Origin of the sequence: Marinomonas flavescens, assembly GCF_004352835.1 — a bacterium.
GTDB lineage: Bacteria > Pseudomonadota > Gammaproteobacteria > Pseudomonadales > Marinomonadaceae > Marinomonas > Marinomonas flavescens.
The window spans coordinates 1-55,681 of sequence record NZ_SJSB01000016.1; the positions used below are offsets into that span (position 1 = coordinate 1).

The window sequence follows — 55,681 nt, forward strand, 5'->3', positions numbered from 1 at the left end:
CACACCCGTGTGGGGCTCTTATGAAGGAACGCATGTGAGAGTAGGTCGTCGTCAAGCTTATAATTAAGAAAGCCCTGATAGCTAACGCTGTCAGGGCTTTTTTTTGTCTGAAATAAGTCGGAAAAAACACAGAAGGGGTCTAACCCTCCTACGAAAAGTCGCCTCTTGGTCTTGTGGTAAGAGTTGTTTCTTGTTCTTCCATTTGCTTGCGCCTGTCTCGCAAGCTCGACGCGTCAGCACAAATGCAAAACAAGCCCCTCGTCGTAACCGACAAGCTAGCCAACATCAAACGATCTGATGAGTCATGCTTAGCATCAAAGGTCGTTTCTTGTTCTTCCATTTGCTTGCGCCTGTCTCGTACCTCGACGCGTCAGCACAAATGCAAAACAAGAACCTCTAACATCAAATACCTATAACAGATGAGCAGGGTCAGACCTTTTAAACAGTGGTACAAAATCTAGCCAACCACATCTCTTGATATTTAATCAGTTATTAGATCGGTAGCGAGTGAGGGGCGATTAATACGTAATGGCTCTGAGCCTTTTTATTAAGGGCTACGAGCAAAGTTGCTTACTTGATAATAGTTGTGATATTTGATTGTTTTTTTATAATATTCCTAAAGCATCATCATATCTTGATGAATAGTGCTAATTTTTTGAAGCGTAAAGGTTTCTTCTTATAATAGATTGAATATTTACCATACCTGAACACACGAATGATAATGAATTCGTTATTATAGACGTTAATGTTAAATTAATTGAGTCAGTATATGTTTCCCTATTCTAATTCAGAGTCTATGAAGGACTCTAATGTGCTCAAACCGAATCTTGTATATAAATTATACAAGGCATTAACAGCTGGCCGCTTACAGAAATTGGCAAGTCGCTCGTTATTGGCTGTTGGCGTTCTGTTTAGTTTTACGGCCTGTGCAGCACAGCCTCCGGCCGAACCTAAAGTAGGTGAAGCTTTTAGTTATGCTTGGCTAAAAGGACACGCGCGTCAATTGGCAGCCCAGCCTTATCAAAGTCATAAAGGGGAGCTACCTAAAAGCTTAAAAAGCTTAGATTGGGATGATTATCAACAAATTCATTTCAAGAAAGATAAGGCTTTATGGCGTAAAGATAATTCTGAATTTCGCACTGAGTTATTTCATCTTGGTCTAGGCTTCGATACTCCTATTCATATTAATGAATTGGAAAATGGAAAATCAATACCTGTGCCTTATTCATCTTCTATGTTCGATTATGGTAAATCTAAAGTGAATGGGAAAAAGCTTCCTAAGGACCTTGGTTTTGCCGGTTTCAGAATGCAGTTTGCGACCGATTGGCAGCGAGATGTTGTTGCTTTCTTGGGCGCTAGTTATTTTCGTGCAGTTGGTAGTGAGATGCAGTATGGTCTTTCTGCTAGGGGCCTGGCTGTGGATACGGCGCTTCCTCAACCTGAAGAGTTTCCTACCTTTACAAATTTTTGGTTAGAAAAGCCAAAGCCTGGATCTGATGTTGTAACTGTTTATGCATTGATGGATTCTCCTAGCGTGTCTGGTGCTTATCGATTTGATATGAAACCAGGTGAACCTTTCAAGATGAAAGTAGATGCTGCTATTTATCCTAGGAAAGCGATTGAGCGTTTGGGTGTCGCACCAATGACAAGTATGTATATGGTTGGCGAGAATGATCGAAGAACTGGGTATGATTGGCGCCCAGAAATTCATGATTCAGATGGATTGGCTATGCATACCGGCAACGGTGAATGGATTTGGCGCCCACTGGCTAACCCTAAGAATCTAAGATTTAATGCTTATAGTGATGATAATCCTAAAGGTTTTGGACTGTTACAGCGAGATCGTAATTTTGATCATTATCAAGATGATGGCGTCTTCTATGAGAAGCGCCCAAGTTTATGGATTGAGCCGATAGGTAATTGGGGTAAAGGTTCTGTGCAGTTAGTTGAGATTCCAACATTGGATGAGACTTTCGATAATATAGTCGCGTTTTGGAATCCTGCGAAGCCGATTGAACCGGGTCAGGAATTGCTGTACAGCTATAATATGTATTGGGGGAGTCACTCTCCAGAGCATTCGCAGCAGGCTCGTGTTGTGAATACTTTTACCGGTATTGGTGGTGTTATTGGTAAAAAACGCCACTATTACAGTAAGCGTTTTGTCATTGATTTTGCTGGCGGTTCTTTAGCTATGTTAGGTAAAAATACTAAGTTGAAAGCGGTAATTACCACATCTAAAGGTAAGGTTGAAATTGAGTCAGCTCGACCTTTAAAATCTATTGACGGCTATCGTGTAATGTTCGATCTAGTACCACCGGATGCGACCGCGAACCCAATTAACATGCGAGTCTATTTAGAAGCAAATGGGTTGCCATTATCTGAAACATGGCAGTACCAATGGAATCCACCTCTTGGGAAAGATAGGGCGCTTCATAATGCAGGTCATTTGAAGTAACAAAAAATGGCTATGTAGTTCATTGTAAGAGCGTCAGCGTAAAGGCTGACGCTTTTTTTTATCTCGTGGTTTGTCGGGCTGAATGATAAAGCATTGGGGTGAGTTTACGACCTTGTGCTGTATAGGCGTTAAAGCGTTGTGCTAATTCCTGTGGAAGTTGTTCAACAGATATACACCTAAAACCACAGCTCTGATAGAAGCCAGTAAGGTGTGAAAAAGCAAAGCAATAACATGGTTTTTCAGTCAGTGCGTTATGGATAGAGTGCAATAAGTGTTTCCCTAGTCCTTTGCCACGTTGGTTTGGCTCGGTAACCATTGCGGTGAGTAGCTGATATTCTGAGAATTGTTTGAGGCGTACAGCGCTAAGGATTTTTCCGTGCTTTTTCAATACCCAAATTGGATCTGCTTTATTGGGTTTTCCGCTAGGGTAGTGTTCTTGGTAGAACTTTTTCACGAGCAAAAACCAAAGTGATGGCACTCGTTCGGTAGAAAATTGTGAGAGGGGCATGAAAAATGTCGTATTTACTGGAGTAGAAAGAATAATAGCATAGAGAGTTATTCTCGCTACTTTGCTAGGATTGTTATATTCAATCGCTCTTGGTGAGGGTTTATCATGCGGCAACAAATTATTCTTTGGTGTTTGTGTATTGGGATGTCTCCTTTATGGGCCGCTGATGCTAAGGATATCTTTTTATCAAAATCAGGAGAGAGTTTTTCCTCCTATGAGTGGCGGGCTAAGGTATTTCTACAAACACACAAGCAATGGGTCAAGCCTGAAGATTCAAAGAGAGAATTAGCAGATGTAATGCCCTTTGAGCTATTACCTGACCCCGAGCGCTGTGCTAACAGACCTAAAATAGGTATTTTACTTTCTCATGGCTTATCGGATTCGCCTTTTTCAATGAGGGATCCGGCTAGGGCGTTGCAAAAGTCATGTTATCAAGTGCGAGTAATCCTCTTGCCTGGTCATGGAACTAAAGCATCAGATCTTCTTCTTGTTGATGAGAATGATTGGCGAAAGACATTTCAAGACGCAGCAAATGAGTTTCAGAAAAAAGTAGATGTCTTTTACGTTGGAGGTTTTTCTACTGGTGGCGCATTGGCGGCAGAGTACGCTTGGCAGCATTCAGACACTGTGTCTGGTGTTTTATTGTTCTCTCCATTATTTAAAATCCATAGCAATATCGATTGGCTGTCTCCTTTCCTCTCTTATTTTAAAGATTGGTTGGATAATTATCCTGCGGACGACTTTGCTAAATACGCCTCTATTCCTGTACCTGCTATTGCTTCGGCCTATCGTTTAGCGAAAGAAGTGAGGGCACAGTTGTTTGATAATCCAAAGAATATTCCTGTTTTTATGGCGTTGTCTGAAGATGATCAAACGGTGGATGCTTCAGTGAGTGAAGGTGTTTTTAGCAAGGCGATGATAAGTCCAAAAAGTCAGATGGTGCTATATAGCAAAACAAAGAGTAATGCTCAAACTGATCGAATTAGAATATACAATACCAACTGGCCAAAGCGCCAAATTTTAGGCTTGTCTCATATGTCGATTCATGGTGATCCTAGAAATCCGTATTATGGAGAGAAGGGCGAGTATCGTATTTGTGATTGGTATTTATCTGATCGATCTCTTTACGACGCTTGTCGAACGGATCCGAATAACTGGTTCGGTGAAAAATCTGATGCTTTGATGTCAAGAAGTGCTCATGCAGCACGCATTTCATGGAATCCAACGTTTGATGTGTTGATGAAACAGGCTTCCAATTTTATACAAGCAACGGCTTATCTTAATTGAGTGGTGGGAGGAATATACAATGAGAGTGGATGATTCTCTGGGTTTAGACGTATTAACGTTAACTGCCGCTCAGGTGAAGGAATATCATGAAAAAGGTTTTCTTATTATTGAGTCAGCTGTACCCGATGAGACATGTAGTGCGTTAAGGGAAAGGATGCGACAGTTAATGGATGACTTCGATCCCAAATCCGTGCGTTCTGTTTTTACGACCAATGAGCAAGTAAGGCATACCGATCAATACTTTATGGATTCGGCAAATAAAATAACCTTCTTTTTCGAAGAAGAGGCTTTCGACTCTAAAGGAGAATTGAAGCAGTCATTACCGTTGTCAATTAATAAAGTAGGGCATGCTCTACATACTAAGGATGTGGTATTTAGCAATTTCTCATTGTCCTTCGTTTGGAAAAATTTACTAGAACAATTAGGGATGACTGAGCCGCAAGCCGCTCAATCTATGTATATTTTTAAGCAGCCAAGTATTGGAGGTGAAGTAAATTGCCACCAAGATAGTACCTTTCTCTACACTCAACCTATGAGTGTGATTGGCTTATGGTTTGCGATCGAAGATGCGACCCTTGAAAATGGATGTTTATGGGGTCTCCCTGGCGGGCATAAACAAGGTTTATTGAAGCGTTTTGAGCGTACATCGGCTGGGGCTATTGAAACAAAAATGGTGTTGTTGAATGAGCATCAATGGGCGCTGGATGAGCTTGTTGCACTGCCTGTCCCTAAAGGCTCGCTGGTTGTCTTGAATGGTGAGTTTCCACATCTTAGTTATGCTAATCGTTCAGGTAAATCTCGCCATGCTTATGCGCTCCACGCGGTGGATAAAGGTTGTGATTATCCGCTAGAAAATTGGTTACAGGTTGGTGAAGACCAAGAGTTTGCTTCGTTTCATACAAGTAAATGAAAATGACTGGAGTATAAGTGAATGCAAAAGATTTTATCTCTTTTGAGTGATAGTAAGTTTCACTCAGGCGAAGAGTTGGGTGAAGCGCTGGGTGTAACACGTGCGGCTGTCTGGAAAAAACTGAAAAAGTTAGAAAGTATCGGTGTGAATGTAAATTCAGTAAAAGGACGAGGTTACCGACTGCCTGCGCCTTTGGAATTATTGACAGAGTCCGCGTTACTAGAATCTGGAATTGATAAAGAGGTGGCGCTAGAGGTTTTGTTTGAAACGGACTCTACGAATAGTAATGCAAAGCAACACATTGCGAATGGTGGAAGCTTGCCTGTTCTGGTGACCGCGGAGCGACAGACTAAAGGTAAGGGGCGTCGTGGTCGGCAGTGGGAATCAGGTGTCGCTAAAAATGTGACCATGTCATTCGCTTGGCGCTTTGAAAGCGGCACTAGTGTCGTTGAGGGTTTAAGTTTGGCTGTCGGTGTTGCAGTGGCAAGGACACTAAAAAAACTTAATATTCCAAATCCAGGTTTGAAGTGGCCAAATGATGTCCAAATAGATGGCCAAAAAGTATGTGGTATCTTACTGGAAATGGTTGCTGATCAAGATGTTTGTCATGTGATCATAGGTATTGGCTTGAATGTTGAGATGGATCAAGAGGTGATGGCCACAGTTGATCAGCCTTGGACAGACCTTGCCTCAAGATTAGGTGGCCCCCCAAGTCGTAATCAAATTATTGCAGATTTAACAAATGAGCTAGTAGCGGTTTGCAAGCAATTTGAGTTGGGGCATGGGATGAAGCATTACCAGACATTATGGCAAGCGCACGATGTGTTATTCAATCAGTCGGTAACGGTCAGTTCTATTTCACAGCAGCGCACAGGTATTGCTCGAGGAATTGACGAAAGTGGTGCCTTATTGATAGAGGAAGATGGTCAGTTAGTGGTTTTGCATGGAGGAGAAGTCAGTGTCCGTCGTAGATAGGGTATTGATTGTCGATGTCGGTAATACCAGCATCAAATATACGGCATTCGAGGGCGATTTGGTTCTATGGCAGGTTCGTGATGATGAGATGATATCAAAAAATGATTTTCTGCCAGATGCTATCTATTTTGCGAGCGTACGTTCAGAAGAGGAAAATCAGGCTTCTTTATTGAATCTAAGGCGAGGTTATCCTCTTAGTGAAGTTGTTGAGCTAAAAAGCGAAGCAGAGATTTGTGGGGTTCGCAGCGCGTATCATGAGCCGCATCGGTTAGGCGTAGATCGATGGTTGACGGTCATTGCCAGTTACCATTTGTTCGGTGGGGATGTGGTGATAGTCGATGCTGGAACGGCGATTAAAGTGGATATGGTAAATTCGGTTGGTCAGCATTTAGGGGGGTATATTACGCCTGGTCTGGCTATGATGGAGAAGTCATTGTTGTCGAATACGGCACGAATACGTTATGAAAACGCCGAAAAGTTAGAATGTGTTGGATTGCCTAACTCCACAGCTAGGGCAGTATCAGAAGGTTGTAATGAAATGGCGCTTGGTTTTCTTGAGAGATTGTATAAGGGCTATAAGCACTTTACCTGGGTGGTTACGGGGGGCGACGCTCAATTGCTATTAAGCGCACTAAGAATTGATGCTAAGCAAGAATTATATTTGGTTGCGAAAGGGGCAAAGTTGGTGGGTGACGAATATCTAAGGGGTCGTTTGTGAAATGGCTTTTCTATCTCGTGGTATTGGCTAATGCTGCTTTTCTGAGCTGGAATAGTTTTGTGCAGGATAAAGCGGTTATACCTAAACAGTCGGTTTATGCACCTCCAGTAAGTGAGAGCATAAGATTATTGTCCGAACCTCCTAGTCAAAATGAGGTGGTGGAAAAATCACAGACTGAAAAAATGGAAGCGGCTCTAAATCAAGCGATTACCGGGACGGTTGTAAATAGTAATGTTTCAAGTGGTTTTTGCCCGCAGATCGAGGTGGAGAAGAGCGTTGAAGATGCGCAAATAACCAAAGTCCTAAAGGAACTAGGGTGGAAGTACTCTGATAAAAATACAGTGGGTAAAAGACCAAAGTTTTGGTTATATATCGACGCCCCTGAAACTAAAAAACGAGCGAGTGAGATTGTTAAAGATTTGACGGCTAAATCTATAGACAGTTTTATTATCACTCGTGAAGAAATGAAGAATCGTATTTCTTTAGGGTTATATTCATCAAAAGATAGAGCTCAACAAGCACGAGAAAGAATAGAGAAAGCGTCAGGTTACTCAGTGAATGTATATGCTCATATGCGAACAGTGCCTTTATATCAAATTGATATAAAGCAATCGATTAACGAAGATGATTGGGATGCATTCTTGGCTCAGTTCGATTTGACCAAGATGATGATAAAGTTAGAAAAAAAACCTTGTTAGTGCTTGCAATTCAAAATGTGATTCATATAATGTCTCCCACCTTTTGGGGTGTTACGTAAGTAGCGATGAGTACGTGGAGGGGTTCCCGAGTGGCCAAAGGGAGCAGATTGTAAATCTGCCACGAAAGTTTCGGTGGTTCGAATCCACCTCCCTCCACCAATTGCGGGTATGGTATAGTGGCTATTACCTCAGCCTTCCAAGCTGAAGAGGCGGGTTCGATTCCCGCTACCCGCTCCAATGCTCATGTAGCTCAGTTGGTAGAGCACACCCTTGGTAAGGGTGAGGTCGGCAGTTCAAATCTGCTCATGAGCTCCAGCATTTTCCAATGCAAAGATAGGTGGTTGATCCGCCTTTTTTATTGTCTGTTTTTTGGGCGAATACCCTTGCTTATTTTGGCAATTACGGGTACCATCCTCCGCCCATGCGATTGTAGGCCAATAGTTCAATTGGTAGAGCACCGGTTTCCAAAACCGGCTGTTGGGGGTTCGAGTCCCTCTTGGCCTGCCATTTTTCGTATCCTATTTCTTAGTTAGGGATTACCTGAAAGTATGAGATCGAGTACTGAAGCTCAATCGTCTCGCGGAGACGTATTTAAGTGGGCGATTGTTGTTCTACTAATTGCGGTTGGCGTTATTGGTAATAACTATTTTTCTGCTGAGTCACTATTGTATCGTTTGATCGCTATCCTTGTTTTGGCTGGTGTTTCTGGTTTTGTTGCATTGCAAACTGCGAAAGGAAAATCCTTCTTTACTTTAGCTAAAGAAGCGAAAACCGAAATTCGTAGAGTTGTATGGCCGACAAGACAGGAAACAATACAGACCACTTTGATAGTGTTAGCGGTTGTTGTTTTTATGTCTCTCGTACTGTGGGGGGTGGATTCGCTCCTTGGTTGGATCGTTTCTTCGGTAATAAGTTAGGAGTTGCTCGTGACGAAACGATGGTATGTAGTACAAGCGTACTCAGGGTACGAAAAGCACGTGATGCGCTCGTTAAATGAACGTGTGCAGTTCATGGGGCAAGAAGATAATTTTGGTGACATCTTGGTTCCAACGGAAGAAATCGTTGAAATTCGAGATGGTAAAAAGCGCAAGAGTGAAAGAAAATTCTATCCTGGCTATGTATTAGTTCAAATGGATATGAATGATGACTCTTGGCACTTGGTTAAAGGCACGTCGCGTGTATTAGGCTTTATTGGCGGTACAGCGGACAAGCCTTCTCCAATCACAGAGCGCGAAGCAAATGCTATTTTGCAGCGCGTAAATGATGGCGTTGACAAGCCTCGTCCTAAGACTTTGTTTGAAGTTGGGGAAGTGGTTCGTGTTAGCGAAGGTCCATTTGCTGACTTTAACGGTGTCGTTGAAGAAGTGGATTACGATAAAAGCCGAATCAAGGTGGCAGTGCTTATTTTTGGGCGCTCTACACCGGTTGATTTGGAGTTTAGTCAGGTTGAAAAAGCCTGATTTTGTTGAACGGGTAGCCTTCGGGCAGTGACCCATCTGGAGTTATACAATGGCTAAGAAAGTCCAAGCTTATATCAAGCTTCAAGTTAAAGCGGGTCAAGCGAACCCAAGTCCACCAGTTGGTCCAGCACTTGGTCAACATGGTGTGAATATCATGGAATTCTGTAAAGCGTTTAATGCCAAAACACAAGGTGTTGAGCCAGGTCTTCCTACGCCAGTTATCATTACTGTATACAGTGATCGTAGCTTCACATTCGAAACGAAATCTACTCCAGCTTCTGTTCTTCTTAAGAAAGCAGCAGGCCTTAAGAGTGGTTCTCCACGTCCAAACACTCAAAAAGTAGGTACGGTTACTCGTGCTCAACTTGAAGAGATCGTTGTTGCTAAGCAGGCTGATTTGACTGCAGCAGATATGGATGCAGCGGTTCGTACAATCGCTGGTAGCGCTCGCGCTATGGGTCTAGACGTTGAAGGTGTGATCTAATGGCTAAGCTAACTAAACGCGCTCGTTTGATCGCAGAAAAAGTAGAAGCAACAAAACTGTACTCTGTTGAAGAGGCGGTTTCTTTATTGTCTGAGCTTTCTACTGTTAAGTTCAAAGAATCTATTGATGTTTCTGTAAACCTAGGCGTTGATCCACGTAAATCTGATCAGGTTGTTCGTGGTTCTACAGTAATGCCTAATGGTACAGGTAAAGATGTTCGTGTTGCTGTGTTTACACAGGGCGCTAATGCTGAAGCAGCAAAAGCAGCTGGCGCGGACATTGTAGGTTTTGAAGATTTGGCTGAACAAGTTAAAGCTGGCAACCTAGATTTTGATGTTGTAATTGCTTCTCCAGACGCAATGCGCATCGTAGGTCAACTAGGTCAGATCTTAGGCCCACGTGGTCTAATGCCTAACCCTAAAGTTGGCACAGTAACACCAGACGTTGCAACTGCAGTTAAAAATGCAAAATCAGGTCAGGCTCGTTACCGTACAGATAAAAATGGTATCATTCACGCAAGCGTCGGTTCTATCGACTTCTCTGCTGAATCGATCCGAGGCAACTTAGAAGCGCTTTTAGCTGATTTACGTCGTGCTAAGCCTGCGTCTTCTAAAGGTGTCTTTATGAAAAAAGTAGTCTTGTCCTCTACAATGGGACCTGGCATACGAATTGATTTAGGTGCTCTTACTTCTACGAAGTAAGCATTTAGATCATGCGCTTTGGGGTCTGCCTTCATTTGTTTGTTGTGCAGGCCGTCAAAGACCGCAGGAACCTAACGGTTTAATAACAACGTTGAAAAATGTTTGTCCTGCGCAGATGGTGTGGCCCGATTCAGATTTACTGGATCTAACTCACCAGCAAGTACTTCGAGCAATCGGAGAGTTGGTAAAAAAATAGGGGAGTTTATCTCCCTGCTAATCCAGGAGAAAACCAATGGCATTAGGTCTAGAAGACAAAAAAGCCATTGTCGCCGAAGTTAGCGAAGCTGCTAAAACTGCATTGTCTGCAGTAGTTGCTGATTCTCGCGGTGTTACCGTGGGCAATATGACAGCACTACGTAAAGAAGCGCGTGAAGCAGGTGTTTATGTACGAGTAGTACGTAACACTTTGGCTCGCCGTGCAGTTGAAGGCACTGACTTCGAATGTCTAGCTGAAAGCTTTGTTGGTCCTACGTTGATCGCTTTCTCTAACGAGCACCCAGGTGCGGCCGCTCGTTTGTTGAAAACGTTCGCTAAAGCGAATGACAAGTTTGAAGTAAAGGCGTTGGCGTTCAACGGTGAGTTGATCCCAGCAGGCGACATTGATCGATTGGCAACACTGCCTACATACGACGAAGCTATTGCGAAACTGATGAGTGTTATGCAGGGCGCAACAAGCAAGTTTGTACGTACTCTCGCAGCGGTTCGCGATCAAAAAGAGCAAGAAGCAGCGTAATACGGTTTTCCGTATCCCTTCTTGATAAAAAATTTATATTATCGCCTACGGGTGATTTTAAAGAATGCTAGGAATCTGAGTCATGGCTCTAACTAAAGAAGATATCATCAATGCAGTAGCAGAAATGTCTGTAATGGACGTTGTTGAACTAATTTCTGCAATGGAAGAAAAATTCGGTGTAACTGCAGCTGTTGCTGCTGCTGGTCCTGCTGCTGAAGCTGGTCCTGCTGCTGAAGCTCAAACTGAATTTGACGTTGTTCTTACTGCTGCTGGCGATAAGAAAGTTAACGTAATCAAAGCAGTTCGTGCAGCAACTGGTCTTGGCTTGAAAGAAGCTAAAGGCATCGTTGATAGCGCACCTGCAGCTGTTAAAGAAGGCATTTCTAAAGAAGATGCTGACGCACTTAAAGCGGCTCTTGAAGAAGCTGGTGCATCTGTCGAAATCAAGTAATGATACTTGTATTTCCAGATTTCGACCTATAGTCGAAATGGCTGGTGACATTATGTCACCGGCCTTTTTGGGTTTCTAAAAACTCAAATAAAACATAAAAGAATTTTCAAGTGGGAGATAATGCTCCCATATATGGTAAGGCCTGATTTGGGCCTTTTGCGTCAATGTGCACAAGCTGGGGAATGCTGATGGCTTACTCATATACTGAGAAAAAACGTATCCGTAAGGATTTCGGTAAACTGCCGCCCGTTTTGGATGTGCCATACTTGCTGGCAATACAGCTTGAGTCCTACCGTAATTTTCTGCAAGAAGGCAAAAGCCTTGCAGAGCGTGGGGAATTAGGTCTGCATGGGGCCTTTAAATCTGTCTTTCCAATGGTTAGCTTTTCTGGCAGCGCGGCGCTTGAATACGTCGATTACCGTTTAGGCAAACCAGTATTTGATGTTAAAGAGTGCCAGTTGCGTGGTGTTACTTACGCTGCGCCTCTACGTGTTCGAGTTCGACTCATCATTTATGATAAAGAGTCCTCTAACAAGGCTATCAAAGACATTCGTGAGCAAGAAGTCTACATGGGTGAAATTCCACTCATGACAGATAATGGTACATTTGTAATTAACGGTACGGAACGAGTTATCGTTTCTCAATTACACCGTTCTCCTGGTGTGTTTTTTGACCACGATCGTGGTAAAACTCACTCATCAGGCAAATTGCTTCATTCTGCTCGCGTAATCCCTTATCGCGGTTCTTGGTTGGACTTCGAGTTTGATCCAAAAGATTGCGTGTTCGTTCGAATTGACCGTCGTCGTAAGTTGCCAGTTACTATCATACTGCGCGCTTTGGGTTTGGGAACAGAACAAATACTTGATACTTTCTTCGAAACAACGCGTTTCTTCTTAACCCGTGATGGTTTTGAAATGGAATTAGTTGCTAATCGTCTTCGTGGTGAAACGGCTTTATTTGATATTGCTGATGCCAATGGAGAGATTATCGTAGAAGAAAGTCGTCGAATCACGGCTAAGCACATTCGTGTTATGGAGAAGGCGGGTCTTGAGCGCTTGTCTGTACCGCTAGAGTATATGCTTGGCAAAGTGACGGCGAAAAATCTAGTTCATCCGGCTACCGGTGAACTAATTGCGGAAGCGAATACTGAGCTTTCTGTTGAGTTGCTAGAAGCATTGGTTTCAGCAGGCATCGCAGAAATTGATACTTTATACACAAATGATTTGGACAATGGTCCATTCATTTCTGACACGCTTCGCATCGATCCAACACATAACCAACTAGAAGCATTGGTAGAAATCTACCGCATGATGCGTCCTGGTGAGCCACCAACCAAAGAATCTGCTGAAGGGTTATTCCAAGGCTTATTCTTCAATGAAGATCGTTATGATCTTTCTGGTGTTGGTCGAATGAAATTCAACCGCCGTCTCGGTCGTGATGAAGATACTGGTCCTGGAATTTTGAATAACGACGATATCGTTGCTGTTCTTAAAACTTTGCTAGATATCCGTAACGGCAATGGCATGGTTGATGACATCGATCACTTGGGTAACCGTCGCGTTCGTTCTGTTGGTGAAATGGCTGAAAACCAATTTCGTGTTGGTTTGGTTCGTGTTGAACGTGCTGTTAAAGAGCGTCTGTCTATGGCAGAAGCGGATGGCCTAATGCCGCAAGATCTTTTGAATGCTAAGCCTGTGGCTGCAGCAATCAAAGAGTTCTTTGGTTCTAGCCAACTGTCTCAGTTTATGGATCAGAACAATCCACTTTCGGAAGTGACTCACAAGCGTCGTGTTTCTGCATTAGGGCCTGGTGGTCTTACTCGTGAACGCGCGGGCTTTGAGGTACGTGACGTACACGCCACTCACTACGGCCGTGTTTGTCCGATCGAAACGCCGGAAGGACCAAACATCGGTTTGATTAACTCGTTGTCTACTTACGCGCGTACCAACAGCTACGGCTTCTTGGAAACGCCTTACCGTAAGATTGTAGATGGCAAGCAGACTGATGAAACAGTTTACGTTTCTGCGATTGATGAAGCGAAATATGTTATTGCCCAAGCATCTGCAAATGTAGATGAAGATGGGCGTTTGGTTGACGAGTTGGTTCAGGTGCGTCATATGCACGAAACCACTTTGATTCCAAAAGAAAAAGTAGATTTGATGGACGTTTCTCCACGTCAGGTCGTGTCTGTAGCGGCATCTTTGATTCCGTTCCTAGAGCACGATGATGCTAACCGAGCTTTGATGGGTTCGAACATGCAACGTCAAGCTGTACCAACGCTTAAGGCCGATAAGCCTGTTGTTGGTACTGGTATGGAGAAAAATGTCGCGAAAGACTCTGGTGTTTGTATCGTCGCTTCTCGCGGTGGTGTGATTGAGTCTGTTGATGCTAGCCGAATCGTTGTTCGTGTTAATTCCGAAGAAACGATTGCCGGTGAAGCGGGTGTCGACATTTATAGCTTAACCAAATATGTACGTTCTAACCAAAATACCTGTATTAACCAGCGTACTTTGGTTATGAAAGGCGAGAAAGTAGCATCTGGCGATATTATGGCGGATGGTCCTTCTGTTGATATGGGTGAATTGGCTCTTGGTCAAAACATGCGTATTGCTTTCATGCCTTGGAATGGTTTTAACTTCGAGGATTCCATCCTTGTATCTGAGCGCGTTGTTGAAGAAGATCGCTTTACATCGATCCATATTCAAGAGCTAACGTGTGTTGCTCGTGATACTAAGCTTGGGCCTGAAGAAATCACATCTGATATCCCGAACGTGGGTGAAGGTGCGCTTTCTAAGTTAGACCAGTCCGGTATCGTATACATCGGTGCTGAAGTAGAGCCTGGCGATATTCTAGTTGGTAAAGTGACGCCTAAGGGTGAAACACAGCTAACGCCTGAAGAGAAGCTTTTGCGAGCTATCTTTGGTGAGAAAGCGTCCGACGTGAAAGACACGTCTCAGCGTGTTAAGACGGGAACATACGGTACTGTTATCGATGTTCAGGTCTTTACTCGTGATGGTATTGAAAAAGATGAGCGCGCTAAATCGATTGAAAAATCGCAACTTGATCAGGTTCGTAAAGACTTGAATGAAGAGTTTCGTATCGTTGAAAAAGCGACGTTCGAACGTCTAGCGGAAACCTTAGTTGGTCAGCAAGCAGAAGGTGGTCCTGGACTAGCTCGCAATGCGGTCATTACTGAAGAGTTCTTAGCTAATCTTGATCATCCAGAATGGTTTAAGATTCGCGTCGCGAATGAAGAAGCCAGTGAGCAGCTTGAAAAAGCGCAAGCGGCATTGGTTGAGCGTCGTAAAGAGCTAGATGCTAAATTTGAAGATAAGAAACGCAAATTGCAAACAGGCGATGATTTAGCGCCTGGCGTTCTTAAAATCGTTAAGGTTTATGTTGCTATCAAGCGTCGTATCCAGCCTGGTGATAAAATGGCCGGTCGTCATGGTAACAAGGGTGTAATCTCTAAGATTATGCCAGTTGAAGACATGCCATACGATGAGAATGGTGATCCAGTTGATATCGTGTTGAACCCGCTTGGTGTTCCATCGCGTATGAACGTTGGTCAGGTCTTGGAGACTCACTTAGGTGCTGCTTCTAAAGGCTTGGGTCGTAAGATCAACGAAATGCTAGCAGTAGAGCGTGAGAAAGCAGAAGCAGTTGCTGAACTACGTAGTTTCCTTGGTGAAATCTACAATGGTTATGAAGGCGATTTGCGTTGCGCTCGTACGGAAGATCTTGACGGCTTTACAGACGAAGAAATCTTAACATTGGCACAAAACCTGAAAGGTGGTGTTCCAATGGCGTCTGGTGCCTTTGATGGTGCAAAAGAGTCTGAAATCAAACGTATGTTGCGTCTAGCTGGCATCAATGAAAGTGGACAAATTAAGTTGTTTAACGGTCGTACAGGTGATGCTTTCGAGCGTCCTGTGACGGTTGGTTATATGTACATGCTTAAGTTGAACCATTTGGTTGATGACAAAATGCACGCACGTTCTACTGGTTCTTACAGCTTGGTAACTCAGCAGCCATTGGGCGGTAAAGCTCAGTTTGGTGGTCAGCGTTTCGGGGAGATGGAAGTATGGGCACTAGAAGCATACGGTGCTGCTTACACGCTTCAAGAAATGCTAACAGTTAAGTCTGATGACGTGAATGGCCGTACGAAGATGTATAAAAACATCGTCGATGGTGATCACAGAATGGAACCTGGTATGCCTGAGTCCTTCAACGTATTGGTGAAAGAGATTCGTTCTCTTGGTATCGATATTGAGTTGGTAGCTGATTAAGTACGAATCACATTTGACCTGCTGGGGAGCAAGACTCCCCGGCCTTATGAGTGGGGCGAATAAACCATGAAAGACTTATTGGGTCTTCTAAAATCACAGGGACAATCTGACGAGTTTGATGCGATCCGTATCGGCTTGGCGTCACCAGATATGATTCGTTCATGGTCTTATGGCGAAGTTAAAAAGCCTGAGACTATTAACTATCGTACGTTCAAACCAGAGCGTGACGGTCTTTTCTGTGCAAAAATCTTTGGTCCTATTAAGGACTACGAATGTTTGTGTGGTAAATACAAACGTTTGAAACACCGCGGTGTTATTTGTGAGAAATGTGGCGTTGAAGTTGCTCTTTCTAAAGTGCGTCGTGAGCGCATGGGGCATATTGAACTTGCATCGCCTGTTGCACATATTTGGTTCTTGAAGTCTCTACCATCTCGTATTGGCCTTATCCTAGATATGACGTTACGTGATATTGAGCGTGTTTTGTATTTTGAATCTTTCATTGTGATTGATCCAGGTATGACAACGCTTGATAAAGGCCAATTACTGAATGACGAGCAGTATTTTGAAGCGCTAGAAGAATTCGGCGACGAATTCGATGCCCGCATGGGTGCAGAAGCGGTTCAGATGCTACTTCGCGATTTAGAAATGCCTGAAGAAATCAATCGCATGCGCGAAGAGCTAAACAGCACGAATTCTGAAACTCGTATTAAGAAGCTATCTAAGCGTCTTAAGCTAGTTGAAGCTTTCTATCATTCTGGTAACAACCCAGAATGGATGGTGCTAGAAGTATTACCAGTTCTTCCGCCAGATTTACGTCCATTGGTACCTCTTGAGGGTGGCCGTTTTGCGACGTCTGATTTGAACGACCTTTACCGTCGTGTGATTAACCGTAACAACCGTCTAAAACGCCTATTAGAGCTTTCTGCTCCAGACATCATCGTACGTAACGAAAAACGTATGCTGCAAGAGTCTGTTGATGCATTGCTTGATAATGGTCGTCGTGGTCGTGCGATTACCGGTTCTAACAAACGTCCTCTTAAATCTTTGGCAGACATGATCAAAGGTAAACAGGGCCGTTTCCGTCAGAACTTGCTAGGTAAGCGTGTTGACTATTCTGGTCGTTCGGTAATCACAGTAGGTCCATCACTGCGTCTACATCAGTGTGGTCTACCTAAGAAAATGGCACTTGAGCTATTCAAGCCATTCATTTTCTCTAAGCTTGAACTTCGTGGCATGGCGACGACGATCAAAGCAGCGAAGAAAATGGTTGAGCGTGAAACACCTGAAGTGTGGGATATCCTTGAAGAGGTTATCCGCGAACATCCAGTGATGTTGAACCGTGCGCCAACACTTCACCGCTTGGGTATCCAAGCGTTTGAGCCTATGTTGATCGAAGGTAAAGCGATTCAGTTGCACCCACTAGTGTGTGCGGCTTATAACGCCGATTTCGATGGTGACCAAATGGCGGTTCACGTTCCGTTGACAATTGAAGCGCAGCTTGAAGCTCGTGCCTTAATGATGTCTACGAACAACATCCTATCTCCAGCGAACGGCGAACCTATCATCGTACCTTCTCAGGACGTTGTATTGGGTCTGTACTACATGACTCGTGAGAAAATCAATGCCAAGGGTGAAGGCATGGCATTTTCTGACATCAAAGAAGTACACCGTGCGTATGGTAGCAAGCAAGTTGAATTGCATGCAAAAGTGAAAGTACGCGTTAGCCAAGTGGATACAACGCTTGATGGTGAAAAAGTACCTTCTACTTTCATAGCAGATACGACTGTTGGTCGTGCTTTGCTGTTTGATATTGTACCTGATGGCCTACCATTCTCTGTTATTAACCAGAGCATGAAGAAGAAGGCAATCTCGAACCTGATCAATGAGTGTTACCGTAAAGTGGGCTTGAAAGAGAGTTGTATCTTTGCTGACCAATTGATGTACACAGGTTTTGCTTATGCAACGATTTCAGGTTCTTCTGTTGGTGTGGATGATTTTGTTATTCCACCAGAGAAAGCCGCAATTATCGCGAAAGCAGAAGCAGAAGTTAAAGAGATCGAATACCAGTATGCGGATGGTCTTGTAACACAAGGCGAGAAGTACAACAAAGTAATCGATTTATGGTCTCGTACCAACGAAACCGTAACTGAAGCAATGATGAAAAACTTGGCAAAAGAGACCACTGTCAATAAAGCGGGTGAAACGGTTGAGCAGCAATCATTTAACTCGGTTTACATGATGGCTGACTCCGGTGCCCGGGGTAGTGTTGCTCAGATGCGTCAGTTGGGTGGTATGCGTGGTTTGATGGCGAAACCAGATGGTTCCATCATCGAAACACCGATCACTGCGAACTTCCGTGAAGGTCTATCAGTACTTCAGTACTTTACCTCCACTCACGGTGCTCGTAAGGGTCTTGCCGATACGGCACTGAAAACAGCTAACTCCGGTTATTTGACGCGTCGTCTTGTAGACGTTGCACAAGATTTAGTTATCACTGAAGTAGATTGTGGTTCCACTAATGGTATTTCCGTTGTGGCTATGATTGAAGGTGGTGATGTTGTTGTGCCGTTAGGTCATCGTGTATTGGGTCGAGTTGTGGCTCAAGACGTAATGGACGTTAAGGGTAACCTTGTTCTTTCTGCTGGTACTTTGATTGATGAGCATAATGTTCGTGACATCGAAGCGGCTAGTGTGGATGAGATGTTAATCCGCTCTGTTATTACCTGTGATACTCGTCATGGTGTATGTGCTAAATGTTACGGCCGTGATTTGGCGCGTGGGCATCAAGTTAACATTGGTGAAGCGATCGGTGTTGTGGCAGCACAATCTATCGGTGAGCCAGGAACACAGTTAACGATGCGTACATTCCACATCGGTGGTGCGGCGTCTCGTGCTTCTGCAGTAGACAGTGTGCAAGTTAAGAGTGCTGGTACAGTTCGCTTCAATAAAATGAAGAGTATCGAACGTCATACAGGTCATTTGGTTGTTGCTTCTCGTTCTTCTGAATTGGCGATTGCTGATGAAGCGGGTCGTGAGAAAGAGCGTTATAAACTTCCTTACGGTGCGGTATTGAGCGTGCGTGAAGGTGATCAAGTTACAGCGGGTCAAATCGTTGCTAACTGGGATCCGCATACACACCCAATCGTATCTGAGATGGAAGGTCGTCTTGAATTTAGTGGTATGGAAGAAAACGTTACTATTCGTCGTCAATCAGACGAAATGACGGGTTTGACTACCATCGAAATTATGGAAATTCGTGACCGTCCGACAGCAGGTAAAGATTTACGTCCAATGATCGCGGTTGTTGATGCTGAAGGTAATCCAGTATTGATTCCAGGGACTGATTCTCCTGTTCAGTACATGCTGCCTGAAAAAGCATTGCTAAGCCTTGATCATGGGGCAACGGTAAAATCTGGTGAAGTTCTTGCACGTATTCCGCAAGAATCTATCGGTAACAAAGATATCACCGGTGGTCTACCTCGAGTGGCAGATCTATTTGAAGCGCGTCGTCCGAAAGATCCAGCTGTTATGGCTGAAACTACGGGTGTGGTTAGCTTCGGTAAAGAAACAAAAGGTAAGATCCGTTTGGTCGTTACGCCACAAGATGGTAGTGATCCAATCGAGACATTGATTCCTAAATGGCGTCAAATCAACATCTTCGATGGTGAAGAAGTGGCTAAAGGTGAGATTATCTCCGATGGTCCTATGAGCCCTCATGATATCTTGCGTCTTAAAGGTGTAGAAGCGCTTGCTGATTACATCACTAATGAAGTGCAAGAAGTTTACCGCTTACAAGGCGTTGTGATTAACGATAAGCACATTGAAGTTATCGTTCGTCAGATGTTGCGTAAAGTAGATGTTGGTGAGTCTGGTGATACAGATCTTATCCAAGGTGACCAAGTTGAGTTAACGAAACTTCTAGATGCAAACGAAAAAGCAGAAGCAGAAGGTAAATTTACTGCTAAGTTTGAACGCGTGCTTCTAGGTATCACCAAAGCATCATTGGCTACTGAGTCCTTTATATCAGCAGCATCTTTCCAAGAGACAACTCGAGTCTTAACGGAAGGTGCAGTAACTGGTAAGAAAGATCACTTACGTGGCTTGAAAGAAAACGTTGTAGTAGGTCGTCTGATTCCAGCCGGAACAGGCTTGGCTTATCACAGCGAACGCAAGCGTAAAAAAGAGCTTGCATTAGCAGCAGCGAATGAAGGTAGTGCAACAATTAGTGCTTCAGAAGTAGAAGAAGCATTGAGTGCAGCACTAAAAGACTAGATATTCGTTGTTAAATGTCTAGGGAGGTGATTTTTTAGTCGCCTCCCTATTGACTGTTTTATAGGCGCAAATTACACTTGCGCCTCCTTAATTTTGGCGATTTCCGCCATGAGAATTGGATCTGTGGAGCTTGTTTAATGGCAACCGTTAACCAGTTGGTTCGTAAACCACGTAAACGTAAAGTGGCAAAGAGTGACGTTCCTGCGTTACAAGCTTGTCCGCAACGCCGCGGCGTCTGCACACGCGTATATACTACTACCCCTAAAAAGCCTAACTCGGCTTTGCGTAAAGTATGTCGTGTTCGCTTGACGAACGGCTTTGAAGTAACTTCATACATCGGTGGTGAAGGTCACAACCTGCAAGAACACAGCGTAGTGCTGATTCGCGGCGGTCGTGTAAAAGATCTACCGGGTGTTCGTTACCACACAGTACGTGGTAGCTTGGATACTTCAGGCGTACAAAATCGTAAGCAAGGCCGTTCTAAATACGGTACTAAACGCCCTAAGAAGTAAGTTAACACTGCTTAATAGATCGTTTGGATATGAAATTTTAATACAGTAAGGCCGAGCAATAATTGTATTGTCTCGGGCGAACCTGAAGAGGATATAGACATGCCTAGAAGACGCGTCGTCGCAAAGCGTGAGATCCTTCCGGATCCTAAACACGGAAGCCAGCTCCTTGCTAAGTTCATTAACCACGTAATGGTTAGTGGCAAAAAATCTGTTGCAGAAAGCATTGTTTATAATGCACTGAATACAGTAGCAGCTCGCGCTAAAACTGAAGAGCCAATGGGTCTTTTCGAAAAAGCTCTAGAATCTATCCAGCCAATGGTTGAGGTTAAATCTCGCCGTGTTGGTGGTGCGACTTACCAAGTCCCTGTAGAAGTACGCCCAGCTCGTCGTGTAGCTTTGTCTATGCGTTGGTTGGTAGAGGCGTCTCGTAAGCGTGGTGAAAAATCCATGGCGCTTCGTCTAGCAGGTGAAATTCTAGACGCATCTGAGAATAAAGGTTCTGCTGTTAAGAAACGTGAAGACGTTCACCGTATGGCTGAAGCTAACAAAGCATTCTCTCACTACCGTTTCTAATAGACCGGAGCAACAAAGACAGTGGCACGTAAAACACCTATCAACCGCTACCGAAATATTGGTATTTGTGCGCATGTTGATGCAGGTAAAACGACGACAACTGAACGCGTTCTTTTCTATACTGGTTTGTCTCATAAAATTGGTGAGGTGCATGATGGTGCCGCAACAATGGATTGGATGGAACAAGAGCAAGAACGTGGTATCACTATTACTTCAGCGGCAACAACTTGCTTCTGGGGTGGTATGAGCAAACAGTTTGATCAGCATCGTATTAACATTATCGATACACCGGGGCACGTAGATTTCACGATTGAAGTGGAGCGTTCTTTGCGTGTTCTTGATGGTGCGGTGGTTGTGCTCTGTGGTTCTTCTGGTGTTCAGCCTCAAACAGAAACGGTTTGGCGTCAAGCAAATAAATATGAAGTGCCTCGTATGGTGTTCGTCAATAAGATGGACCGTACTGGTGCGGATTTTTTCTCTGTTGTGCGTCAGCTTAAAGATCGTTTGGGTGCAAATGCTGTTCCAATACAGATCAATATAGGCTCTGAGGAACACTTTCAGGGTGTTGTTGATTTGGTTCTTATGAAGGCAATTCGCTGGAATGAGGAAGATCACGGTATGACATTCTCTTTAGAGGATATACCTAGTGAGCTTCTTGATGAGGCGAATGAATGGCGTGAGAAGTTGGTTGAAGAGGCCGCAGAAGCTAATGAAGAATTAACAGACAAATATCTTGAAGAAGGTGAATTGTCTGTTGAAGATATCAAAGCAGGTTTGCGTGCACGCACATTGGCTAATGAAATTGTATTGGTTACATGTGGTTCTGCGTTTAAAAACAAAGGTGTTCAGGCTGTTCTGGATGCCATTGTTGAGTATATGCCTTCTCCTGTCGAAGTTAAGGCAATAGAAGGCACGCTTGAAGATGGTGAAACGCTTGTCACTCGTGAAGCGGATGACAGCGCTCCTTTTTCTGCGTTAGCGTTTAAAATTGCAACAGATCCATTTGTTGGCACGCTGACCTTTATTCGAGTGTACTCTGGTGTATTAAAAACAGGCGATGCGGTTTACAATTCTGTTAAGCAGAAGCGTGAGCGTGTCGGCCGAATGGTTCAAATGCATGCCAATAATCGTGAAGAGATCAAAGAAGTGCTTGCTGGAGACATCGCTGCCGCTATTGGTATGAAAGATGTCACTACAGGTGATACGCTTTGTGATATGAAAGATGTTGTTGTGCTTGAACGCATGGAATTTCCAGAGCCTGTAATCTCGGTTGCGGTTGAGCCTAGATCTCAAGCCGATCAAGAGAAGATGGGTGTTGCGCTGGGTAAACTTGCGCAAGAAGATCCGTCTTTCCGTGTCGAAACGCATGAAGAGACCGGGCAGACGATTATTTCTGGTATGGGCGAATTGCATCTTGAAATTCTAATTGACCGTATGCGTCGTGAATTCAAGGTCGAGGCTAACATTGGTAAGCCTCAAGTTTCGTACCGAGAAAAAATTCGCAAAGAAGTGATAATTGATCACAAATTTGTTCGTCAATCTGGTGGTCGTGGTCAATATGGTCACGTCGTAATGAAGTTAATTCCAACCGATAAGGAAGGACTTGAGTTTGTTAACGAGATTGTTGGTGGTGCTATTCCAAAAGAATACATCCCTGCAATAGAAAAGGGTGTTTCGGAGCAAATGAAGAATGGTGTGATCGCTGGTTTCCCTTTACTGGGTATCAAGGTCGTATTGTTTGATGGTTCATTCCATGATGTTGACTCCAATGAAATGGCCTTTAAAATTGCAGCTTCTCAAGGCTTAAAGAAAGGAGCAGTTGATGCTGATCCTTGCGTTCTTGAGCCTGTAATGAAAGTGGAAGTTGTTACCCCTGAAGAATACATGGGCGATGTGATGGGTGACCTGAATCGTCGTCGTGGTCTTGTACAGGGGATGGACGATTCCCCGTCTGGTAAAATTATTCGAGCAGAAGTGCCTTTGGGCGAGATGTTTGGGTATGCAACCGACGTGCGTAGCTTGTCGCAAGGGCGTGCAAGTTATGCGATGGAATTTGAGAAATACGCTGAAGCACCAGCTAGTGTGGCAGACGCGATCATCAAAAATGAAGATTAATCATCATACTTACTAATTCTTAAGGTGTATGTATCATGGCAAAGAGTAAATTCGAACGTAATAAACCACACGTTAACGTTGGTACTATCGGTCACGTTGACCACGGTAAAACAACTTTAACAGCAGCATTAACTCGTGTATGTGCAGAAGTTTTCGGCGGAACCGCTGTTGCTTTTGACGGTATCGATAATGCACCAGAAGAACGTGAACGTGGTATCACTATCTCTACGTCTCACGTAGAGTATGATTCTACAATCCGTCACTATGCGCACGTAGATTGTCCTGGACACGCCGATTATGTTAAAAACATGATCACTGGTGCTGCTCAAATGGATGGTGCGATTCTAGTATGTGGCGCGACTGATGGTCCTATGCCTCAGACTCGTGAGCACATCCTTCTTTCTCGTCAAGTAGGTGTTCCTTACATCGTTGTCTTCCTAAACAAAGCTGATTTGTTGGCTGAAGACTGTGGTGGCGCGGATTCTGAAGAATACGCAGAAATGATTGAGTTGGTTGAAATGGAATTACGCGACCTTCTTACTGAATACGACTTCCCAGGTGATGATACTCCAATCATTGCTGGTTCTGCTTTGATGGCATTGAACGGCGAAGACGACAACGAAATGGGCACTACTGCTGTTAAGAAACTTGTTGAAACTCTTGACACTTATATCCCTGAGCCAGAGCGTGCAATCGACGGTGCATTCATCATGCCTATCGAAGATGTGTTCTCTATCCAAGGTCGCGGTACAGTAGTTACTGGTCGTGTTGAGCGCGGTATTGTTCGAATCGGTGAAGAAGTTGAAATCGTGGGTATCCGTGATACTCAGAAAACAACTTGTACTGGTGTTGAAATGTTCCGTAAGCTTCTAGACGAAGGTCGTGCTGGCGAGAACTGTGGTGTTCTTCTACGTGGTACTAAGCGTGATGATGTTCAGCGTGGTCAAGTTTTGGCTAAGCCTGGTTCTATCACTCCGCATACTGAGTTCACTGCAGAAGTATATGTTCTTGGTAAAGATGAAGGTGGTCGTCACACTCCATTCTTCAAAGGCTACCGTCCTCAGTTCTACTTCCGTACAACTGACGTAACTGGTGCTTGTGAGCTTCCAGAAGGCGTAGAAATGGTTATGCCTGGTGATAACATTCAAATGACTGTTACTCTAATTCACCCAATCGCGATGGACGACGGTCTACGTTTCGCGATTCGTGAAGGTGGTCGTACAGTTGGTGCGGGTGTTGTAGCTAAAGTAATCAAATAATTAATTTTACAATTAATTATTTAGAGCTAGAAAAGGGCCGCTCGAATTTCGAGTGGCCTTTTTTATTTGTTGGTAAATGTATCCTTTCAGAAATTGGTTACTTGACAACCAGTTTTCGAATGGCTAATATTCGCCGTCCTTAAAAAAAGGATGTTAGCCTAATAAATGTACAGTTAGGTTATCAAAACAATGTATTTGGAGTTGGAAATGCAAAGCCAAAAAATCCGTATTCGTTTGAAAGCATTTGATCACCGTCTGATTGATGCTTCAACACAAGAAATTGTGGATACAGCGAAACGCACAGGTGCGCAAGTACGTGGACCGATTCCACTTCCTACTCGCAAAGAGCGTTATACAGTATTGATTTCTCCACACGTAAACAAAGATGCGCGTGATCAGTATGAAATCCGTACACATAAACGTGTTCTTGACATCGTTGAGCCAACAGAAAAAACAGTTGATGCTCTAATGAAGTTGGATCTTGCGGCAGGCGTGGAAGTACAAATTTCTTTAGGTTAATAGCTTAAAGTTTGGGGTGCGAGAACCGACTGGTTATCAGTCGGCTTATGCACATTAGTGGAATGGTCTGGAATGACCAGCCATAGCGGGTGATAGCCCCGTACACAACTGGCAAATGAGGTACAAAATGACTATTCAATTAGTCGGACGCAAAGCCGGAATGACACGCATCTTCACAGAAGATGGTTCATCCGTGCCAGTAACCGTCATCGAGGTTGAACCGAACCGCGTTACTCAGGTGAAAACTACAGAAACTGACGGCTATCAAGCCGTGCAAGTAACTGTTGGTACTCGCCGTTCGAGCCGCGTCACTAAAGCTGCTGCAGGTCATTTTGCAAAAGCTACAGTTGAAGCAGGTCGTGGTTTGTGGGAGTTCCGCCTGGCAGGTGACGAAAAAGAAATCAATGTTGGTGATGAGCTAACTGTTGCTGATTTCGAATCTATCTCTATGGTTGATGTAACTGGTCAATCTAAAGGTAAAGGTTTTCAAGGTGCCATTAAGCGTCATAATTTCAGCATGCAAGACGCGACGCATGGTAACTCATTGTCTCACCGTTCTGCTGGTTCTATTGGCCAATGTCAAACACCTGGTCGTGTTTGGAAAGGCAAAAAGATGGCAGGACACATGGGCGCAGCACAAGTTACTACTCAGTCATTAGAAGTAGTACGTGTTGATACAGAACGTAACCTTATCCTAGTGAAGGGTGCGGTTCCTGGCGCTGTTAACGGTGATGTTATTCTTCAATCAGCTGTTAAAGCTCGCTAAGAGGGGTAGACAATGAACTTGAATCTTACAGGCACGGAAGGAACTATCGAAGTTTCTGAAGTAGCCTTTGCTCGTGAATACAACGAAGCGCTAGTGCACCAAGTAGTTACATCTTACTTGGCTGGCGGTCGTCAAGGTTCACGAGCTCAGAAAACACGCTCTGAAGTAGCTGGTGGTGGCCGTAAACCTTGGAAACAAAAAGGTTCTGGTCGTGCACGTGCAGGTACAATCCGTAGTCCATTATGGCGCTCCGGTGGTGTTACTTTCGCTGCAAAACCACAAGATCACTCTCAGAAAGTAAACAAGAAGATGTACCGTGCAGCAATGCGCACCATCTGGTCTGAGTTAGTACGTCAAGACCGCCTTGTTGTTGTTGAAGAGCTTAAATTGGAATCTCCAAAAACTAAGCTTTTCAAAGCCAAAATGACAGAATTGAATATTGAGAATGCTCTGATTATTTCCCATGAATTGGATGATAATCTGTTTTTAGCAGCTCGCAACATTTCAAGCGTAGATGTGCGTGATGCAGCGTCTATCGACCCTGTTAGCTTGATTGCTTACGACAAAGTGTTGGTGACAGTTGGTGCTCTGAAACAAGTTGAGGAGGCACTAGCATGATCGGCGAACGCATTTATAAAGTTCTGTTGGGTCCACATATTTCCGAAAAAGCAACTATCGTATCCGAAGGAAACGGTCAGTATGTTTTTCGTGTTACTGGTGATGCAACGAAACCTGAAATCAAAAAAGCTATCGAAGCGCTTTTTGAAGTCAATGTTGAGTCTGTTCGCACGTTGAACCAAAAAGGTAAAACAAAGCGTACAGTTCGTGGTCTAGGTAAACGTAGTGACGTGAAAAAAGCGTATGTACGTTTGGCTGATGGCCAAGAAATTGACTTCATGGTCGCTGAATAAGGGGAGATAGGTCAATGGCTGTTGTAAAAAGTAAGCCAACGTCTGCAGGCCGTCGTCACGTTGTTAAAGTTACCAACAACGATTTGCACAAAGGCGCACCATATGCACCTTTGCTAGAGAAAAAAAGCAAATCGGGTGGACGTAACAATAACGGACGCATCACTACGCGTCACGTAGGTGGTGGTCATAAGCAGCATTATCGTATGGTTGATTTTCGTCGTAACAAAGACGGAATCACATCGGTAGTTGAGCGTTTGGAATATGATCCAAACCGTTCTGCAAATATAGCATTGGTTAGATATGCTGATGGTGAGCGTCGTTACATTATCGCTTCTAAAGGTATGGTAGCTGGTACTGTTCTTTCTAGTGGTGCAGATGCGCCTATCAAATCTGGTAATACTTTGCCTCTGCAAAATATTCCAGTTGGTAGTACGGTTCACTGTATCGAGCTTAAGCCTGGTAAAGGTGCGCAAATTGCGCGTTCAGCCGGAACTTCTGCTCAGCTAGTTGCTCGTGAAGGTCGTTACGTAACGCTTCGTCTTCGTTCTGGCGAAATGCGTAAAGTATTGACTGAATGTCGCGCTACTTTAGGTGAAGTATCAAACTCTGAGCATAGCTTGCGAGTTCTTGGTAAAGCTGGTGCTACGCGTTGGCGTGGTGTTCGTCCAACCGTTCGCGGTTCGGCAATGAACCCAGTTGATCACCCACATGGTGGTGGTGAAGGTCGTAGCAAAGGTGGTCGTCACCCAGTTACGCCATGGGGTGTACCTACTAAAGGGTACAAAACACGCAGCAACAAGCGTACTGATAAACTTATTGTACGTCGTCGTACTAAGTAATAAGAGGAAACGACTGTGCCACGTTCACTAAAAAAAGGTCCTTTCATCGACCTTCATTTGTTGAAAAAGGTAGAGGCTGCGGTAGAGAAAAATGAACGCCGTCCAATTAAGACTTGGTCACGCCGTTCTACCATCTTCCCTGATTTTGTAGGGTTGACTATCGCTGTCCATAATGGTCGCCAGCATGTTCCAGTTCTAGTAACTGAAGACATGGTCGGTCATAAATTGGGTGAGTTCGCTCCGACCCGTACATATCGTGGTCATGCTGCGGACAAGAAAGCCAAACGGTAACAAGGGGTATTAATATGAGTGAAGTAAAAGCTTCATTAAAAGGTGCTCGCCTTTCAGCGCAGAAGGCCCGTTTGGTTATAGATCAAATCCGTGGCAAATCTGTTAGCGAAGCACTGAACATCTTAGCGTTCAGTCCTAAGAAGGCGGCAGTAATTGTCAAAAAAGTACTAGAGTCTGCTGTAGCTAACGCTGAGCATAACGAAGGTGCTGATATTGATGACTTGCGTGTTTCTACGGCGTATGTTGACGAGGCAATGACTCTGAAACGTATTAAGCCACGTGCTAAAGGCCGTGCTGACCGTATTCTTAAACGCGGTTGCCATATTACAGTTAAAGTCGCTGACTAATTAGGAGAAACCCAATGGGTCAGAAGGTTCATCCAACTGGAATACGCTTAGGGATTGTTAAAGACCATACTTCTACTTGGTATGCGAACAATCAAAACTATTCTAAGCTATTACTAAACGATCTTCAGGTTCGTAAGTTCTTGGAGAAAAAATTGGTCCAGGCTTCTGTATCTCGTATCGAGATTCAGCGTCCTGCTCAAACTGCCCGTATTACTATCTACACTGCCCGTCCAGGCATTGTAATTGGTAAGAAAGGTGAAGATGTTGAGAAACTGCGTAATGCTGTTTCTGAGATGATGGGCGTTCCTGTTCACATCAACATCGAAGAAATTCGTAAGCCTGAATTGGATGCGAAATTGGTTGCAGCAAACATCGCTAGCCAATTAGAGCGTCGTGTTATGTTTCGTCGTGCGATGAAGCGTGCAGTACAAAACGCTATGCGTGCAGGCGCGAAAGGTATCAAGGTTCAGGTTAGTGGTCGTCTAGGCGGTGCTGAAATCGCACGTGCTGAGTGGTATCGAGAAGGCCGTGTGCCTCTTCACACTCTACGCGCTGACATTGACTACGCTCCTTATGAAGCAAACACAACTTACGGCATCATTGGTGTTAAAGTGTGGATCTTCAAAGGCGAAATCTTGGGCGGTATTGAGCAAGTGCGTGCTGATAAAGGCGCACAAAAGAAGAAGTCTAAGTAGGGGGTAAGTCATGTTACAACCGAAACGTACTAAGTTCCGCAAGATGATGAAGGGCCGTAACCGCGGTCTTGCTCTTCGCGGAAACCAAGTTAGCTTTGGTGAATTCGGATTGAAGTCCACAGAACGTGGTCGTCTTACCGCTCGTCAAATTGAAGCGGCGCGTCGTGCAATGACTCGTCACATCAAACGTGGTGGTAAAATCTGGATTCGTGTGTTCCCTGATAAGCCGATTACTCAGAAACCTCTTGAGGTTCGTCAGGGTAAAGGTAAGGGTAATGTAGAATACTGGGTTGCACAGATTCAACCTGGCAAGATGCTTTATGAAGTTGAGGGTGTTTCAGAACAGCTTGCACGCGAAGCGTTTGCTTTGGCTGCTGCTAAACTTCCTTTGTCCACAACTTTCGTAACGCGTACGGTGATGTAGATGATAGCAAAAGAACTGCAAGAAAAGTCTGTAGCAGAGCTACAAACGACCTTGATTGAGCTTCTACGTGAGCAATTCACATTGCGCATGCAGAAGGCCACTGGTCAGCTGACGCAAACTCATTTGCTTCCTCAAGTCCGCCGCAATATTGCACGTGTTAAAACCGTGCTAAATGATAAGGCAGGAAACTAAGATGGCAGAGACAAAACCGCGTATAGCTACTGGTAAAGTAGTCAGCGACAAAATGGATAAAACCATTACAGTACTCGTTGAACGTACGGAAAAACATCCGTTGTACGGTAAGTATGTGCGTCGTTCAAGTAAATTACACGCTCACGATGAAAACAATGAGTGCCAGATCGGTGATACTGTTAAGGTCGTTGAAACACGTCCTTACTCTAAGTCTAAGACTTGGAACCTGGTTCAAGTTGTTGAGAAAACTGCAGCTATTTAAGCTGCAATTTTCCTTCGTGAGACTTGTTATCTAATTTGATTGGAGAGCAGAAATGATTCAAACAGAATCGATGCTTGATGTTGCAGATAACAGCGGCGCAAAGCGTGTTCAGTGTATAAAAGTACTGGGTGGCTCACATCGTCGTTATGCTGCTATCGGTGACATTATTAAAGTCACAGTGAAAGAAGCGATCCCTCGTGGTCGTGTTAAGAAAGGGCAAGTTCTGAACGCAGTTGTCGTTAGGACTAAGAAAGGTGTTCGTCGTCCTGATGGTTCTGTAATCCGTTTTGATGTAAACTCAGCGGTTCTATTGAATGCTGCAGGACAGCCACTTGGTACTCGTATCTTTGGCCCTGTAACACGTGAGTTGCGAACTGAGCAGTTCATGAAAATTGTTTCTCTTGCACCTGAAGTGCTGTAAGAGGGAAGGGGACATTTATGCGTAAGATCAAACGTGACGACGAAGTAATCGTGATTGCAGGTAAAGATAAAGGCAAACGCGGTAAAGTTGTTAAAGTAGTAGACGAAAGCCGAGTTCTTGTTTCTGGTATCAATATGATGAAGAAGCACGAAAAGCCAAACCCTATGAAGGGTTCGACTGGCGGAATCGTTGAAAAAGAAGCACCTATCCAGGTTTCTAACGTAGCTATTTATAATAATGCTACAGACAAAGCGGATCGCGTCGGCTTTAAATTGAATGAAGATGGTACGAAAGTACGTATTTTTAAATCAAACAGTGAAGCGATCGACGCCTAAGAGCGAGAATTATAGCCATGGCGAGACTTAAGCAAGTTTATAAAGATAATGTTGTATCTGCTCTTACTGAAGAGTTTGCATACAAGAATGTGATGGAAGTGCCGAAAATCACTAAAATCACATTGAATATGGGTGTTGGTGAAGCTATCGCAGACAAGAAACTTCTTGAAAATGCGGTAAACGATCTTGAAGCACTTAGCGGCCAAAAAGTTGTAGTAACTAAGGCTCGTAAATCAGTAGCAGGCTTTAAAATCCGTGACGGTTACCCGATCGGTTGTAAAGTTACTCTACGTGGTGAGCGTATGTGGGATTTCTTCGACCGTTTGGTTGATGTAGCTATTCCACGTATTCGTGACTTTCGTGGACTTAATCCTAAGTCTTTTGATGGTCGTGGTAACTACAGCATGGGCGTTAAAGAGCAGATCATCTTCCCTGAAATCGATTACGATAAAGTGGACCGTGTACGTGGTATGGATATTACCATTACGACGACTGCTCGTACCGACGAAGAAGGTCGTGCTTTGCTAGCCGCCTTTAGTTTCCCATTCAAGAAATAAGAGGTAGGAATCATGGCAAAGATCTCAATGATTCAACGCGAAGCAAAACGCACCAAATTAGTAGCTAAGTATGCTGAAAAGCGTGCTGCTCTAAAAGCGATCATTAGCGACGTTAATGCATCGGACGATGAAAAGTGGGAAGCTAGCTTGAAACTTCAAGCGCTTCCACGCGATTCGTCTTCTTCTCGCCAGCGTAACCGTTGTCAAATAACGGGTCGCCCACATGGTGTTTATCGTAAGTTTGGTTTATCAAGAATCAAACTTCGAGAAGCTGCTATGCGCGGTGATGTACCAGGCTTGAAGAAAGCTAGTTGGTAAGCAAGTAGAGCACGATCATAATACATGACAGTGGGTGGGGTGTCTAAAAGCTGGACATCTTGTCCGCTGCTGTGTACTATGCGCGAGCTCTATTTGCTGCACAATGGTTTTTAATTAGGAGCTCTTTAATGAGTATGCAAGATACCCTTGCGGATATGTTTACACGTATTCGTAATGCACAGATGGCTGCAAAGACCTCTGTGAGCATGCCTTCATCAAAAATGAAGACATCTGTCGCTGCAGTTCTACAAGAAGAAGGTTACGTAGGTAACTTTTCTGTAGACGAAGCGATTAAACCGACCCTTACTATCGAGTTGAAATACTACGAAGGTAAGCCGGTTATCGAACAAATTAAACGCGCATCACGCCCAAGTTTGCGTCAATACAAAGGTCACACTGCACTACCTAAAGTAGAAGCAGGCCTTGGTGTTGCAATCATATCTACCTCTAAAGGTGTTATGACAGACCGTGCAGCTCGCGCTGCTGGTATCGGCGGTGAAGTAATCTGCACAGTATTCTAGGAGTTAGTATGTCTCGAGTTGCTAATAGTCCCGTGACGCTTCCTAGTGGTGTAGATCTAACCCTAAATGGCCAAACTGTTGTTGTTAAAGGCGGCAAAGGTTCATTAGAGTTTAATGTTCACACAAGCGTACAAGTGTCTAAAGAAGAAAATGTTATCACCTTCGCTGCCCGCGATGGTGCAAAACAAAGCCGTGCCTTAGCTGGTACAACTCGCGCTTTGGTCAACAACATGGTTGTTGGTGTAAGCCAAGGTTTTGAGAAAAAATTGCTTCTTCAAGGTGTTGGTTATCGTGCTGCCCTAAAAGGTAAAGTACTTAACCTGTCTTTGGGTTTTTCTCACCCAGTAGACTATGAACTACCTGAAGGCATTACAGCTGAATGTACTTCACAGACAGAGATTGTGATCAGGGGTGTTGATAAACAAGCCGTTGGCCAGGTCGCTGCAGAAGTTCGCGGTTTCCGTCCACCAGAGCCTTATAAAGGCAAGGGTGTTCGCTATGCTGACGAAAATGTTCGTCGTAAAGAAGCTAAGAAGAAGTAGGTAAGCATTCATGAACACTAAGAAACAATCTCGAATTCGTCGTGCACGCCGTGCACGCCTACATATTCGTGAACTAGGTGCGAATCGTCTTACTGTACATCGCACACCACGTCATATGTATGCTCAAGTGATTTCTTCATGTGGTAGCAAAGTGCTAGCAAGCGCTTCTACTCTAGAAGAAAATCTACGTGCTACAGCGACTGGCAACAAAGAAGCGGCTAAACAAGTCGGTACTTTGATTGCTACACGCGCTAAAGAAGCAGGTGTCACTTCGGTCGCTTTTGACCGTTCTGGCTTCAAATACCATGGCCGCGTTCAAGCTCTTGCTGACGCAGCTCGTGAAGCCGGTCTAGAGTTCTAAAGGGGTAGCAAATGGCAGTTAACGATCAACAAACTAGCGACCTCCAAGAGAAGCTAGTTCAAGTAAACCGCGTTGCTAAAGTTGTAAAGGGTGGTCGTATCTTCTCTTTCACAGCTTTGACAGTCGTAGGTGATGGAAAAGGTAAGGTTGGCTTCGGTCGCGGTAAAGCGCGTGAAGTCCCTCAAGCTATCCAAAAAGCGATGGAACAAGCTCGTCGCAACATGGTTTCAGTAAGACTTGATGGTGATACGTTACAGTATCCTATTAAAGCAGTGCATGGGGCTTCTAAAGTCTACATGCAACCTGCTTCTCAAGGTACTGGTATCATCGCCGGCGGTGCAATGCGTGCAGTTCTAGAAATTGCAGGCGTTCACAACGTTTTGGCAAAATGTTACGGATCTACAAACCCAGTAAACGTAGTTCGCGCTACGATTAAAGGTTTGCAAGATATGAAAGCACCTGAGCAAATCGCGGCTAAACGCGGTAAGTCAGTCGATCAAATTTTGGGGTAATGTGTTATGGCGAATAATACCATCACAGTTCAACTAACCCGCAGCCCGATCGGTCGTCTTCCAAAGCACCGTGAAACTGTTAAAGGCTTGGGTTTGCGTAAAGTTGGCCAAACACGTGAGTTGGAAGATACTCCATCAGTACGTGGTATGGTTAATAAAGTTTATTACATGGTAAAAGTGGTAGGGGAATAACATGTTCTTAAATACACTTAGTCCTGCTGAGGGTAGCAAACATGCTCCTAAACGTGTTGGTCGCGGTATTGGTAGCGGCTTGGGCAAAACCGGCGGACGAGGCCATAAAGGTCTTAAATCTCGTTCTGGTGGCTCAGTAAAACCTGGTTTTGAAGGTGGTCAAATGCCTTTGCAGCGTCGTCTGCCAAAATTTGGTTTTACTTCACGTCAAGCAAAGTATGTTGCTGAAGTTCGTTTAAACGAACTTACTGCTGTAAATGCTGAAGTTGTAGATTTGGCAGCTCTTAAAAGCGCCGACATTCTTGGTCATCAAATTAAGACAGCTCGTGTAATTTTGTCAGGTTCTATCGACAAAGCAATTACTGTTCGTGGTCTTAAAGTGACTAAAGGTGCTCGTGCCGCTATTGAAGCTGCTGGCGGAAAAGTCGAGGAATAGATGGCAAAGCGTGGCTCACTACCAGCTGGAATGCAAAACGGATTAAGCGAACTTTGGTCGCGTATTCGTTTCGTTTTCATAGCAATTATTGTATACCGAATTGGTGCACACATTCCTGTCCCGGGTATTAACCCTGATAGATTGTCTGCCCTGTTTAACCAAAATGAAGGCACAATTCTGAGTTTATTTAACGTATTCTCAGGGGGCGCGCTCGAGCGTATGAGTATTTTTGCGCTTGGTATTCTGCCCTATATTTCTGCCTCTATTATTATGCAGTTATTAACGGTTGTGAGTCCGCAACTAGAGCAGTTGAAGAAAGAGGGTGAAGCGGGTCGTCGCAAGATAACTCAGTACACTCGCTACGGTACTGTTCTTTTGGCACTTGTTCAGTCTGCCTCCATGGCAGTCGGTTTGGCCAGTCAGGGTATTTCGTTTAGTAATGGTATTGAGTTTTATGGCGTTGCTGTAGTTACTCTAGTTGCTGGAACGGTTTTCTTGATGTGGCTTGGCGAACAAGTGACAGAGAAAGGGATTGGTAATGGTATTTCTATTATCATTTTCTCCGGTATTGTTGCTGGCTTACCTTCTGCTCTAGGCCGTTCATTTGAGTCGGCTCGTCAAGGCGATATTAATATTCTTGCCTTATTGTTGATTGGTATTATTGCCGTGGCAACTATCGCGCTCGTTGTTTTCATCGAACGTGGTCAGCGTCGTATTACGGTTAATTATGCTAAACGTCAGCAAGGCAATAAAGTGTTTGCTGCACAAAAGAGTCATTTGCCACTTAAAGTGAATATGGCGGGTGTTATCCCACCTATATTTGCTTCAAGTATCCTTTTGTTCCCTGCTTCGATCGGTCAATGGTTTGGTCAAGGCAAAGGAATGGAATGGTTGCAAAATATTTCTTTGGCTCTCGCTCCTGGGCAACCTCTCTATGTGTTGTTGTTTTCGATAGCAATCGTTTTCTTTTGCTTCTTTTATACAGCGCTAGTGTTCAACCCTAAAGATGTGGCAGATAATTTAAAAAAATCCGGTGCTTTTTTACCGGGTATTCGTCCAGGCGATCATACAGCTCGATATATTGATGGTGTAATGACCCGTTTGACATTGTTTGGTGCTTTATACATCACTCTAGTGTCTCTGATGCCTCAGTTCTTTGTTGTTGCGTGGAATGTTCCATTCTACTTTGGCGGTACTTCGTTGTTAATCATCGTTGTTGTTGTCATGGACTTTATGTCCCAAGTTCAAAGTCATTTGATGAGTCATCAATACGAGTCGTTAATGAAGAAGTCTAATCTGACTGGTTATGGTCAAAATGGCCTAATGCGATAGCATAGGTTGGAGTTGAACATGAAAGTACGTGCATCTGTAAAAAAAATCTGTCGTAACTGTAAAATCGTTCGTCGTAACGGTGCAGTTCGAGTGATTTGCTCTGAGCCTCGTCACAAACAGCGTCAAGGTTAATTGCGAGTTAGCTCAATGATAGGGAAGGGTGGTTGATTTATGGCCTAAAGATAGGCATAATCAGCCGCCCTCATGAAAGCAAAGTGATGATTAATCATCCATAACAACGGAGTAAATTGAATGGCTCGTATAGCCGGTGTCAATATTCCTGACAATAAACATGCGGTCATTTCTCTGACTTACATCTTCGGAATTGGTCGCACTCGTTCGCGCGCAATTTGCGCCGCGTCAGGTGTTGCAGAAACTACGAAAATCGGTTCATTAAGTGATGATATTCTTGATGAACTTCGTGGTGAAGTTGCTAAGTATACTGTAGAGGGTGATCTACGCCGTGAAGTCAGCATGTCTATTAAACGTCTGATGGATCTTGGCTGTAATCGTGGTATTCGTCATCGCCGCAGCCTACCTGTTCGTGGTCAACGTACCAAAACGAACGCTCGTACACGGAAAGGCCCTCGTAAGCCTATTCGTAAGTAATATAAACGCGTTTCGCTCTAGCTGCTAAGACAGCAAGAGCTGAGCATTAAATAGGAAAGTGCAATATGGCTAAGCCAGCTACGCGCAATACCAAGAAAAAAGTCAAAAAGACGGTTGTTGATGGTGTTGCTCATGTACATGCATCATTTAACAACACTATCGTGACTATCACCGATCGCCAAGGCAACGCTTTGTCTTGGGCTACTGCAGGTGGTTCTGGTTTTCGCGGATCTCGTAAAAGTACACCATTCGCAGCTCAAGTAGCAGCGGAACGTGCCGGTACTGTCGCACAAGAATTTGGCCTTAAAAACGTCGACGTAATGATTAAGGGCCCTGGTCCTGGTCGTGAGTCCGCAGTTCGTGCATTGAATGCATTGGGCTTGCGTATTAATAACATCACAGATGTGACGCCAATCCCGCACAACGGTTGTCGTCCACCTAAGAAACGTCGCGTTTAACTGAGGAGACAGATACATGGCTCGTTATATAGGTCCAACTTGTAAATTGTCTCGTCGTGAAGGCACCGACTTGCAATTGAAGAGCGGTTCACGCGCTCTTGAGTCAAAATGTAAAGCAGATACGGTTCCTGGTGTGCACGGTGCACGTCGCAGTCGTCTTTCTGATTACGGCTTACAATTACGTGAGAAACAAAAAGTTCGCCGTATGTACGGTGTTCTTGAGAAACAATTTAGTAATTACTACAAATCTGCTGCTCGTCTAAAAGGCGCGACTGGTGAGAACCTTTTGCAACTTTTGGAATCACGTTTAGATAACGTTGTTTACCGCGCAGGTTTTGGTTCTACACGTGCGGAAGCTCGTCAACTAGTAGGCCATAAAGGCATTCTAGTAAATGGCGCTACGGTTAACATTCCATCTTACCAAGTTCAAGCTGGTGATGTTGTGTCTATCCGTGAAAAAGCTAAGAAGCAATTGCGTATTCAAAGCGCACTAGAGCTATCTAAAAATCGCACATCGATCCATTGGATCGAAGTTGATACAACTAAACTGGAAGCAACTTATAAAGCTGTTCCAGAACGTGCCGATTTATCAGCTGAAATTAATGAGAACCTAATTGTCGAACTTTACTCTAAGTAAGTTGGTGATTAGGATTAAGAAATAGGTGGATCTATGCAGCGTTCAGTGAGCGAATTGTTAACCCCACGCAACATTGAAGTTCAAGAATTAGGCAAAACGCGAGCTAAAGTTACATTACAACCACTAGAACGTGGTTTTGGTCATACTTTAGGTAATGCGTTGCGTCGTATTCTATTGTCTTCAATGCCTGGTTGTGCAATTGTTGAAGTTGAAATCGACGGTGTATTGCATGAATACAGCGCAATTGAAGGGGTTAAAGAAGATGTCATTGAAATTCTTCTTAACCTGAAAGGAGTTGCGATCGCTCTACACGGGCAAGATGAAGCAACTCTTACTTTAAGTAAAAAAGGTCCTGGTATCGTAACAGCTGGTGATATTCAGTTAGTTGCTGATGCAGAGATCGCTAACCCAGACCATGTACTTGCCCACTTGGACGATACTGCTGAACTTTCTATGCAGATCAAAGTGGCTCGTGGTCGCGGTTATGAGCCTGCTGACGCTCGTGTTGCTAGCGACGATGAGACTCGTCCTATTGGTCGCTTGCAACTGGATGCCTCGTTCAGCCCTGTTCGTCGTGTAGCCTACAGTGTTGATAATGCTCGAGTTGAGCAACGTACTGATCTTGATAAGCTAGTTTTAGATATCGAGTCAAATGGTACGATTGACCCTGAAGAAGCTATCCGTCGCGCAGCGACTATTTTACAACAGCAAATCGCTGTCTTTGTCGCCCTTGAAAGCGAAAGCGAAGCGCCTGTTGTGGAAGAAGAGGATGAGATTGATCCAATTTTGCTACGCCCGGTTGATGATCTTGAGTTAACCGTTCGCAGTGCTAATTGTTTGAAAGCAGAGAACATTTATTACATCGGTGATTTGATTCAACGTACTGAGGTTGAGCTTCTTAAGACGCCTAACCTAGGTAAAAAGTCGTTAACTGAAATCAAAGATGTTTTAGCACAGCGTGGTTTGTCTTTGGGAATGCGTTTAGAGAACTGGCCACCGGCTAGTTTGAAAGACGATAGCAAGGTACTAGCTCGCTAGGTCATTGTTCCCTGACCACCGTAGTTTGGTAAGGAATATAAAATGCGTCATCGTAAGAGTGGTCGTCACTTAAACCGTACTAGCTCTCATCGTAAAGCGATGTTTAAAAATATGGCTGCTTCTTTGTTCGAGCACGAAGTTATTAAAACTACGTTGCCGAAAGCCAAAGAACTTCGCCGTGTTGCAGAGCCTTTGATTACCCTGGCGAAAGAAGATTCCGTTGCGAATCGTCGCCTTGCCTTTGCTCGTACTCGTAGCAAAGATGCAGTAGGTAAATTGTTCACAGAACTTGGTCCTCGTTACCAAGCTCGTCCTGGCGGTTACATTCGCATTTTAAAATGTGGATTCCGTTCAGGTGACAATGCACCTATGGCTTACGTTGAATTGGTCGATCGACCAGTTGCGGAAGCAGCTGAGTAATATCAGTTTGTAACAAAAAAGCCGAGCTTATAGCTCGGCTTTTTTTGTGTCTGAAATTTGTGTAAAAAAGCGGCATAGCCGCTTTTTTGTTCAATGAATTATGGGGTTAATGCTTCATTGTTTATTTTTCTCGGCTAGCATTCCTTTTAAGAAGCGACCGGTATGAGAGCGGGTTGATTCTGCTACCTCTTCTGGTGTCCCTTCTGCAATGATATAGCCACCGCCGCTGCCGCCTTCTGGTCCAAGATCTACAACCCAGTCAGCCGTTTTTATCACATCTAGATTATGTTCAATGACGACAACGGTATTGCCGTGATCTCGTAAGCGATGTAATACCTTCAGAAGCTGCTCTATATCGGCAAAATGCAATCCGGTGGTTGGTTCATCAAGGATATATAAGGTCTGACCTGTATCGCGCTTAGACAGTTCTTTTGCTAGCTTCACACGTTGTGCTTCACCACCAGATAGCGTTGTCGCGGCTTGTCCTAGCTTTATATAGCCTAGGCCAACATCAATCAAGGTTTGCAGTTTACGTGCAATAGAGGGAACGGCATCGAAAAAGTCTCTGGCATCTTCAATGGTCATATCTAAACATTGATGAATATTTTTGTTTTTATAATGAATTTCGAGCGTTTCACGGTTATAACGTTTCCCCTTACAGATGTCACAAGGAACATAGACATCCGGTAAGAAATGCATTTCAACCTTTATCACTCCGTCGCCTTGGCAGGCTTCACAACGACCACCTTTCACGTTAAAGCTAAAACGCCCTGGCTTATAGCCGCGGGAACGCGCTTCTTGAGTGGCTGCAAACAACTCTCGCATCGGCGTGAAGATGCCTGTGTAAGTTGCTGGATTAGAACGTGGTGTTCTACCAATGGGGCTTTGGTTTATATCTACGCATTTATCGAACAGATCTAACCCTTCAATACGATCATGGGGCGCCGCTTTCAGGGTGGTTGCACCATTTAATGCGGTTGATGCCAATGGATATAGGGTGCCGTTTATCAGAGTTGATTTACCTGAGCCAGACACGCCGGTGACACAGGTCATGATACCGACGGGAATTTTTAGATCCACGTTGTTTAGGTTGTTTCCTGTTGCACCAATCAAGTTTAGTGATTGTCCATTTTTTGCTTTGTTTCTGGTGGAAGGTATTTCAATTTTACGTTTGCCGGTCAAGAATTGACCGGTTACTGAGTTCTCGCAATCCATCACATCTTGTGGTGTGCCACTAACAATCACTTCGCCACCATGAATGCCGGCACCAGGGCCAATGTCGACGACAAAATCAGCGACACGAATCGCATCTTCATCATGTTCCACGACAATGACGGTATTACCAAGGTCTCGTAAGCGAGTAAGCGTTTCAATCAAACGCTCATTATCTCGTTGGTGAAGCCCGATAGAAGGCTCATCAAGTATATACATAACCCCAACTAATCCAGCGCCAATTTGACTCGCTAGGCGAATACGTTGGGCTTCGCCTCCTGATAAGGAGTCGGCTTTTCGGTCTAGGGTTAAGTAATCCAATCCCACATTAACTAAGAAGGTCAATCGATCGCAAATTTCTTTGAGAATTTTTGACGCGATTTCACCGCGTGCGCCAGGAAGTTCCAGTGCTTCAAAATAATGAAGGCATTCGGCAATTGGGTAAGTCACTATTTCAGGCAAGGTCTGTTCATTAATAAATACGTTTCTTGCTGAGCGATTAAGTCGTGAGCCATGACAGTCTGGGCACGACTGAGTACTAATGTATTGGGACAAGTCTTCTCTAACACTGTCAGACTCTGTCTCATGATAACGACGCTGAAGGTTCGGTAATACACCCTCAAAGGCATGAGATCGAATCATTTTGTCACCGCGTTCATTGATGTAAACAAAATCTATTTTATCTTTGCCTGAGCCTTTTAGAATTTTATTTTGAAATTCTATTGGAATGTCTTTAAATTTAGCTTCTACATCAAAGCCATAGTGCTTTGCTAATGCTGTCAATTGCTGGTAGTAAAAAATACTGCGTCGTCCCCAGCCGCGAATGGCGCCTTCAGCAAGGGTTAATGTGCCGTCTTGAATGATGCGATCTGGATCAAATAGTTGATGAGTGCCTAAGCCGTCACAGGTCTGGCATGCTCCATTCGGGTTATTAAATGAGAATAAACGAGGCTCAAGCTCCGTTAAGCTGTAGCCACAAACCGGGCAAGCAAATTTACTTGAGAAAATGTGAATGTCCTTGTCGTCGTCCATATTGAGAACTTTAGCGATGCCGTCTGACAGAGCCAGACAGGTTTCAAAGGACTCAGCTAGACGTAATTTAAGGTCGCTACGAACTTTAAATCGATCAATGACAACTTCGATAGTATGTTTCTTATTCTTTTCTAAAGCTGGAGCATCGTCTAAATCGACAACGATTCCATCAATGCGTGCGCGAATAAATCCCTTAGATAACAAGTCACTAAGAATATGAAGGTGCTCACCTTTACGATCCTTTACGATCGGTGCGAGCAACATCATTTTAGTTTCCTCAGGTAGGGAGATTATCTTGTCAACCATTTGTGATATGGTCTGCGCTTCAAGAGGTTCGCCATGATCAGGACAGCGTGGTTGACCTGCTCGTGCAAATAAGAGGCGGAGGTAATCATAAATCTCTGTGATAGTTCCGACTGTTGAGCGCGGGTTATGTGATGTAGATTTCTGTTCAATAGATATGGCTGGGGAAAGTCCTTCGATATGATCTATATCTGGCTTTTCCATCATGGATAAAAATTGACGAGCATATGTCGAAAGGGATTCTACATAGCGTCGTTGGCCTTCTGCATATAGTGTATCGAAGGCGAGAGAAGATTTACCCGAACCTGACAGTCCTGTGATCACCACTAGTTTGTCTCTGGGGATGTCTAAGTCCACATTCTTAAGATTGTGGGTGCGAGCTCCGCGTATGGTGATGGTATCCATGAGTCTCCAAATAGTTTTTTAGCTACAGAAATTAACATCGTTATTGTTGGTGGAATAACTGTCTATTTTTACAGTACTTGAAATAGAGCTTCAACGATATTTTAGGTAAAATAGGCATCTTTCTTTTTTAAACCCTAAGTTGAGTGGTTGTAATCTCCTTATGGATGTACTCGAACGTCGTTCTGTTCTCGCACTAGCATCAGTGTATTTATTTAGAATGCTAGGTCTTTTCCTTATTATGCCGGTTATTAGTGTAGCCGCCGATGGCTTAACAGGGTCGGATGCTGCCTTAATTGGTACCGCAATTGGTATCTACGGTTTCACTCAAGCTTGTCTACAAATCCCGATGGGAATGTGGTCGGATCGTATCGGTCGTAAGCGTGTGATTGTTATTGGCTTATTATTGTTTGCTTTGGGGAGTTTGATTTGCGCCAACGCGACCGATATTAGTGTTCTCATTATCGGTCGAGCCGTGCAGGGCGCTGGCGCCATTGCCAGTACATTAATGGCATTGCTGAGTGATGTCACTCGGGAGCAAAACCGAACTAAGGCAATGGCCACCGTTGGTATCAGTATCGGTGCCTCTTTCATGCTGTCGTTGGTATTGGGCCCCTGGATATTCGATCTTATTGGTTTGTCAGGGCTGTTTTACTTATCCTTCGGTTTTTCTTTCCTAGGTATCGCGTTAGTACTCTTCATGGTGCCAAACGTGGTTCAGCATACTTTCCGTCGAGATACGACGCCCAGTGCTATAGCCTTAGGAAAAGTACTTAAAGATAGTAAGTTGCGCTTTTTAAATATTAGCGTCTTGTTACTGCATTCAAGTCTCACGGCATTATTTGTCACTGTGCCTCACTTACTAATCACTCGATTTGGCCTTCCTTTGGCTCACCATAGCTGGTTGTATCTGGCGATCATGGGTTTTGCTTTTGTTGGTATGGTACCATTGGTAATAATTGCCGAAGCTAAAGGTAAAATGAAAGAAGTGGTGTTCGGTGTTGTTGTATTGTTGGGCTTTAGTACTTTGTTGTTGCAATGGGCTCCCTATTTATGGGCTTTTGGACTTCTTTTATGGGCTTATTTCGTCGGTTTTAATACCCTAGAAGCAACATTACCTTCTTTAATTAGTAAGTTAGCCCCAGTTGGTTATCGTGGAACTGCTATGGGGGTTTTTTCTACCCATCAGTTTTTAGGTTCCTTTATCGGAGGCGTTGGTGGTGGTTGGCTATTACAGTACTCTTCCAGCAACAGTTTATTTCTTGTCGTCGGATTAGTATTGCTGTTGTGGTCGATAGTTTGCTTATACCAGCCTACAATACAACAACTGAGCAGCATGGCATTTAGCCTACCAGAAGGCGATGATGCGGCTATAAAACTGTTTGCAGACCAGCTTTCCCATGTGGAAGGCGTGGAAGATATGCAGATTTTCATAGATGAGCGCACAGCTTATCTTAAAGTAGACAAAAAAATACTCGATAAAGAGACATTGCAGCGCCTTGCGCCGCAAGTAAACCTTTAAAGATGATAATGAATTATTTAGTTGGAGAGCGTCATGGCACGTGGAATTAACAAGGTTATCTTAATTGGTAACGCTGGCAATGATGCCGAAGTGCGTTTTATGCCATCGGGTGCAGCGGTTGCAAATGTAAATATCGCGACATCAGAAAGCTGGCGCGATAAGCAAACTGGACAAATGCAAGAACGTACTGAATGGCACCGGGTTGCCTTCATGGACCGCGGTAATTTCCGCTTAGGTCAGATTGCGGGTGACTTTATCAAAAAAGGCTCAAAAGTTTACGTAGAAGGTTCTTTACGTACGCGTGAGTGGGAAAAAGACGGCATCAAACGTTACACAACAGAAATCGTAGCAAACGAAATGCAGTTACTTGATGGCCGTGGTGATAACAGCAATGGCGGCCAGCAAGGCGGTTATGATTCAGGTTCGCAAGGTGGTTATAGTAACAACCAAGCGCCTCAGCAAGGTGGTTACAACCAAGCACCCGCTCAGCAAGCACCACAGCAAGGTTTTAATCAGCCACAGCAAGGTGGCTATAACCAAGCACCTGCTCAGCAAGCGCCCCAACAAGCTGCGCCGCAGGCTCAGCCACAATCTTTTGGTAGTTGGGGTAATGCACCACAACAAGCACCTGCGCAACAAGCTGCTCCGCAGCAACGTGCGCCACAGCAAGCCGCTCCTGCTCCTCAGCGTGCTCCAGCACCTGAACCAAAGCCTCAGCAAGCGCCAAACTTTGACGACTTCGATGACGATATTCCTTTCTAAATATCTGAATGCATAAAGTCTAGAGTTAACTCGAAAGTCCCTTTATAGGGACTTTTTTGTATCATATCGCCATTTTCAAACTTAGGATTAAGTCATGCTTTTAGGTGTCACGCTCGGAACGAACGATCTCACTAAGGCGAGTGCCTTTTACGATGCGGTGTTAAGAACACTTAACATGGTCAGAACGATGACGGTTGATGGAGAAGTAGGTTACGGTGTGGTTGGCGGTGCGAGTTGCTTTTGGGTGCTGACGCCATTCAATAAACAGCAGGCGACAATCGGTAATGGTGTGCAAGTGACGTTTCAGGCGTCGAATAATGACGAAGTCGAGGCATTTTATCGTACCGCATTAGCGTGTGGTGGAACCGATGAGGGCGCGCCAGGTTATCGCTATCGCCCTAATTATTTTGGTGCCTATTGTCGGGATTTAGACGGTAATAAATTGCATGTTATGTATGAGAATTAATTATTTCGGTATTAAGTGTATTCTAGGGTAGGTTTTAACGCTTATTTTGAGTTGTTAGCTATTTACTCTGGCGAAGGTTTTAGATAAAACTTGCTATATAGTCTCGCTTGATGTTATTGTAATTTCAGTGGGTCAATAGAAAGCCCTGTTTATTTGTACGTACCTCGTTGTTATTAGTAATAATTCTTCGCGTTATCCTCAGTTAAATATTTGTTTTCTTGATACTCAATCGCCTAATTTTATAGGCACAACTTAACTTTATTAATATCTAGGATATCTATTATGTCTACAACAACTGGTACAGTAAAATGGTTTAACGAAACTAAAGGTTTCGGTTTCATCGAACAAGAATCTGGTCCTGACGTTTTCGCTCATTTCAGCGCAATTGTTAGTGATGGATTCAAAACATTGGCTGAAGGTCAACGTGTAGAATTTACTGTTACACAAGGCCAAAAAGGCCCACAAGCAGAAAATATTGTTTGTATCTAAATTTTTTAATTAGTGGGCTTTTTAGTCCACTTGTTAATACTAGTTTGAAAGAAAGACCTGTTTATTGTACGTACCACGTTGTTATTAGTAATAATTCATCGCGTTATCCTCAGTTAAATATCAGTTTTCTTCATGCTTAATCGCCTTATTTTGGGCACACTTTTATTAATTTCTAGGATATCTATTATGTCTACAACAACTGGTACAGTAAAATGGTTTAACGAAACTAAAGGTTTCGGTTTCATCGAACAAGAATCTGGTCCTGACGTTTTCGCTCATTTCAGCGCAATTGTTAGTGATGGATTCAAAACATTGGCTGAAGGCCAACGTGTAGAATTTACCGTGACACAAGGCCAAAAAGGTCCACAAGCAGAAAATATTGTTTGTATCTAAAAGCATTGTGTTAGCGTCAAAGCCCCTTTTATAGGGGCTTTTTTGTTTTTATAGGGCGCATAATTAAAGATTATAAGTACGCATTAACGCGTGGCAACCGTCAGTACTATTTTCCCTAAATGGTTTTTTTTCTGAAACGCTTCTTGTGCCTGAACGATCTCTTTTAGTGAGTAAGTTTTCGCCACCAGTGGTTTTATTTTTCCTTGCTCAAGGTAGTGAATCAAGTTTTGAAATACGTTCGGCGCTAAGACGGTGCAGCCAAATAAACTCAAATCTTTTAAATACAAGGTTCTCACATCCAGCTCAACGAATGCCCCGCCAATAGCACCAGAAACGGCATAGCGACCACCTGGGCTTAGCACTTGTAAGAAGGTCGGCCATTGCTCACCGGCAACAAGATCAATCACCACATCGACGCTATTTTCCCCCAATACAGACACTAGATCATCTTCACGAGTAACAACTTGGTCTGCGCCTATATCGGTCAAGGCTTGGCGTTTACTAGCGCTGGTAATGGCAATCACATGAGCGCCACGCGCTTTTGCTAATTGCACCGCCGCAGAGCCCACACCACCCGATGCGCCGGAAATTAAGACGCGATCTTGAGCGCAGACATTAGCTCGGCTGAGCATATTTTCTGCAGTTGAATAGGAGCACGGAAAGGATGCCAGTTCAGAATCTGATAAGTCACTTTGAATAGCGTAAGCGTGCCTGTCTGCCACCTTGGTATATTGCGCAAAACCACCATTACACTCTGAGCCGAAATAGCCTGGCGGATTGAGTGTTTCACCGTTGGCTTCTTGCAGACAGGGCTCGATAAGAACACGCTCTCCAATACGTTTTGGATTAACCTTGCTGCCAACGGCCACTATGATGCCGCAGACATCTGCCCCTTGAATAAGAGGAAACGACAAAGCCTGACCTGACCAGCTGGCGTCAGTACTATCGGCTTCTTTTTTTGAATACCACGCTAATCGAGTATTAAGATCCGTATTATTGACGCCTGCTGCAGCAACGCGAATCAACACGTCTTGGTTGCTCAGAATGGGGATAGGTAAATCATCGCGGTAGTGTAATTTGTCTGTGTCGCCATGTCCGGTCAGGACGATGCCACTCATTGTGTCTGGAATAGAGCTTGGAATAGTGGATGTCATAGTGGTTGGCCTTTTAGTGAGATGTTTGAGTCGTATTCATAAGTATGGACAGTGTGGTTTGAGCAGCAACGACCGCTTTTGCGCCTAAAATAGGCCACGCACTGGAAATACCTTCATGTAACAAGAACAAAGGATTGATTAAGTCTAATCTTTGGCTTTTTTCAGCTAAGAACTGACGAACTTCCTCTTTGTGTTCCTTGACGGCTTTATTAATCAGCGCGTTGTCGGGAAAAGCGGCAACGGCATTCATCGACAAACAGCCATGAGGGGCGTTTTCTGCCATCCATACCTCAAGGCGTTGAAATATATCGAATAGTGCCTGTTCAGCATTGGATGATAGCGCACTATCAAGGTAAGTAAGGTAGCGCTGGTGGCGATACGCTAGCGCGGCGACGACCATGGCTTCTTTCGACGGGTAGTGTTTATACAGAGTGCGCAAACTGACGTTGCAGGCTGTTTTCAGTTTATCCACATTTGGCTCAGCAAAGCCATATTGGCTAAAGGCAAGCTCAAGGCTGGCTGCGATTTGTTGTTTCAAAGTAGCTTTCCTAAAGAGTAGAGTGTTTATTCTACCTAGCAGGGTAGAGTAAACACTCTACCTCTGTCAATACACTGCCATTGATCTCAGCAAATTTTGTTTGAATCGAGGCGATATCTAGCGGGGATTTATCGGTATACTTGTTGCTTTTTGACGCATAGCTAGGTGCTTCAAAGGCACAGCACAAGGGAAGAGGTTGGAACAGTGAACGATGACGATGAAGCATCTTTGTTTGCTCAAGAAGTTGCAGGCATTCAGCCTTTAGAAAAAAGCGAAGTGTATCTTGGTAAGAAAGGTGCGCCGGTGGATTTTCAAGCGCGTAAACGTGCGGCTATTATGGCGAAAGAAGCCGACAGCAATCACTTGTCGCACGACTACGTTGAAAAAGTCGAACCAAACGATGTGTTAGAGTATAAGCGTTCTGGTGTGCAAGACGGCGTGTTTAAGCGTCTGCGTCAGGGGAAATACGGCATCGAGTCTCGTTTGGATCTGCACCAGAGAACCGTCGCTCAAGCGCGCGAACTGGTTTATCAGTTTGTTGAAGATTGCATGCGGAATGACATTCGTGTGGCGATTATTGTTCATGGTAAGGGCGATCGCACGCCAAACCCAGACAACCAAGCGATGATCAAAAGTTACATTAATAAGTGGTTGCGTGATTTAGACAGTGTCATGGCCTTCCACAGTGCGCAGCGTTATCATGGTGGTTTGGGTGCCGTGTATGTGCTTTTCAAAAAAAGCGAAAAAGCACGCCTTGAAAACTGGGAAAAAATCCAAAAACGCTAAAGTTTCACATAACCACCACGAAAGCATCACGGTTTATTCGTGCAGTAAAACTCACAAATTTGTTATAATTCCGGCACTTTGCGGTCTTGAGTTCCATTAGGCTGCCCCAAAACATTCCAATCACCGTATTCTAATTCACTAGAGGTAGAGAATGACTAATAGCACCGCACATCATCCTGCGTTTACTTTTCTTCGCAGCGAGTTCATCGACGCTCTAAACGTTACTGTTCAAGAGTTCGAGCACACAGTTACAGGCGCTAAACATTTTCATATCGCATCAGAGAATGACGAAAACGTTTTCTTGGTCGGATTGAAAACGGTTCCAACCGATTCTTGTGGTGTGGCACATATTCTAGAGCACACTGTATTGTGCGGCTCTGAACGTTTTCCTGTTCGCGATCCCTTCTTTATGATGATCCGTCGTTCTTTGAATACTTTCATGAACGCTTTTACATCATCAGACTGGACGGCATATCCGTTTGCCAGCAAGAACAAAAAAGATTTTCATAACCTGCTTGGTGTGTATTTGGATGCGGTGTTTTTCTCGCGTTTGGATGAGCTGGATTTCTCTCAAGAAGGCCATCGTCTTGAGTTCGCTGAACCAACCAATCCAGAGTCTGAGCTAACCTACAAAGGTGTGGTCTTCAATGAAATGAAGGGGGCGATGAGTTCGACCACCTCTGTATTGTGGCAGACACTGACCAAATACCTATTCCCAGACAATACTTACCACTTTAATTCTGGTGGTGAGCCAACGGACATCCCTGATCTTTCTTATGATGATCTATTGGCTTTTTACCGCACCCATTACCATCCATCCAATGCGGTCTTTATGACCTTTGGGGATATCCCTGCAGAAACACTGCAAGCGGAATTCGAAGATAAAGTTCTGAGCCGTTTTGAACGCTTGGCCACACAAGTCAGCGTACCAAATGTCAAACGTTACTTCTCTCCGGTTCGTGTGGAAGAAGGTTACGCCGCTGATGAAGTCAAAGAAGACGGCAGCCATGTGGTCGTTGGTTGGTTGTTGGGTGAGAGTATCGATCTTGCGCAGCAGTTCGAAGCAGAATTGCTATCGAGTGTGCTGTTGGACAACAGTGCATCACCATTACGCAGGGTGCTTGAAAGTAGCGAGCTAGGTCGTGCTCCATCGCCTTTGTGTGGCCTTGAAGACAGCAATAAAGAAATGAGTTTCATGTGTGGTCTAGAAGGCGTGAAGCGTGAAAACACCGCTCAAGTGGAAGCATTGATCCTATCGACCCTTGAAGACATCGCCAACAATGGTATTCCACAAGACATGGTCGATGCCATGCTGCATCAGCTAGAATTAAGTCAGCGTGAAGTCGGTGGCGGTAGTTACCCATACGGGTTACAGCTTATTCTAGCCGGCTTATCAACCGCGGTTCATTCTGGTGATGTGATTGCGCAATTGGATCTGGACCCTGTGATCGAAAGCATGCGCGAGAAAGTGCAGGATAAAGACTACATTCCGAATTTGATTCAAACCTTGTTGTTGTCTAATGCGCATCGCGTGACAATTACATTGAGCCCTGATGATGCCCTAGAAATGCGCCGTAATCAGTCAGAAAAAGACCGTTTAAGCAAAATCAAAGCGGCCTTGTCTGACGAAGAAAAAGCAGAAATCATTGCCCGTAGCGAAGCATTGAAAGTGCGTCAATCACAAGTGGATGACATGAGCATCTTGCCAAAAGTTGGCCTTGAAGATGTGCCTGCGCGTTTGCCTGAATATGAACATCATCAGAAAACAGGCGAGTTACCTGTGACGTTTTATCCACAGGGCACGAACGGTTTAGTCTACCAGCAGCTAGTGATTGATTTGCCGGAACTGGACGAAGAAGAAACAAGTTATTTGCCATTATTTTCCTCGTTATTCACAGAGCTAGGTGTGGGTGAGCAAGATTATCTTGCGATCCAAGAGCGCCAAGCTCAAGTGTGTGGTGGTTTGGGGGCGTCGAGCTCGATTCGCGCTAGCATTCAAGATCGTCAAAATGTGAGTGCGTATTTCGTGTTGTCGTCTAAAGCCTTGGTGCCGAATGTTGTGGCAATGAGTGAATTACTAAAAGACACTATGCTGAATGTTCGCTTTGACGAAATCAGTCGTGTAAAAGAGTTGGTGGCACAGCGTCGTTCGCGTCGTGAGCAATCGGTTACAGGTCAGGGGCATTCTCTTGCTATGACCGCTGCGTCGAGTGGTATATCAGGATTGTCCGCTCAACAAGAGCAGTGGGGCGGCATGACAGGTATTCGCAAGGCGATTGCTTTAGACGATGCAATGAAGGCAGATGATGCGGCGGTAAAAGACTTATTTGCTGTATTCTCTCGCTTGCACGCTAAATTACTGGCGGCGCCTAAGCAGATGTTGCTGGTGGCTGAACCTCAGCACGAAGCCAGCATTTTAGATGCTGTACAACCGGTGTTTGCAGACTTACCGCACGGTATGTCATCAAGCGCATTTGTGTTGCCAGCAGTGGATAGCAAGGTCAATACGGCGTGGTTAACCGCGACGCAAGTAAGCTTCTGTAGTAAGGCATATAAAACGGTCTCTGGCGAACACCCAGATGTGGCCGCATTAACGGTATTGGGCGGCTTCTTACGTAATGGTTTCCTACATCGTGTGATTCGTGAACAGGGTGGTGCTTACGGCGGTGGTGCCAGCTTCGATGGTACTAATGGTGCCTTCCGTTTCTATTCATACCGTGACCCTCGTTTAACAGAAACCTTGGCTGACTTCGATGCTTCCATTGAGTGGATGCTAACGGAAAACCATACAGGCGATGCGTTGGAAGAAGCTATATTAGGCGTTATTGGTTCAATGGATAAACCTGGCTCGCCAGCAGGCGAAGCGCAGAGTGATTTCTATGTTCAATTGCATGGTCGTTCTTTAGCTTATCGCGAAGCGTTCCGAGCGCGTATTTTGGCAGTGACCATTGAGCAATTAAAAGCGGTAACGAAAAGCTACCTAAACAAAGAAAACGAAAACGTGGCGGTGGTGACATCCACCTCGAAACGTGCGGAATTAGAAGCGTTAGGCTTCGACATTAAAACTTTATAATAAAAACGAGACAGTTTTTACTAGCGGAAAATTAAATGGATCAGTTTCATGATATACGCCCTTACAACGACGATGAAGTCGTTGAGGTGTTGCACAACCTGGTAGACACGCCAGATTTTATTAATACGATTGTCGGCTTCCGTTTTGCGGGTTGGCCGAAATTACTGCAAGCGCCGTTGGCGTTTGCGGTAAAATTGGCGCTAAGGCGTCAAGTGGCCAATATTAAAAATGTTCATGACTTTCAGATGCGTGTTGCGGGTTACATGGACCGTATGATTAAAACCACGACGACTGACGTAGAATATCGAGGTATTGAAAAGCTAGAAAAAGAGGTAGGTTATTTATTTTTATCTAACCATAGAGACATTGCGATGGACCCTGCGTTTGTCAATTATGGCTTGTATTTGGCGGGTTTGAACACGGTTCGTATCGCCATTGGTGATAACTTATTGCGTCGCCCTTTTGTGTCTGATCTGATGCGTTTAAACAAAAGCTTTATTGTGAAACGCTCGGTGAATGGTATTCGTGAAATGATGGCCGCTTTTGGGCAGTTATCAGGTTACATTACGCACTCTCTTACGAAAGACCAATGCAATATCTGGATTGCTCAGAAAGAAGGGCGCGCGAAAGATGGAGTGGATCAAACCGACCCTGCGCTGATCAAGATGTTGTACATGAGTCAGAAAAAAGAGAAAGTAAGTTTTGCTGATGCCATGGCCAATTTAAAAATTGTCCCTGTGTCGATTTCCTATGAATACGATCCATGTGCGTTTGATAAAGCACGTGAATTGCATGAAAAATCGACTACCGGTAATTATGAAAAGTCTGAGTTTGAAGACATCGATAGCATCAAAAATGGCATCGTTGGGCAAAAGGGCAAAGTCGTCGTGACGTTTGGAGATGTGCTTAAAGAAGGCATTGATACCCCTGAAGCTTTAGTCGCGGAAGTGGATCGTCAGATCATCACAAGCTACGCCATCCAAGCGAGTAACGAAGCGGCGTTAGCCATTCAGCAAGGCAAGCCGTCGACAGACAGCGCGTTTTCTACGTATCTAGAAAGCTGTCCACCGGAGTTGCGTGACACGGTCATCGCCATGTATGCCAACCCGTTAAAGCAGCAACAAAAATATCTAAATGAATAGAAGTTGAGGTATCGATTGTGCGTTTAGGAATCTTGTTAAGGTCGTGGATCGGCTCAACCATTTTCTTTGTGTATTATATGTTGTCAACGGTCTTTTTTGGCGTACTTGCGCCATTTGCCACTGTGCTATTGCCGAAAGACTATCGCCAGCCAGTGCTTAACCAACATAACAAGGGTTTGTTGTTTGTGTTTCGCATTTTGTGTGGTGTGAAGATCGAAATCATTGGCCGTGAGCACATTAATAAAAATCGGCCAGTGGTGCTGGTGGCGAATCATCAAAGTGAGTGGGAGACCTATGTACTGCAAGTTCTAATGGCGCCTGTCTCTACGGTGCTTAAAAAAGAATTGTTGTCCGTTCCCTTTTTTGGTTGGGGGTTGCGTATGGTGCAACCTATTGCGATTGATCGTTCTAAGCGAACGAATGCACTGAAACAAATTATGAGTCAGGGCAAGGAGCGTCTAGAAGACGGGCGTTCGGTGTTGATCTTTCCTGAAGGCACTCGCACCAAGCCAACAGAAACCAAAGAATTTAATAAGGGCGCAGCCATGTTGGCTACCTCGGCCAAGGCGCCGATCTTGCCTGTGGTGCATAACGCTGGATATGCGTGGCCAAGTAAGAGTTTCTTTAAGTTTCCGGGCTCGATTCGTTTGGTTATTGGACCAGTGATTGAATCAGAAGGGAAAAAAACGTCTGAGTTGCATAACGAAATGGAGCAGTGGATGCGCGCCGAAATGGCGAAGCTGCCCAACGGAAAATAATACAACCATGCATGGTCTTGTTTAAGTGCTGAGTAAAGTGTCATAAAAAAAGCCGCATTATAAAATGCGGCTTTTTTGATTCTGTACTGAATGATCAGTCAGATTAGATTATGCGTCGTATTTTTTGAATACTAGGCTGGCGTTGGTACCGCCGAAACCAAAACTGTTAGACATGATTAGGTTCAAATCTACGTTGTCTTGACGAGTTGTTACAACAGGAATGTTACCTGCGGCTTCGTCTAGATCATCGATGTTAGCAGATGCTGTGATGAATTTGTTTTCCATCATTAGCAAGCAGTAGATTGCTTCATGAACCCCGGCCGCACCCAAAGAGTGGCCAGACAGTGATTTTGTTGAGCTAATAGATGGGATGTTATCACCAAATGTCTCATTCACTGCTTGTAGTTCTTTCATGTCACCAGCAGGTGTACTAGTACCGTGAGTGTTGATGTAATCAATCTCACCGTCAATAGTGCTCATTGCCATTTGCATACAACGCTTCGCGCCTTCACCAGAAGGAGCAACCATGTCGTAGCCATCGGATGTTGCACCGTAACCTACTAGCTCAGCATAGATTTTTGCACCACGAGCTTTAGCGTGTTCTAGCTCTTCGATCACTAGAATACCGCCGCCGCCAGCGATAACGAAACCATCACGGTTTGAATCGTAAGCACGAGACGCTTTTTCTGGTGTTTCATTGTATTTAGAAGACAAAGCACCCATGGCATCAAACATACATGTTTGCGCCCAGCTTTCTTCTTCGCCACCACCGGCAAATACAACGTCTTGTTTGCCAAGCTGGATAAGCTCCATAGCATTACCAATACAGTGCGCACTGGTTGAACAAGCAGAAGTGATTGAGTAGTTAACGCCTTTGATTTTGAATGGCGTAGCCAAACAAGCAGAAACGGTACTTCCCATGGTTTGGGTTACGCGGTATGGACCCACTCGTTTCACGCCTTTCTCACGTAGAGTGTCAGCGGATTCTACTAGGTTTTGAGCGGATGCACCGCCAGAACCAGCAATCAAACCAGTGCGAATATTAGAAACCTGCTCTTCAGTTAAGCCGGAATCCGTTATAGCTTGTTGCATGGATTCATATGCATATGTTGCCGCATCGCCCATGAAACGGCGAACCTTACGATCAATATTGGATGAATCTAAGTCGATGCGACCACAAACGTGGCTACGAAAGCCTTTTTCTTTGTAATCTTCAGCGAAACGAATACCAGAACGGCCCTCGCGCAAGGAGTTCAAAACGCTTTCTTTGTCATTACCTAAGCAACTGACAATACCAAGACCTGTTACTACTACACGACGCATAAATGTGCCTCTTTTACTCTTAATCTTTAGAAGTTGTCTGTTGAAGAGAATAGACCTACACGTAAATCTTGTGCAGTATAAATTTCTCGACCATCAACAGATACGCTTCCGTCTGCAATACCCATAATCAACTTGCGTTCTATGACGCGTTTAAGGTGAATATGGAAGGTAACTTTTTTAGCGGTTGGGAGGATTTGACCTGTGAATTTTACATCACCAGAACCCAGCGCACGACCGCGGCCTTTGTTGCCTTTCCAGCCTAGGAAAAAGCCAACGAGTTGCCACATAGCGTCCAAACCTAAACAGCCAGGCATTACTGGATCACCAGGAAAGTGGCATTTGAAGAACCAAAGGTCTGGATGAATATCAAGCTCAGCTATGATTTCGCCTTTACCGTATTTGCCACCTTCGGTTGCAATATGAGTAATTCGATCAATCATCAGCATATTCCCAACTGGAAGTTGAGCATTGCCTGCACCAAACATATCACCGTTGCCGCATTGTAATAGTTCGTCTTTTTCAAACGAGGAAGCTGTAGTCATTATAATCCTATTTCCACATTCAGCGAATAACTCGATTTAGCTATGCTGAGTTGAGTGGTCCAGTTAGCAGTATAAAATCCAACGAATTATAGCGTCTCAAGCAAGTAATATGAATGTTTGAGTGGAAAAAAAGCGTTTAGACTGCGTAAAAAGTGACCATTTAGTGCTCTCTACTTATAAAAAGGCGTGTTATTTTAGAATTAGAGACGAAAAGGGGTATAGATAACCCTTTTTGATAAAGCGAAACTGGAGTGTTGTATAAGGCGGTAAATGATTTTGTCTACGTTGCTACAGAGTAATGAGTGGTTGAGTGCACAGCGATATGACTTCGAAGACGGTTTTACGATGGCGTATACGAATCAGCTTAAGTTTGACCGCCCTAATTTACATTTTTTGCATGGTAATGGTTTTGCTGTCCGCTCCTACCAGCGTTTCCTAGCAAGCTTTGCAGAGGATTATAATTTAATCTTACAAGAGGCCGCTGGACATGGTGGCTCATCGACCGGAGAGCGCTTTGTTGGTTGGAATGAAACCGCAGAGCGCTTTTCAATAAGTTTAAAGGCTCATGAAGTGGCATTGCCAAAAACTGAAAATATTGGCGTCGGTCACAGTTTTGGCGGCTGTATGACTACTTTGATGAGTGCGCAAGATCCCACTGTATTTGATCGGCTTATATTGCTTGATCCGGCCTTATTCCCGCCCCGTCTTCTGTGGCTATTGCGGGGTGCATCTTTGTTTGGGCTAAAAGGAAAGATTCCTTTAGCGAAACAAGCCAAACGTCGTCGGACTCAATGGGAAACTATGGATCAAGTGAAGGCCAGCTTTACTGGAAGAGGCATATTTAAAGGTTGGGACCCTTTATGCTTAGATGATTATATTCAGCATTCTATTAGGCAAGATGAAAGTAGTGGGTTGTATCAGCTATCTTGCCCCGTTTGGATGGAGTCTGACATTTTTGCGAGTTACCCAAGAGGCTTATGGAAGGCAATTCGTTCAATCTCTGTGCCGGCATATATTATTCAGGGTAAACATTCGTTCCCTTACTTTAAAGAGGCGTATCGACTCGCCGAACGTTTAAATTCGAATATTACCGTCATTGAGGTGGAGGGTGGTCATTGTTTTATGCAAGAGCACCCCGAAAAAACAGCACAACTGATTAAAGGATTGCTAGGGAAAGAGTCTAAATAGGAAACAGAGCGTCGCTAATTGAGGCGCTCTGTTTCCTATTTGACTATGTAACTAGGGGATTACGCTCTACGATTGACCGATGTTTTTGCTATTGTAATCAATGCGTTTTTATAATCTGATTCTGGTAAGATCGCAATGGATTTAATGGCTAAGTCGGCTTGTTGCTGTGCTCGTTGTTGCGTGAATTCAATGGCGCCACAAGCTTGAACATCCGCAATTATCTTATCAAGATGATCAAGTCCACCAGTCAAAATAGCTTGC

At 44.3% G+C, this 55,681-nt stretch carries 64 protein-coding genes and 4 tRNA genes (1 of these 68 cut by a window edge); 60 read left to right on the forward strand and 8 right to left on the reverse strand.

Annotation, left to right across the window (positions count from 1 at the left end):
• Positions 1-148: 148 nt before the first annotated feature.
• On the reverse strand, positions 149-340 hold the full coding sequence (locus E0D70_RS14265; RefSeq protein ID WP_133012966.1) for a hypothetical protein: 192 nt from the start codon (positions 338-340) through the stop codon (positions 149-151).
• Positions 341-811: 471 nt separating this feature from the next.
• On the opposite strand from E0D70_RS14265, the gene E0D70_RS14270 reads away from it, so the two are divergent.
• Positions 812-2,455: an OpgD/OpgG family glucan biosynthesis protein gene (locus E0D70_RS14270; RefSeq protein ID WP_240537150.1), complete on the forward strand. Its 1,644-nt coding sequence runs from the start codon at positions 812-814 to the stop codon at positions 2,453-2,455.
• 58 nt (positions 2,456-2,513) lie between these two features.
• On the opposite strand, the gene E0D70_RS14275 is transcribed toward E0D70_RS14270, so the two are convergent.
• A complete protein-coding gene (locus tag E0D70_RS14275; RefSeq protein ID WP_133012967.1) occupies positions 2,514-2,963 on the reverse strand; it encodes a GNAT family N-acetyltransferase in 450 nt (149 codons plus the stop codon).
• A gap of 105 nt (positions 2,964-3,068) precedes the next feature.
• Here E0D70_RS14275 and E0D70_RS14280 point away from each other — a divergent pair, with 105 nt between their 5' ends.
• The 49 genes from E0D70_RS14280 (at position 3,069) to rplQ (ending at position 38,335) form a co-directional block, all read left to right on the forward strand.
• Positions 3,069-4,250, forward strand: a complete 1,182-nt coding sequence (locus tag E0D70_RS14280; protein ID WP_133012968.1) for an alpha/beta hydrolase — start codon at positions 3,069-3,071, stop codon at positions 4,248-4,250.
• Positions 4,251-4,269: 19 nt separating this feature from the next.
• Positions 4,270-5,160 (forward strand): phytanoyl-CoA dioxygenase family protein, encoded by an 891-nt coding sequence (locus E0D70_RS14285; RefSeq protein ID WP_133012969.1) that lies wholly within the window; start codon positions 4,270-4,272, stop codon positions 5,158-5,160.
• A 21-nt stretch (positions 5,161-5,181) separates the two neighbouring features.
• Positions 5,182-6,135 (forward strand): biotin--[acetyl-CoA-carboxylase] ligase, encoded by a 954-nt coding sequence (locus E0D70_RS14290; protein WP_133012970.1) that lies wholly within the window; start codon positions 5,182-5,184, stop codon positions 6,133-6,135.
• Positions 6,119-6,853 (forward strand): type III pantothenate kinase, encoded by a 735-nt coding sequence (locus E0D70_RS14295; protein WP_133012971.1) that lies wholly within the window; start codon positions 6,119-6,121, stop codon positions 6,851-6,853. Before E0D70_RS14290 ends, E0D70_RS14295 begins: the two co-directional genes overlap by 17 nt.
• On the forward strand, positions 6,850-7,551 hold the full coding sequence (locus E0D70_RS14300) for an SPOR domain-containing protein (protein WP_133012972.1): 702 nt from the start codon (positions 6,850-6,852) through the stop codon (positions 7,549-7,551). The genes E0D70_RS14295 and E0D70_RS14300 overlap by 4 nt, the downstream gene beginning before the upstream one ends.
• Before the next feature lie 75 nt (positions 7,552-7,626).
• Positions 7,627-7,710, forward strand: a tRNA-Tyr gene (locus tag E0D70_RS14305).
• 3 nt (positions 7,711-7,713) lie between these two features.
• Positions 7,714-7,788, forward strand: a tRNA-Gly gene (locus tag E0D70_RS14310).
• A 2-nt stretch (positions 7,789-7,790) separates the two neighbouring features.
• Positions 7,791-7,866: transfer RNA gene (locus tag E0D70_RS14315), tRNA-Thr, on the forward strand.
• 116 nt (positions 7,867-7,982) lie between these two features.
• Positions 7,983-8,058, forward strand: a tRNA-Trp gene (locus E0D70_RS14320).
• Between the two features lie 41 nt (positions 8,059-8,099).
• Positions 8,100-8,468 carry a preprotein translocase subunit SecE gene (secE, locus tag E0D70_RS14325; RefSeq protein WP_133012973.1) on the forward strand — a complete coding sequence of 123 codons (369 nt, stop codon included), beginning with the start codon at positions 8,100-8,102 and terminating at the stop codon, positions 8,466-8,468.
• Between the two features lie 9 nt (positions 8,469-8,477).
• A complete protein-coding gene (gene nusG, locus E0D70_RS14330) occupies positions 8,478-9,011 on the forward strand; it encodes a transcription termination/antitermination protein NusG (RefSeq protein WP_133012974.1) in 534 nt (177 codons plus the stop codon).
• Positions 9,012-9,060: 49 nt separating this feature from the next.
• Positions 9,061-9,495, forward strand: a complete 435-nt coding sequence (gene rplK, locus E0D70_RS14335) for a 50S ribosomal protein L11 (RefSeq protein WP_133004511.1) — start codon at positions 9,061-9,063, stop codon at positions 9,493-9,495.
• A complete protein-coding gene (gene rplA, locus E0D70_RS14340) occupies positions 9,495-10,196 on the forward strand; it encodes a 50S ribosomal protein L1 (RefSeq protein WP_133012975.1) in 702 nt (233 codons plus the stop codon). The genes rplK and rplA overlap by 1 nt, the downstream gene beginning before the upstream one ends.
• Positions 10,197-10,428: 232 nt before the next feature.
• The gene (gene rplJ, locus E0D70_RS14345; protein WP_133012976.1) at positions 10,429-10,929 is read left to right on the forward strand and encodes a 50S ribosomal protein L10; all 501 of its coding nucleotides are present in this window, start codon (positions 10,429-10,431) and stop codon (positions 10,927-10,929) included.
• A gap of 82 nt (positions 10,930-11,011) precedes the next feature.
• Positions 11,012-11,380: a 50S ribosomal protein L7/L12 gene (gene rplL, locus E0D70_RS14350; RefSeq protein WP_133012977.1), complete on the forward strand. Its 369-nt coding sequence runs from the start codon at positions 11,012-11,014 to the stop codon at positions 11,378-11,380.
• A gap of 188 nt (positions 11,381-11,568) precedes the next feature.
• Positions 11,569-15,669, forward strand: coding sequence for a DNA-directed RNA polymerase subunit beta (gene rpoB / locus E0D70_RS14355; RefSeq protein WP_133012978.1), 4,101 nt, complete (start codon positions 11,569-11,571; stop codon positions 15,667-15,669).
• A 66-nt stretch (positions 15,670-15,735) separates the two neighbouring features.
• Entirely contained in the window at positions 15,736-19,941 is a 4,206-nt protein-coding gene (gene rpoC / locus E0D70_RS14360) for a DNA-directed RNA polymerase subunit beta' (RefSeq protein ID WP_133012979.1), read from the forward strand.
• A gap of 137 nt (positions 19,942-20,078) precedes the next feature.
• Positions 20,079-20,453, forward strand: a complete 375-nt coding sequence (rpsL, locus tag E0D70_RS14365) for a 30S ribosomal protein S12 (protein ID WP_012071941.1) — start codon at positions 20,079-20,081, stop codon at positions 20,451-20,453.
• Positions 20,454-20,552: 99 nt separating this feature from the next.
• Entirely contained in the window at positions 20,553-21,026 is a 474-nt protein-coding gene (rpsG, locus tag E0D70_RS14370; RefSeq protein WP_133012980.1) for a 30S ribosomal protein S7, read from the forward strand.
• 21 nt (positions 21,027-21,047) lie between these two features.
• A complete protein-coding gene (fusA, locus tag E0D70_RS14375; RefSeq protein WP_133012981.1) occupies positions 21,048-23,141 on the forward strand; it encodes an elongation factor G in 2,094 nt (697 codons plus the stop codon).
• Between the two features lie 35 nt (positions 23,142-23,176).
• Positions 23,177-24,400, forward strand: a complete 1,224-nt coding sequence (gene tuf, locus E0D70_RS14380) for an elongation factor Tu (RefSeq protein WP_133012982.1) — start codon at positions 23,177-23,179, stop codon at positions 24,398-24,400.
• Positions 24,401-24,607: 207 nt separating this feature from the next.
• Positions 24,608-24,919: a 30S ribosomal protein S10 gene (gene rpsJ / locus E0D70_RS14385; protein ID WP_012071937.1), complete on the forward strand. Its 312-nt coding sequence runs from the start codon at positions 24,608-24,610 to the stop codon at positions 24,917-24,919.
• Positions 24,920-25,046: 127 nt separating this feature from the next.
• Positions 25,047-25,685: a 50S ribosomal protein L3 gene (gene rplC, locus E0D70_RS14390; RefSeq protein ID WP_133012983.1), complete on the forward strand. Its 639-nt coding sequence runs from the start codon at positions 25,047-25,049 to the stop codon at positions 25,683-25,685.
• Positions 25,686-25,697: 12 nt separating this feature from the next.
• Entirely contained in the window at positions 25,698-26,303 is a 606-nt protein-coding gene (gene rplD / locus E0D70_RS14395) for a 50S ribosomal protein L4 (protein ID WP_133012984.1), read from the forward strand.
• The gene (gene rplW, locus E0D70_RS14400; RefSeq protein WP_133012985.1) at positions 26,300-26,596 is read left to right on the forward strand and encodes a 50S ribosomal protein L23; all 297 of its coding nucleotides are present in this window, start codon (positions 26,300-26,302) and stop codon (positions 26,594-26,596) included. Before rplD ends, rplW begins: the two co-directional genes overlap by 4 nt.
• A gap of 14 nt (positions 26,597-26,610) precedes the next feature.
• Positions 26,611-27,435: a 50S ribosomal protein L2 gene (rplB, locus tag E0D70_RS14405; RefSeq protein WP_133012986.1), complete on the forward strand. Its 825-nt coding sequence runs from the start codon at positions 26,611-26,613 to the stop codon at positions 27,433-27,435.
• A gap of 15 nt (positions 27,436-27,450) precedes the next feature.
• A complete protein-coding gene (rpsS, locus tag E0D70_RS14410; RefSeq protein ID WP_115898955.1) occupies positions 27,451-27,726 on the forward strand; it encodes a 30S ribosomal protein S19 in 276 nt (91 codons plus the stop codon).
• A gap of 14 nt (positions 27,727-27,740) precedes the next feature.
• Positions 27,741-28,073, forward strand: a complete 333-nt coding sequence (gene rplV, locus E0D70_RS14415) for a 50S ribosomal protein L22 (protein ID WP_133012987.1) — start codon at positions 27,741-27,743, stop codon at positions 28,071-28,073.
• A 14-nt stretch (positions 28,074-28,087) separates the two neighbouring features.
• Entirely contained in the window at positions 28,088-28,768 is a 681-nt protein-coding gene (gene rpsC / locus E0D70_RS14420) for a 30S ribosomal protein S3 (protein ID WP_133012988.1), read from the forward strand.
• Positions 28,769-28,778: 10 nt separating this feature from the next.
• Entirely contained in the window at positions 28,779-29,192 is a 414-nt protein-coding gene (gene rplP / locus E0D70_RS14425) for a 50S ribosomal protein L16 (protein ID WP_036163123.1), read from the forward strand.
• A complete protein-coding gene (gene rpmC, locus E0D70_RS14430; protein ID WP_133012989.1) occupies positions 29,193-29,384 on the forward strand; it encodes a 50S ribosomal protein L29 in 192 nt (63 codons plus the stop codon).
• Between the two features lies 1 nt (position 29,385).
• The gene (gene rpsQ, locus E0D70_RS14435; RefSeq protein ID WP_133012990.1) at positions 29,386-29,646 is read left to right on the forward strand and encodes a 30S ribosomal protein S17; all 261 of its coding nucleotides are present in this window, start codon (positions 29,386-29,388) and stop codon (positions 29,644-29,646) included.
• Positions 29,647-29,698: 52 nt separating this feature from the next.
• Positions 29,699-30,067, forward strand: coding sequence for a 50S ribosomal protein L14 (rplN, locus tag E0D70_RS14440; RefSeq protein WP_133012991.1), 369 nt, complete (start codon positions 29,699-29,701; stop codon positions 30,065-30,067).
• A gap of 17 nt (positions 30,068-30,084) precedes the next feature.
• Positions 30,085-30,402, forward strand: coding sequence for a 50S ribosomal protein L24 (gene rplX / locus E0D70_RS14445; protein WP_133012992.1), 318 nt, complete (start codon positions 30,085-30,087; stop codon positions 30,400-30,402).
• 17 nt (positions 30,403-30,419) lie between these two features.
• Complete coding sequence (gene rplE / locus E0D70_RS14450; protein ID WP_133012993.1) at positions 30,420-30,959, forward strand: 50S ribosomal protein L5; 540 nt, start codon at positions 30,420-30,422, stop codon at positions 30,957-30,959.
• A 12-nt stretch (positions 30,960-30,971) separates the two neighbouring features.
• Positions 30,972-31,277 carry a 30S ribosomal protein S14 gene (rpsN, locus tag E0D70_RS14455; RefSeq protein ID WP_036163133.1) on the forward strand — a complete coding sequence of 102 codons (306 nt, stop codon included), beginning with the start codon at positions 30,972-30,974 and terminating at the stop codon, positions 31,275-31,277.
• Positions 31,278-31,405: 128 nt separating this feature from the next.
• On the forward strand, positions 31,406-31,798 hold the full coding sequence (gene rpsH / locus E0D70_RS14460; RefSeq protein WP_133012994.1) for a 30S ribosomal protein S8: 393 nt from the start codon (positions 31,406-31,408) through the stop codon (positions 31,796-31,798).
• A gap of 8 nt (positions 31,799-31,806) precedes the next feature.
• Positions 31,807-32,340, forward strand: a complete 534-nt coding sequence (gene rplF, locus E0D70_RS14465; protein ID WP_133012995.1) for a 50S ribosomal protein L6 — start codon at positions 31,807-31,809, stop codon at positions 32,338-32,340.
• A gap of 10 nt (positions 32,341-32,350) precedes the next feature.
• The gene (gene rplR / locus E0D70_RS14470; RefSeq protein WP_133012996.1) at positions 32,351-32,701 is read left to right on the forward strand and encodes a 50S ribosomal protein L18; all 351 of its coding nucleotides are present in this window, start codon (positions 32,351-32,353) and stop codon (positions 32,699-32,701) included.
• Between the two features lie 11 nt (positions 32,702-32,712).
• Complete coding sequence (gene rpsE / locus E0D70_RS14475; RefSeq protein WP_133012997.1) at positions 32,713-33,213, forward strand: 30S ribosomal protein S5; 501 nt, start codon at positions 32,713-32,715, stop codon at positions 33,211-33,213.
• A gap of 6 nt (positions 33,214-33,219) precedes the next feature.
• The gene (rpmD, locus tag E0D70_RS14480; RefSeq protein WP_012071918.1) at positions 33,220-33,405 is read left to right on the forward strand and encodes a 50S ribosomal protein L30; all 186 of its coding nucleotides are present in this window, start codon (positions 33,220-33,222) and stop codon (positions 33,403-33,405) included.
• A gap of 1 nt (position 33,406) precedes the next feature.
• Positions 33,407-33,841, forward strand: coding sequence for a 50S ribosomal protein L15 (rplO, locus tag E0D70_RS14485; RefSeq protein ID WP_133012998.1), 435 nt, complete (start codon positions 33,407-33,409; stop codon positions 33,839-33,841).
• Positions 33,842-35,173 (forward strand): preprotein translocase subunit SecY, encoded by a 1,332-nt coding sequence (gene secY / locus E0D70_RS14490; RefSeq protein ID WP_133012999.1) that lies wholly within the window; start codon positions 33,842-33,844, stop codon positions 35,171-35,173.
• A gap of 18 nt (positions 35,174-35,191) precedes the next feature.
• On the forward strand, positions 35,192-35,305 hold the full coding sequence (rpmJ, locus tag E0D70_RS14495; protein ID WP_133013000.1) for a 50S ribosomal protein L36: 114 nt from the start codon (positions 35,192-35,194) through the stop codon (positions 35,303-35,305).
• A gap of 120 nt (positions 35,306-35,425) precedes the next feature.
• Positions 35,426-35,782 (forward strand): 30S ribosomal protein S13, encoded by a 357-nt coding sequence (rpsM, locus tag E0D70_RS14500; protein WP_133004488.1) that lies wholly within the window; start codon positions 35,426-35,428, stop codon positions 35,780-35,782.
• Positions 35,783-35,847: 65 nt separating this feature from the next.
• On the forward strand, positions 35,848-36,240 hold the full coding sequence (rpsK, locus tag E0D70_RS14505) for a 30S ribosomal protein S11 (RefSeq protein WP_012071913.1): 393 nt from the start codon (positions 35,848-35,850) through the stop codon (positions 36,238-36,240).
• A 16-nt stretch (positions 36,241-36,256) separates the two neighbouring features.
• On the forward strand, positions 36,257-36,877 hold the full coding sequence (gene rpsD / locus E0D70_RS14510; protein WP_133013001.1) for a 30S ribosomal protein S4: 621 nt from the start codon (positions 36,257-36,259) through the stop codon (positions 36,875-36,877).
• 33 nt (positions 36,878-36,910) lie between these two features.
• The gene (locus tag E0D70_RS14515) at positions 36,911-37,915 is read left to right on the forward strand and encodes a DNA-directed RNA polymerase subunit alpha (protein ID WP_133013002.1); all 1,005 of its coding nucleotides are present in this window, start codon (positions 36,911-36,913) and stop codon (positions 37,913-37,915) included.
• A 42-nt stretch (positions 37,916-37,957) separates the two neighbouring features.
• Positions 37,958-38,335 (forward strand): 50S ribosomal protein L17, encoded by a 378-nt coding sequence (rplQ, locus tag E0D70_RS14520; protein WP_133013003.1) that lies wholly within the window; start codon positions 37,958-37,960, stop codon positions 38,333-38,335.
• 114 nt (positions 38,336-38,449) lie between these two features.
• Here the strand turns inward: rplQ and uvrA are convergent, their stop codons facing one another.
• Positions 38,450-41,287: an excinuclease ABC subunit UvrA gene (uvrA, locus tag E0D70_RS14525; protein ID WP_133013004.1), complete on the reverse strand. Its 2,838-nt coding sequence runs from the start codon at positions 41,285-41,287 to the stop codon at positions 38,450-38,452.
• Positions 41,288-41,447: 160 nt separating this feature from the next.
• Here uvrA and E0D70_RS14530 point away from each other — a divergent pair, with 160 nt between their 5' ends.
• The 5 genes from E0D70_RS14530 (at position 41,448) to cspE (E0D70_RS14550) (ending at position 44,916) form a co-directional block, all read left to right on the forward strand.
• Positions 41,448-42,806 (forward strand): MFS transporter, encoded by a 1,359-nt coding sequence (locus E0D70_RS14530; protein ID WP_133013005.1) that lies wholly within the window; start codon positions 41,448-41,450, stop codon positions 42,804-42,806.
• Positions 42,807-42,839: 33 nt separating this feature from the next.
• Positions 42,840-43,568, forward strand: coding sequence for a single-stranded DNA-binding protein (gene ssb / locus E0D70_RS14535; protein WP_133013006.1), 729 nt, complete (start codon positions 42,840-42,842; stop codon positions 43,566-43,568).
• A gap of 94 nt (positions 43,569-43,662) precedes the next feature.
• On the forward strand, positions 43,663-44,034 hold the full coding sequence (locus tag E0D70_RS14540; RefSeq protein ID WP_133013007.1) for a VOC family protein: 372 nt from the start codon (positions 43,663-43,665) through the stop codon (positions 44,032-44,034).
• A 282-nt stretch (positions 44,035-44,316) separates the two neighbouring features.
• Positions 44,317-44,523: a transcription antiterminator/RNA stability regulator CspE gene (gene cspE, locus E0D70_RS14545; protein WP_133013008.1), complete on the forward strand. Its 207-nt coding sequence runs from the start codon at positions 44,317-44,319 to the stop codon at positions 44,521-44,523.
• Positions 44,524-44,709: 186 nt separating this feature from the next.
• A complete protein-coding gene (gene cspE, locus E0D70_RS14550; RefSeq protein ID WP_133013008.1) occupies positions 44,710-44,916 on the forward strand; it encodes a transcription antiterminator/RNA stability regulator CspE in 207 nt (68 codons plus the stop codon).
• 83 nt (positions 44,917-44,999) lie between these two features.
• Here the strand turns inward: cspE (E0D70_RS14550) and E0D70_RS14555 are convergent, their stop codons facing one another.
• Positions 45,000-46,070, reverse strand: a complete 1,071-nt coding sequence (locus tag E0D70_RS14555) for an alcohol dehydrogenase family protein (protein WP_207923277.1) — start codon at positions 46,068-46,070, stop codon at positions 45,000-45,002.
• A gap of 13 nt (positions 46,071-46,083) precedes the next feature.
• Positions 46,084-46,608 (reverse strand): TetR/AcrR family transcriptional regulator, encoded by a 525-nt coding sequence (locus E0D70_RS14560; RefSeq protein ID WP_133013009.1) that lies wholly within the window; start codon positions 46,606-46,608, stop codon positions 46,084-46,086.
• Positions 46,609-46,812: 204 nt separating this feature from the next.
• Between E0D70_RS14560 and smrA the strand changes: the two genes are divergently transcribed.
• The 4 genes from smrA to E0D70_RS14580 all read left to right on the forward strand — a co-directional run bounded on the left by smrA (position 46,813) and on the right by E0D70_RS14580 (position 52,367).
• Positions 46,813-47,394 carry a DNA endonuclease SmrA gene (gene smrA, locus E0D70_RS14565; RefSeq protein WP_133013010.1) on the forward strand — a complete coding sequence of 194 codons (582 nt, stop codon included), beginning with the start codon at positions 46,813-46,815 and terminating at the stop codon, positions 47,392-47,394.
• Between the two features lie 151 nt (positions 47,395-47,545).
• Positions 47,546-50,467 carry an insulinase family protein gene (locus E0D70_RS14570; RefSeq protein ID WP_133013011.1) on the forward strand — a complete coding sequence of 974 codons (2,922 nt, stop codon included), beginning with the start codon at positions 47,546-47,548 and terminating at the stop codon, positions 50,465-50,467.
• 35 nt (positions 50,468-50,502) lie between these two features.
• The gene (locus E0D70_RS14575) at positions 50,503-51,609 is read left to right on the forward strand and encodes a 1-acyl-sn-glycerol-3-phosphate acyltransferase (protein ID WP_133013012.1); all 1,107 of its coding nucleotides are present in this window, start codon (positions 50,503-50,505) and stop codon (positions 51,607-51,609) included.
• Positions 51,610-51,626: 17 nt separating this feature from the next.
• Positions 51,627-52,367 carry a lysophospholipid acyltransferase family protein gene (locus E0D70_RS14580; RefSeq protein WP_240537152.1) on the forward strand — a complete coding sequence of 247 codons (741 nt, stop codon included), beginning with the start codon at positions 51,627-51,629 and terminating at the stop codon, positions 52,365-52,367.
• Between the two features lie 108 nt (positions 52,368-52,475).
• Here the strand turns inward: E0D70_RS14580 and fabB are convergent, their stop codons facing one another.
• Together fabB and fabA are read right to left on the reverse strand one after the other, a co-directional pair.
• Entirely contained in the window at positions 52,476-53,690 is a 1,215-nt protein-coding gene (fabB, locus tag E0D70_RS14585; protein ID WP_133013013.1) for a beta-ketoacyl-ACP synthase I, read from the reverse strand.
• 26 nt (positions 53,691-53,716) lie between these two features.
• Complete coding sequence (gene fabA / locus E0D70_RS14590) at positions 53,717-54,232, reverse strand: bifunctional 3-hydroxydecanoyl-ACP dehydratase/trans-2-decenoyl-ACP isomerase (protein WP_133013014.1); 516 nt, start codon at positions 54,230-54,232, stop codon at positions 53,717-53,719.
• Positions 54,233-54,502: 270 nt separating this feature from the next.
• Between fabA and E0D70_RS14595 the strand changes: the two genes are divergently transcribed.
• Positions 54,503-55,420, forward strand: coding sequence for an alpha/beta fold hydrolase (locus E0D70_RS14595; RefSeq protein WP_133013015.1), 918 nt, complete (start codon positions 54,503-54,505; stop codon positions 55,418-55,420).
• A 59-nt stretch (positions 55,421-55,479) separates the two neighbouring features.
• On the opposite strand, the gene ispB is transcribed toward E0D70_RS14595, so the two are convergent.
• Positions 55,480-55,681, reverse strand: the 3' portion of a protein-coding gene (gene ispB, locus E0D70_RS14600) for an octaprenyl diphosphate synthase (protein ID WP_133013016.1). It continues 779 nt past the right edge of the window; 202 of the gene's 981 nt are visible here — the last part of the coding sequence; its start codon lies beyond the right edge, outside the window — the gene reads right to left on this strand; the stop codon is at positions 55,480-55,482.

What these genes read in the sequence shown, in the direction of transcription:
- rpsH (WP_133012994.1), top strand. Translation starts at nt 31,406, where the DNA reads ATGAGTATGCAAGATACCCTTGCGGATATGTTTACACGTATTCGTAAT.
- rplQ (WP_133013003.1), top strand. Translation starts at nt 37,958, where the DNA reads ATGCGTCATCGTAAGAGTGGTCGTCACTTAAACCGTACTAGCTCTCAT.
- fabA (WP_133013014.1), bottom strand. Translation starts at nt 54,232, where the DNA reads ATGACTACAGCTTCCTCGTTTGAAAAAGACGAACTATTACAATGCGGC.
- E0D70_RS14280 (WP_133012968.1), top strand. Translation starts at nt 3,069, where the DNA reads ATGCGGCAACAAATTATTCTTTGGTGTTTGTGTATTGGGATGTCTCCT.
- rpsQ (WP_133012990.1), top strand. Translation starts at nt 29,386, where the DNA reads ATGGCAGAGACAAAACCGCGTATAGCTACTGGTAAAGTAGTCAGCGAC.
- E0D70_RS14290 (WP_133012970.1), top strand. Translation starts at nt 5,182, where the DNA reads ATGCAAAAGATTTTATCTCTTTTGAGTGATAGTAAGTTTCACTCAGGC.
- rplL (WP_133012977.1), top strand. Translation starts at nt 11,012, where the DNA reads ATGGCTCTAACTAAAGAAGATATCATCAATGCAGTAGCAGAAATGTCT.
- rplV (WP_133012987.1), top strand. Translation starts at nt 27,741, where the DNA reads ATGAGTGAAGTAAAAGCTTCATTAAAAGGTGCTCGCCTTTCAGCGCAG.
- E0D70_RS14285 (WP_133012969.1), top strand. Translation starts at nt 4,270, where the DNA reads ATGAGAGTGGATGATTCTCTGGGTTTAGACGTATTAACGTTAACTGCC.
- E0D70_RS14540 (WP_133013007.1), top strand. Translation starts at nt 43,663, where the DNA reads ATGCTTTTAGGTGTCACGCTCGGAACGAACGATCTCACTAAGGCGAGT.
- rpsL (WP_012071941.1), top strand. Translation starts at nt 20,079, where the DNA reads ATGGCAACCGTTAACCAGTTGGTTCGTAAACCACGTAAACGTAAAGTG.
- rpmJ (WP_133013000.1), top strand. Translation starts at nt 35,192, where the DNA reads ATGAAAGTACGTGCATCTGTAAAAAAAATCTGTCGTAACTGTAAAATC.
- rpsC (WP_133012988.1), top strand. Translation starts at nt 28,088, where the DNA reads ATGGGTCAGAAGGTTCATCCAACTGGAATACGCTTAGGGATTGTTAAA.
- rplD (WP_133012984.1), top strand. Translation starts at nt 25,698, where the DNA reads ATGAACTTGAATCTTACAGGCACGGAAGGAACTATCGAAGTTTCTGAA.
- rplR (WP_133012996.1), top strand. Translation starts at nt 32,351, where the DNA reads ATGAACACTAAGAAACAATCTCGAATTCGTCGTGCACGCCGTGCACGC.
- uvrA (WP_133013004.1), bottom strand. Translation starts at nt 41,287, where the DNA reads ATGGATACCATCACCATACGCGGAGCTCGCACCCACAATCTTAAGAAT.
- rplC (WP_133012983.1), top strand. Translation starts at nt 25,047, where the DNA reads ATGACTATTCAATTAGTCGGACGCAAAGCCGGAATGACACGCATCTTC.
- rpsJ (WP_012071937.1), top strand. Translation starts at nt 24,608, where the DNA reads ATGCAAAGCCAAAAAATCCGTATTCGTTTGAAAGCATTTGATCACCGT.
- E0D70_RS14570 (WP_133013011.1), top strand. Translation starts at nt 47,546, where the DNA reads ATGACTAATAGCACCGCACATCATCCTGCGTTTACTTTTCTTCGCAGC.
- E0D70_RS14595 (WP_133013015.1), top strand. Translation starts at nt 54,503, where the DNA reads ATGATTTTGTCTACGTTGCTACAGAGTAATGAGTGGTTGAGTGCACAG.
- rpmD (WP_012071918.1), top strand. Translation starts at nt 33,220, where the DNA reads ATGGCGAATAATACCATCACAGTTCAACTAACCCGCAGCCCGATCGGT.
- cspE (WP_133013008.1), top strand. Translation starts at nt 44,710, where the DNA reads ATGTCTACAACAACTGGTACAGTAAAATGGTTTAACGAAACTAAAGGT.
- secY (WP_133012999.1), top strand. Translation starts at nt 33,842, where the DNA reads ATGGCAAAGCGTGGCTCACTACCAGCTGGAATGCAAAACGGATTAAGC.
- rpoC (WP_133012979.1), top strand. Translation starts at nt 15,736, where the DNA reads ATGAAAGACTTATTGGGTCTTCTAAAATCACAGGGACAATCTGACGAG.
- rplN (WP_133012991.1), top strand. Translation starts at nt 29,699, where the DNA reads ATGATTCAAACAGAATCGATGCTTGATGTTGCAGATAACAGCGGCGCA.
- rplF (WP_133012995.1), top strand. Translation starts at nt 31,807, where the DNA reads ATGTCTCGAGTTGCTAATAGTCCCGTGACGCTTCCTAGTGGTGTAGAT.
- fabB (WP_133013013.1), bottom strand. Translation starts at nt 53,690, where the DNA reads ATGCGTCGTGTAGTAGTAACAGGTCTTGGTATTGTCAGTTGCTTAGGT.
- rplB (WP_133012986.1), top strand. Translation starts at nt 26,611, where the DNA reads ATGGCTGTTGTAAAAAGTAAGCCAACGTCTGCAGGCCGTCGTCACGTT.
- rpsE (WP_133012997.1), top strand. Translation starts at nt 32,713, where the DNA reads ATGGCAGTTAACGATCAACAAACTAGCGACCTCCAAGAGAAGCTAGTT.
- rplE (WP_133012993.1), top strand. Translation starts at nt 30,420, where the DNA reads ATGGCGAGACTTAAGCAAGTTTATAAAGATAATGTTGTATCTGCTCTT.
- E0D70_RS14555 (WP_207923277.1), bottom strand. Translation starts at nt 46,070, where the DNA reads ATGACATCCACTATTCCAAGCTCTATTCCAGACACAATGAGTGGCATC.
- rpoB (WP_133012978.1), top strand. Translation starts at nt 11,569, where the DNA reads ATGGCTTACTCATATACTGAGAAAAAACGTATCCGTAAGGATTTCGGT.
- rplO (WP_133012998.1), top strand. Translation starts at nt 33,407, where the DNA reads ATGTTCTTAAATACACTTAGTCCTGCTGAGGGTAGCAAACATGCTCCT.
- E0D70_RS14265 (WP_133012966.1), bottom strand. Translation starts at nt 340, where the DNA reads ATGGAAGAACAAGAAACGACCTTTGATGCTAAGCATGACTCATCAGAT.
- rpsD (WP_133013001.1), top strand. Translation starts at nt 36,257, where the DNA reads ATGGCTCGTTATATAGGTCCAACTTGTAAATTGTCTCGTCGTGAAGGC.
- rplW (WP_133012985.1), top strand. Translation starts at nt 26,300, where the DNA reads ATGATCGGCGAACGCATTTATAAAGTTCTGTTGGGTCCACATATTTCC.
- rplA (WP_133012975.1), top strand. Translation starts at nt 9,495, where the DNA reads ATGGCTAAGCTAACTAAACGCGCTCGTTTGATCGCAGAAAAAGTAGAA.
- E0D70_RS14275 (WP_133012967.1), bottom strand. Translation starts at nt 2,963, where the DNA reads ATGCCCCTCTCACAATTTTCTACCGAACGAGTGCCATCACTTTGGTTT.
- rpsG (WP_133012980.1), top strand. Translation starts at nt 20,553, where the DNA reads ATGCCTAGAAGACGCGTCGTCGCAAAGCGTGAGATCCTTCCGGATCCT.
- cspE (WP_133013008.1), top strand. Translation starts at nt 44,317, where the DNA reads ATGTCTACAACAACTGGTACAGTAAAATGGTTTAACGAAACTAAAGGT.
- E0D70_RS14515 (WP_133013002.1), top strand. Translation starts at nt 36,911, where the DNA reads ATGCAGCGTTCAGTGAGCGAATTGTTAACCCCACGCAACATTGAAGTT.
- tuf (WP_133012982.1), top strand. Translation starts at nt 23,177, where the DNA reads ATGGCAAAGAGTAAATTCGAACGTAATAAACCACACGTTAACGTTGGT.
- rplJ (WP_133012976.1), top strand. Translation starts at nt 10,429, where the DNA reads ATGGCATTAGGTCTAGAAGACAAAAAAGCCATTGTCGCCGAAGTTAGC.
- rpsK (WP_012071913.1), top strand. Translation starts at nt 35,848, where the DNA reads ATGGCTAAGCCAGCTACGCGCAATACCAAGAAAAAAGTCAAAAAGACG.
- rpsM (WP_133004488.1), top strand. Translation starts at nt 35,426, where the DNA reads ATGGCTCGTATAGCCGGTGTCAATATTCCTGACAATAAACATGCGGTC.
- rplP (WP_036163123.1), top strand. Translation starts at nt 28,779, where the DNA reads ATGTTACAACCGAAACGTACTAAGTTCCGCAAGATGATGAAGGGCCGT.
- rplX (WP_133012992.1), top strand. Translation starts at nt 30,085, where the DNA reads ATGCGTAAGATCAAACGTGACGACGAAGTAATCGTGATTGCAGGTAAA.
- E0D70_RS14575 (WP_133013012.1), top strand. Translation starts at nt 50,503, where the DNA reads ATGGATCAGTTTCATGATATACGCCCTTACAACGACGATGAAGTCGTT.
- rpmC (WP_133012989.1), top strand. Translation starts at nt 29,193, where the DNA reads ATGATAGCAAAAGAACTGCAAGAAAAGTCTGTAGCAGAGCTACAAACG.
- rplK (WP_133004511.1), top strand. Translation starts at nt 9,061, where the DNA reads ATGGCTAAGAAAGTCCAAGCTTATATCAAGCTTCAAGTTAAAGCGGGT.
- E0D70_RS14530 (WP_133013005.1), top strand. Translation starts at nt 41,448, where the DNA reads ATGGATGTACTCGAACGTCGTTCTGTTCTCGCACTAGCATCAGTGTAT.
- ssb (WP_133013006.1), top strand. Translation starts at nt 42,840, where the DNA reads ATGGCACGTGGAATTAACAAGGTTATCTTAATTGGTAACGCTGGCAAT.
- rpsN (WP_036163133.1), top strand. Translation starts at nt 30,972, where the DNA reads ATGGCAAAGATCTCAATGATTCAACGCGAAGCAAAACGCACCAAATTA.
- secE (WP_133012973.1), top strand. Translation starts at nt 8,100, where the DNA reads ATGAGATCGAGTACTGAAGCTCAATCGTCTCGCGGAGACGTATTTAAG.